General features: G+C 69.8%; 45 protein-coding genes. 26 read left to right on the forward strand and 19 right to left on the reverse strand.

Annotated features, from left to right (window positions below):
• Window positions 1–144: 144 nt before the first annotated feature.
• The 3 genes from ACFV9G_RS19690 to ACFV9G_RS19700 are packed head-to-tail and all read right to left on the reverse strand — an operon-like array spanning window position 145 to window position 2,410.
• Window positions 145–963, reverse strand: coding sequence for an SDR family NAD(P)-dependent oxidoreductase (locus tag ACFV9G_RS19690; RefSeq protein WP_378729212.1), 819 nt, complete (start codon window positions 961–963; stop codon window positions 145–147).
• Window positions 964–968: 5 nt separating this feature from the next.
• The gene (locus tag ACFV9G_RS19695; RefSeq protein ID WP_378729213.1) at window positions 969–1,232 is read right to left on the reverse strand and encodes a ferredoxin; all 264 of its coding nucleotides are present in this window, start codon (window positions 1,230–1,232) and stop codon (window positions 969–971) included.
• Window positions 1,232–2,410, reverse strand: a complete 1,179-nt coding sequence (locus ACFV9G_RS19700; protein ID WP_378729215.1) for a Rieske 2Fe-2S domain-containing protein — start codon at window positions 2,408–2,410, stop codon at window positions 1,232–1,234. The genes ACFV9G_RS19695 and ACFV9G_RS19700 overlap by 1 nt, the downstream gene beginning before the upstream one ends.
• A gap of 175 nt (window positions 2,411–2,585) precedes the next feature.
• On the opposite strand from ACFV9G_RS19700, the gene ACFV9G_RS19705 reads away from it, so the two are divergent.
• Both ACFV9G_RS19705 and ACFV9G_RS19710 read left to right on the forward strand, forming a co-directional pair.
• On the forward strand, window positions 2,586–3,335 hold the full coding sequence (locus tag ACFV9G_RS19705; protein WP_378729216.1) for a glucose 1-dehydrogenase: 750 nt from the start codon (window positions 2,586–2,588) through the stop codon (window positions 3,333–3,335).
• Window positions 3,332–4,117, forward strand: a complete 786-nt coding sequence (locus ACFV9G_RS19710; protein ID WP_378729217.1) for a MaoC/PaaZ C-terminal domain-containing protein — start codon at window positions 3,332–3,334, stop codon at window positions 4,115–4,117. Before ACFV9G_RS19705 ends, ACFV9G_RS19710 begins: the two co-directional genes overlap by 4 nt.
• 52 nt (window positions 4,118–4,169) lie before the next feature.
• Here the strand turns inward: ACFV9G_RS19710 and ACFV9G_RS19715 are convergent, their stop codons facing one another.
• The 5 genes from ACFV9G_RS19715 to ACFV9G_RS19735 form a co-directional block, all read right to left on the reverse strand.
• Complete coding sequence (locus ACFV9G_RS19715) at window positions 4,170–4,937, reverse strand: histidine phosphatase family protein (protein ID WP_378729218.1); 768 nt, start codon at window positions 4,935–4,937, stop codon at window positions 4,170–4,172.
• 98 nt (window positions 4,938–5,035) lie between these two features.
• On the reverse strand, window positions 5,036–5,899 hold the full coding sequence (locus ACFV9G_RS19720; protein ID WP_378729219.1) for an alpha/beta hydrolase: 864 nt from the start codon (window positions 5,897–5,899) through the stop codon (window positions 5,036–5,038).
• 43 nt (window positions 5,900–5,942) lie between these two features.
• Window positions 5,943–6,638, reverse strand: coding sequence for an alpha/beta fold hydrolase (locus tag ACFV9G_RS19725; protein ID WP_378729220.1), 696 nt, complete (start codon window positions 6,636–6,638; stop codon window positions 5,943–5,945).
• The gene (locus ACFV9G_RS19730; protein WP_378729221.1) at window positions 6,635–6,955 is read right to left on the reverse strand and encodes a hypothetical protein; all 321 of its coding nucleotides are present in this window, start codon (window positions 6,953–6,955) and stop codon (window positions 6,635–6,637) included. The genes ACFV9G_RS19725 and ACFV9G_RS19730 overlap by 4 nt, the downstream gene beginning before the upstream one ends.
• A 12-nt stretch (window positions 6,956–6,967) precedes the next feature.
• A complete protein-coding gene (locus ACFV9G_RS19735; protein WP_378729222.1) occupies window positions 6,968–8,221 on the reverse strand; it encodes an MFS transporter in 1,254 nt (417 codons plus the stop codon).
• A 191-nt stretch (window positions 8,222–8,412) separates the two neighbouring features.
• Here ACFV9G_RS19735 and ACFV9G_RS19740 point away from each other — a divergent pair, with 191 nt between their 5' ends.
• Window positions 8,413–11,613 carry an ATP-binding protein gene (locus tag ACFV9G_RS19740; protein ID WP_378729223.1) on the forward strand — a complete coding sequence of 1,067 codons (3,201 nt, stop codon included), beginning with the start codon at window positions 8,413–8,415 and terminating at the stop codon, window positions 11,611–11,613.
• Between the two features lie 41 nt (window positions 11,614–11,654).
• Here the strand turns inward: ACFV9G_RS19740 and ACFV9G_RS19745 are convergent, their stop codons facing one another.
• Window positions 11,655–12,134, reverse strand: a complete 480-nt coding sequence (locus ACFV9G_RS19745; RefSeq protein WP_378729224.1) for a DUF6326 family protein — start codon at window positions 12,132–12,134, stop codon at window positions 11,655–11,657.
• A 161-nt stretch (window positions 12,135–12,295) separates the two neighbouring features.
• On the opposite strand from ACFV9G_RS19745, the gene ACFV9G_RS19750 reads away from it, so the two are divergent.
• Both ACFV9G_RS19750 and ACFV9G_RS19755 read left to right on the forward strand, forming a co-directional pair.
• Entirely contained in the window at window positions 12,296–13,435 is a 1,140-nt protein-coding gene (locus ACFV9G_RS19750; protein ID WP_378729225.1) for a histidine kinase, read from the forward strand.
• Window positions 13,432–14,088 carry a response regulator gene (locus ACFV9G_RS19755; protein ID WP_378729226.1) on the forward strand — a complete coding sequence of 219 codons (657 nt, stop codon included), beginning with the start codon at window positions 13,432–13,434 and terminating at the stop codon, window positions 14,086–14,088. The genes ACFV9G_RS19750 and ACFV9G_RS19755 overlap by 4 nt, the downstream gene beginning before the upstream one ends.
• A 21-nt stretch (window positions 14,089–14,109) precedes the next feature.
• On the opposite strand, the gene ACFV9G_RS19760 is transcribed toward ACFV9G_RS19755, so the two are convergent.
• Window positions 14,110–14,460 (reverse strand): UBP-type zinc finger domain-containing protein, encoded by a 351-nt coding sequence (locus tag ACFV9G_RS19760; RefSeq protein WP_378729227.1) that lies wholly within the window; start codon window positions 14,458–14,460, stop codon window positions 14,110–14,112.
• Between the two features lie 119 nt (window positions 14,461–14,579).
• On the opposite strand from ACFV9G_RS19760, the gene ACFV9G_RS19765 reads away from it, so the two are divergent.
• The gene (locus ACFV9G_RS19765; RefSeq protein WP_378729228.1) at window positions 14,580–17,369 is read left to right on the forward strand and encodes a BTAD domain-containing putative transcriptional regulator; all 2,790 of its coding nucleotides are present in this window, start codon (window positions 14,580–14,582) and stop codon (window positions 17,367–17,369) included.
• Between the two features lie 197 nt (window positions 17,370–17,566).
• Here the strand turns inward: ACFV9G_RS19765 and ACFV9G_RS19770 are convergent, their stop codons facing one another.
• On the reverse strand, window positions 17,567–18,238 hold the full coding sequence (locus ACFV9G_RS19770; RefSeq protein WP_378729229.1) for a GntR family transcriptional regulator: 672 nt from the start codon (window positions 18,236–18,238) through the stop codon (window positions 17,567–17,569).
• 175 nt (window positions 18,239–18,413) lie between these two features.
• Here ACFV9G_RS19770 and ACFV9G_RS19775 point away from each other — a divergent pair, with 175 nt between their 5' ends.
• On the forward strand, window positions 18,414–19,649 hold the full coding sequence (locus ACFV9G_RS19775) for an alpha-hydroxy acid oxidase (protein WP_378729230.1): 1,236 nt from the start codon (window positions 18,414–18,416) through the stop codon (window positions 19,647–19,649).
• Window positions 19,650–19,688: 39 nt separating this feature from the next.
• On the opposite strand, the gene ACFV9G_RS19780 is transcribed toward ACFV9G_RS19775, so the two are convergent.
• On the reverse strand, window positions 19,689–20,159 hold the full coding sequence (locus ACFV9G_RS19780) for an Lrp/AsnC family transcriptional regulator (protein WP_378729231.1): 471 nt from the start codon (window positions 20,157–20,159) through the stop codon (window positions 19,689–19,691).
• 168 nt (window positions 20,160–20,327) lie between these two features.
• Here ACFV9G_RS19780 and ACFV9G_RS19785 point away from each other — a divergent pair, with 168 nt between their 5' ends.
• The 16 genes from ACFV9G_RS19785 to ACFV9G_RS19860 all read left to right on the forward strand — a co-directional run bounded on the left by ACFV9G_RS19785 (window position 20,328) and on the right by ACFV9G_RS19860 (window position 38,402).
• Window positions 20,328–21,446 carry a thiamine pyrophosphate-dependent enzyme gene (locus ACFV9G_RS19785; protein ID WP_378729232.1) on the forward strand — a complete coding sequence of 373 codons (1,119 nt, stop codon included), beginning with the start codon at window positions 20,328–20,330 and terminating at the stop codon, window positions 21,444–21,446.
• Entirely contained in the window at window positions 21,443–22,414 is a 972-nt protein-coding gene (locus ACFV9G_RS19790) for an alpha-ketoacid dehydrogenase subunit beta (RefSeq protein ID WP_378729233.1), read from the forward strand. The genes ACFV9G_RS19785 and ACFV9G_RS19790 overlap by 4 nt, the downstream gene beginning before the upstream one ends.
• 14 nt (window positions 22,415–22,428) lie before the next feature.
• A complete protein-coding gene (locus tag ACFV9G_RS19795) occupies window positions 22,429–23,757 on the forward strand; it encodes a dihydrolipoamide acetyltransferase family protein (RefSeq protein ID WP_378729234.1) in 1,329 nt (442 codons plus the stop codon).
• A gap of 24 nt (window positions 23,758–23,781) precedes the next feature.
• Entirely contained in the window at window positions 23,782–25,179 is a 1,398-nt protein-coding gene (gene lpdA / locus ACFV9G_RS19800; RefSeq protein ID WP_378729235.1) for a dihydrolipoyl dehydrogenase, read from the forward strand.
• 48 nt (window positions 25,180–25,227) lie between these two features.
• On the forward strand, window positions 25,228–26,370 hold the full coding sequence (locus ACFV9G_RS19805) for an acyl-CoA dehydrogenase family protein (RefSeq protein WP_378729236.1): 1,143 nt from the start codon (window positions 25,228–25,230) through the stop codon (window positions 26,368–26,370).
• A 66-nt stretch (window positions 26,371–26,436) separates the two neighbouring features.
• Window positions 26,437–28,341, forward strand: coding sequence for a helix-turn-helix domain-containing protein (locus ACFV9G_RS19810; protein WP_378729237.1), 1,905 nt, complete (start codon window positions 26,437–26,439; stop codon window positions 28,339–28,341).
• A gap of 94 nt (window positions 28,342–28,435) precedes the next feature.
• Window positions 28,436–29,884, forward strand: coding sequence for an FAD-binding oxidoreductase (locus tag ACFV9G_RS19815; RefSeq protein ID WP_378729238.1), 1,449 nt, complete (start codon window positions 28,436–28,438; stop codon window positions 29,882–29,884).
• The gene (locus ACFV9G_RS19820; protein ID WP_378729239.1) at window positions 29,881–30,855 is read left to right on the forward strand and encodes an ABC transporter substrate-binding protein; all 975 of its coding nucleotides are present in this window, start codon (window positions 29,881–29,883) and stop codon (window positions 30,853–30,855) included. The genes ACFV9G_RS19815 and ACFV9G_RS19820 overlap by 4 nt, the downstream gene beginning before the upstream one ends.
• Window positions 30,856–30,887: 32 nt before the next feature.
• Entirely contained in the window at window positions 30,888–31,715 is an 828-nt protein-coding gene (locus ACFV9G_RS19825; RefSeq protein WP_378729240.1) for an ABC transporter permease, read from the forward strand.
• Window positions 31,712–32,503, forward strand: coding sequence for an ABC transporter permease (locus ACFV9G_RS19830; RefSeq protein ID WP_378729241.1), 792 nt, complete (start codon window positions 31,712–31,714; stop codon window positions 32,501–32,503). Before ACFV9G_RS19825 ends, ACFV9G_RS19830 begins: the two co-directional genes overlap by 4 nt.
• A gap of 15 nt (window positions 32,504–32,518) precedes the next feature.
• Window positions 32,519–33,328: an ABC transporter ATP-binding protein gene (locus ACFV9G_RS19835; protein WP_378729242.1), complete on the forward strand. Its 810-nt coding sequence runs from the start codon at window positions 32,519–32,521 to the stop codon at window positions 33,326–33,328.
• Complete coding sequence (locus ACFV9G_RS19840; protein WP_378729243.1) at window positions 33,325–34,203, forward strand: alpha/beta fold hydrolase; 879 nt, start codon at window positions 33,325–33,327, stop codon at window positions 34,201–34,203. Before ACFV9G_RS19835 ends, ACFV9G_RS19840 begins: the two co-directional genes overlap by 4 nt.
• Window positions 34,200–35,273, forward strand: a complete 1,074-nt coding sequence (locus ACFV9G_RS19845; RefSeq protein ID WP_378729244.1) for an alpha/beta hydrolase family esterase — start codon at window positions 34,200–34,202, stop codon at window positions 35,271–35,273. Before ACFV9G_RS19840 ends, ACFV9G_RS19845 begins: the two co-directional genes overlap by 4 nt.
• Before the next feature lie 141 nt (window positions 35,274–35,414).
• A complete protein-coding gene (locus ACFV9G_RS19850; RefSeq protein ID WP_378729245.1) occupies window positions 35,415–36,704 on the forward strand; it encodes an MFS transporter in 1,290 nt (429 codons plus the stop codon).
• 103 nt (window positions 36,705–36,807) lie between these two features.
• Complete coding sequence (locus ACFV9G_RS19855) at window positions 36,808–37,650, forward strand: alpha/beta fold hydrolase (RefSeq protein WP_378729247.1); 843 nt, start codon at window positions 36,808–36,810, stop codon at window positions 37,648–37,650.
• Entirely contained in the window at window positions 37,647–38,402 is a 756-nt protein-coding gene (locus tag ACFV9G_RS19860; RefSeq protein ID WP_378729248.1) for an alpha/beta fold hydrolase, read from the forward strand. The genes ACFV9G_RS19855 and ACFV9G_RS19860 overlap by 4 nt, the downstream gene beginning before the upstream one ends.
• Window positions 38,403–38,500: 98 nt before the next feature.
• On the opposite strand, the gene ACFV9G_RS19865 is transcribed toward ACFV9G_RS19860, so the two are convergent.
• The 3 genes from ACFV9G_RS19865 to ACFV9G_RS19875 form a co-directional block, all read right to left on the reverse strand.
• A complete protein-coding gene (locus ACFV9G_RS19865; RefSeq protein ID WP_378729249.1) occupies window positions 38,501–39,232 on the reverse strand; it encodes a ZIP family metal transporter in 732 nt (243 codons plus the stop codon).
• A gap of 151 nt (window positions 39,233–39,383) precedes the next feature.
• Complete coding sequence (locus ACFV9G_RS19870) at window positions 39,384–40,133, reverse strand: peptidoglycan-binding protein (RefSeq protein WP_378729250.1); 750 nt, start codon at window positions 40,131–40,133, stop codon at window positions 39,384–39,386.
• Window positions 40,134–40,245: 112 nt separating this feature from the next.
• Window positions 40,246–41,259 carry a GlxA family transcriptional regulator gene (locus ACFV9G_RS19875; protein WP_378729251.1) on the reverse strand — a complete coding sequence of 338 codons (1,014 nt, stop codon included), beginning with the start codon at window positions 41,257–41,259 and terminating at the stop codon, window positions 40,246–40,248.
• Window positions 41,260–41,386: 127 nt separating this feature from the next.
• Here ACFV9G_RS19875 and ACFV9G_RS19880 point away from each other — a divergent pair, with 127 nt between their 5' ends.
• Window positions 41,387–41,965 (forward strand): HD domain-containing protein, encoded by a 579-nt coding sequence (locus ACFV9G_RS19880; protein WP_378729252.1) that lies wholly within the window; start codon window positions 41,387–41,389, stop codon window positions 41,963–41,965.
• A 69-nt stretch (window positions 41,966–42,034) separates the two neighbouring features.
• On the opposite strand, the gene ACFV9G_RS19885 is transcribed toward ACFV9G_RS19880, so the two are convergent.
• The 4 genes from ACFV9G_RS19885 to glnA form a co-directional block, all read right to left on the reverse strand.
• Entirely contained in the window at window positions 42,035–42,634 is a 600-nt protein-coding gene (locus ACFV9G_RS19885) for a hypothetical protein (protein ID WP_378729253.1), read from the reverse strand.
• A gap of 746 nt (window positions 42,635–43,380) precedes the next feature.
• Window positions 43,381–43,581: a hypothetical protein gene (locus ACFV9G_RS19890; protein WP_378729254.1), complete on the reverse strand. Its 201-nt coding sequence runs from the start codon at window positions 43,579–43,581 to the stop codon at window positions 43,381–43,383.
• Between the two features lie 153 nt (window positions 43,582–43,734).
• The gene (locus ACFV9G_RS19895) at window positions 43,735–44,154 is read right to left on the reverse strand and encodes a hypothetical protein (RefSeq protein WP_378729255.1); all 420 of its coding nucleotides are present in this window, start codon (window positions 44,152–44,154) and stop codon (window positions 43,735–43,737) included.
• A 387-nt stretch (window positions 44,155–44,541) separates the two neighbouring features.
• Window positions 44,542–45,963: a type I glutamate--ammonia ligase gene (gene glnA / locus ACFV9G_RS19900; RefSeq protein WP_378729256.1), complete on the reverse strand. Its 1,422-nt coding sequence runs from the start codon at window positions 45,961–45,963 to the stop codon at window positions 44,542–44,544.
• 213 nt (window positions 45,964–46,176) lie between these two features.
• Between glnA and ACFV9G_RS19905 the strand changes: the two genes are divergently transcribed.
• The gene (locus ACFV9G_RS19905; protein WP_378729257.1) at window positions 46,177–46,650 is read left to right on the forward strand and encodes an RDD family protein; all 474 of its coding nucleotides are present in this window, start codon (window positions 46,177–46,179) and stop codon (window positions 46,648–46,650) included.
• A gap of 64 nt (window positions 46,651–46,714) precedes the next feature.
• Window positions 46,715–47,497, forward strand: coding sequence for a DUF6612 family protein (locus ACFV9G_RS19910; RefSeq protein ID WP_378729258.1), 783 nt, complete (start codon window positions 46,715–46,717; stop codon window positions 47,495–47,497).
• The last annotated feature ends 25 nt before the right edge of the window (window positions 47,498–47,522 follow it).

Consider the following 47,522-nt stretch of genomic DNA (forward strand, 5'->3'; position numbering starts at 1 on the left):
GGGGCCCCGGGGGCCCCCCCCCCGGGGCGGGGCGGGGCGCGGGGGGCCCCCGGGCTTCTTGGGGCTCACCCCCCCCCGGGGCGGGGGGGGCGTACACCCCCCCCCCCCCCCTCTCGGCGTCATCTCGGTGTCACATCACCGGTATTACATCGCCGGCGGCGGTGGCGGCGTCTGCGCGGTGAGCATCTCGGCCCGCCGGCCCGCGAAGAACGCGAACTCGTCGGGGTGGGTGTTGATCCAGAACCCGGTCCCGAGGCCGTCGAGGACCGCGGCGGCCGCCTGCTTCGGCGTGATCCCGCCCTGCTCGAGGTAGCCCTGCATGGTGTGCTGCCAGATGTCGCTGCCGGGGGAGCCGTCGGCGACGTACGCGTCCTCGAAGATCCGGGTACGCACCGCGCCGGGGCACACCACCGACACCGCGACCTGCGGGTGCTGCTCGAGGCACTCCAGGTAGGCGCACTCGGTCAGCGCGAGCACCGCGTGCTTCGAGGCGTGGTAGGCCGAGTTGAGCGGGGCGGTCGCCAGCGCGCCGACCGAGGCCACGTTCACCACGTACGACGGTGCCGGGTCGGCACCCATCCGCGGCACGAACGAGCGCAGGCCGTGGAAGACGCCGCTGACGTTGACGTCCAGCAGGCGCCGCCACCGCTCGGGCGGCAGGTCCCAGATCCGGCCGACGGTCTCGACACCGGCGTTGTTGACGAGCAGCGCCACCGGGCCGTACGCCTCCACAGCGGCATCGGCCAGCCGGTCGACCGCGTCGGCGTCGGTGACGTCGGTCGGCACCGCGAGCGCCTCGGCCCCGCTCGCGCGCAGCCCCTCGGCGACCTCCTCGACCCGGTCGGCGTCCACGTCGGCGAGCACCACGCGCATGCCGCGCGCGGCCGCCTCCTCGGCGAGCCCCTGGCCGATGCCGCTGCCGGCTCCGGTGATGACGGCCGTACGGCCCTGCAGTTCTGCCATCGCTCTCATCCTTCGCTCTCGAGCACCGGGATGGTGCCGTCCGTCGCTGCCTGCGCGATGCTGGCGCGCAGCTCCTCGCACACCGGGTGGCGGCCCTGGAAGGGGTCGCCGGGGTCCCAGGACCGGCACGCGGCCATCGCCGACTGCGACCACTGCACCGAGGTCTGCTGCCAGCTGCTCTTCCGGGCGAGCACCGCCGCGCCGCACGCCCGGCAGCTGACCGGGTGCATCGGGGCGTCGGCGAGGCGGTTGTCGGGACGTACGGTCATCAGGCGTCCTGCTCCTGCGCCCGGCGTGCCAGGTTCTCCTCGACCTCGCGGCGCCACGCCTCGTTCGGCCGGGCGGTGTCGAGCTCGAACTCGAAGCGCTCGGTCATCTCCGGGGTGATGTCGTCGAGGTCGGTGTAGAACTGCTCGTACCAGCGGCGCAGCTGGTAGACCGGCCCGTCCTCCTCGCACAGCAGCGGGTTGTCGATGCGGGTCTTGTTCTTCCAGATCTCGACGTCCTGCTCGAACCCGAGCCGCACCGTGTCGACCATCTTCTGGGTCAGCCGCTCGGCCTCCTCCGGGTCCTCCGGGCCGCCGTCGGGCCGCTCCATGCTGATGCCGTACATCAGGACGAAGGAGTTCTCGTCGATCGGGTAGTGGCAGTTGATCAGCACGGTCTTCACGTCGCCGTCGGCGTAGTGGTAGAGCAGGTCGTCGATCATGAACGACGGGCCATGGTAGGTCGCCGCCGAGGTGTTGCCGAGCCGCTTGGGTGCCCCGATCTTCTTCTCCGCGGGCCGCATGTCGTCGCGGTTGATGCCCTTCTGGAGCTGGGTGGCGGTGTGAGCCTCGAAGACGTTCTTGAAGTACGTCGGGAAGCCGTGGTGCACGTAGAAGAAGTGCGCCATGTCGACCAGGTTGTCGATGATCTCGCGGCAGTTGGTCTCCACCCGGGTCTCGTACCAGGCCCAGTCGGTCCACCCCGGGGTGCCCGGACCGCCGTCGATGGGCGGGATCACCTGCTCCGGGATCGGCGGGTTGCCCTCGGGGTCGTTCCAGACGAACACCAGACCGTCCTGCAGCATCGTCGGCCACGCCTGCGTGCGGGCCCGCATCGGCACTCGACGGGAGTACGGGATCTGCTTGCAGCGTCCGTCGCCGCCCCACCGCCAGTCGTGGAACGGGCAGGCGATCTCGTCGCCCTTGATCGTGCCCTGGGAGAGGTCTCCGCCCATGTGCCGGCAGTAGGCGTCGAGGACCTTCAGGCTGCCCGAGCTGTCCGCGAAGACGGCCAGCTTCTTGCCGAAGGCGGTGATGGAGTGCGGCTTCCCGTCACGGAAGGTGCGCTCCAGGCCGATGCAGTGCCACCCCCGGGCGAATCGGGTCGGCGCCGCCTCGTACTCGATCCGGCGCACCTGGCCGCCATCGGTTTCGAGCACTGTGGTTTCCAGCACGGACATGTCGGCTCCCAAACGTCGCGGTTGTTCCCTACCCCTGCAGGCTCGCCCGAGAACGGTCGCGGGCAACGGCTCCGTCCCACTGGGCAGGACCTGGCTCGGCGCGAGGTGGGCACCCGGGTGCAACCTGCGGGCAAGGGAGCCGTATGCGCTCCGTCCAACGGCAGGAGGGAAGCAGATGACGACGTACGAGACGGGCGGCCGGGTCGCCGGCCGGACGGTGATCGTGACCGGCGCGGCACGGGGGATCGGGGCCGCGTGCGCGCGGCGCCTGGTCGCCGAGGGCGCCCGGGTGGTGGTGGCCGACCTGCTGGTCGAGGAGGGCAAGCAGGTCGTCGCCGAGCTCGGTGACGCGGCTCTGTTCGTGGAGCTCGACGTGACCAGCGAGTCGGCCTGGCAGGACGCCGTACGCCAGGCCGAGGAGACCTTCGGGCCGGTCACCGGCCTGGTCAACAACGCGGGCGTCGTGCACGTCGACCCGATCGAGGAGCTCAGCGAGTCCGACTACCGCAAGGTGATCGACGTCAACCAGGTCGGGGTCTTCCTCGGCATGAAGGCCGTCATCGGCTCGATGAAGCGTGCCGGCACCGGATCGATCGTCAACATCTCCTCGATCGGCGGGATCATCGCGTTCCCGCGGATCCTCGGCTACGTCGCGTCCAAGTGGGCCGTACGCGGCATGACGAAGGCCGCAGCCCAGGAGTTCGGCCCCCACGGGGTGCGGGTCAACTCGGTCCACCCCGGCGTGGTGTCCTCGGAGATGACCGCCGACTCCGACCGCTCCCACGGGATGGTGGACCACCAGCCGCTGGCGCGGGAGGCGGACGCCGACGAGATCGCGAGCCTGGTGCTCTTCCTGATCTCGGACGAGTCCAGCTTCTCCACCGGGTCGGAGTTCGTCGCCGACGGCGGCTACATCACCGCATGAGGCGACCGGACGACTGGATCGGGCACGATCTCGGCCGGCACCGGGTGAGCTGGACCGACCGCGACGCGATCCTCTACGCGCTCTCGGTGGGTGCCCGCGCCGACCGGCTGGACCTGGTGTTCGAGGAACGGCTCCGGGTCCTGCCGGCCTTCGCCCTCACCCTGGCGCAATGGGCCCCGGACGCTCTGGGAGCGGCCGGCGCGTTCGACCCGACCCGGGCCGTACACGGCTCGCAGCGCCTGGAGATGAAGGCGCCGTTGCCGGCCTCGGGCGACCTGGAGATGTCTGCCCGGGTCACCGGGGTGTGGGACAAGAGCGCGGGCGCGGTCTTCGACATCGAGGTGGCGAGCGACCACTTCGTCGCGACCTGGTCGATCCTTGCCCTCGGCCGCGGCGGCTTCGGCGGAGATCGTGGCCCCGTACGTCCTCCCGACCCGGTCGAGGAGGCCGCCTGGTCGACGGTCGTCGAGATCCCCGCGAACGCCGCCGCCCTCTACCGCCTCAACGGCGACCGGCACCAGATCCACATCGATCCCGCGGCCGCGGCCGCGATCGGTCAGCCGCGGCCGATCCTGCACGGACTGGCCACGCTGGCGCTCGCCTCGCTCGCCGTCGCCGAGCAGACCTCGCGGCACCCGGCCGACATGGAGCTCCTCGAGGGGCGGTTCAGCTCGGTGGTCTTCCCGGGCGAGGCCGTCAGGGTCGAGGGGTGGGCCAACGGGGGCTTCAGCGTGTCCACCGCCCGGGGCGTCGCCATCGCCGGCGGCCGCTGCGGGTTCTGAGACACAGGAGGGGCGGGTGGCTGACCGCCACCCGCCCCGTTCTCCATGTCGGTCAGTACCGGACCTTGACGGCCTCACCGGTCACGGGATCGATCTCGTAGTAGTACGACGTCGGGTCGCCGGGCCGCGGGTCCGGGCTCACCTTCCACTCCGTGCACACCAGCGTGCCGTCGCGCTGGAGGCGGGCCTTGATCATCTCGGTGTTGCCCGGGAACCGGTCCGAGAACGGCAGCTCCGGCTCGTTGGCGCAGGTCTCGGGCAGCATGAGCCCGAAGATGCCGCCGTGGGCCACGACGACGCCGGTTCCCCGGTCGTCGCGGTGCTCGCGTACGTACCGCGCCCACCACGGCCGCCAGCGCTCCTGGACGTCGTAGAAGTCCTCCTCGCCGCCGAACGAGTCGTCGCGGGTGCTCGGGTCCATGACCCAGCTCGCCAGGATGCGACCGGCCACCGCGGGATCCTTCGACGGCAGCTCGACCTCCCGGATGTCCTCGTCGGCCAGGACCGGTACGTCGTGGTCCGCGGCCACGCCGTCGGCGGTCTGATACGTACGCACCATGATCGAGGAGTCGACCGACGAGATCCTCTCCTCGTCGAGGAAGTCGACCAGCTTCGCGGCCTGCGCGATGCCCGTGGCCGAGAGCTCTTCCTCCGGTGCCGGGTAGGTGGAGTGGGCGTGGCGTACGAACAGGATCTCGTAGCCCGGGCCACCGGCCCGAGGCTTCGGGTCGGCACCGGCTTCACGGGCGACCGCGAGCGGCAGCGTGGCAAGAACAGCGAGCGAGGCGCCGAGGGCGCACAGTCGGGTACGGCGATTCATGGGACCTCCAGGTCTGGGAAGCGACGTCCGAGGATCGACACGGGAGCGACCCTCGGACGCGCGCTGTCCCGATCACCAGGACAAGCCGTCGAACGACCTCAGCGGACCGAGCGAATCGCGCTCTTGATAACGGCGAGAGTCTCGGCCGGGTGGGACTGGTGCGCCACGTGCGAGGACCGCACCCTGACGATCTTGGCCCCGGCCCGCTTCGCCATGAACTCCTGCGCGGCGGGAGGGATGGTCTTGTCGGCCGTCGCCAGGAGATACCAGGACGGAACGGTCTTCCACGCGGGCTCCCCGGACGGTTCGGTGAACGCCGCCAGCGAGAACGGACGCTGGGAGGCCTGCATCACCGTGGTGGTGCTGCGGGGTAGGTCGCCGGCGAAGGCCTCGCGGAAGATGCTCGCCTTCAGGTAGAGATCGACGCCGACCTCGCCGCCGGGCAGCGGGTAGGGACGGGTGTCCAACGCGTCCTCGGTGACCATGGTGCCGGGAAACTGCTGGACGAGCTGGGCGACCGGTTCGTGGGCGTCGGGCGCGAAGGCAGCGATGAAGACGAGGGCCTTGACGTTCGGAAGGCCGGTTGCCGCGTTGGTCATCACAGCGCCGCCGTAGGAGTGTCCGACGAGGACGACGGGACCTGGGATCGTCTCGAGGATACTGCGCAGGTACGCCGCATCGGAGGAGAGCCCACGCAGCGGGTTCGCCGGGGCGATGACCGGGTAGCCGTCGTCGGTGAGCTCCTTGACCTCGCGCTGCCAACCGGAGGCGTCGGCCCAGGCCCCGTGGACCATGACGATCGTGGGCTTGGCTCCCGTGCTCGAGCCGCGCTGTGCCCGCTCGGGGAGGGTGTTTCCGGTCGCCGAGGCGCCGTTGCTCGTCGTCGCGAGCATCGAGCCCGTGAAGAGGAGGGCCACGAGTATCGCCGCGAGGGCGCGACTGCGGCGGAGAGGGAACTTCATGTCTGGTGTTCCTTTCGGTCTTCGAGAAGCTCCGGCCCGACGCCTACAGCTCGATCGCCTTGGCGGCACGCCGGATCAGGTCGGCGACCACGTCGGGCCGTGAGACGTAGACGGAGTGGCTGGCGGCGACCGTCTCGACGGAGGCGCCGGCCCGTGCGGCCATGCCCTCCTGGGCAACGGGCGGGATCATCCGGTCCTCGGTGGCGACGACGTACCAGCTGGGCTTGGAGCGCCATGCCGGTTCGGTGACGGCGGTGCTGAGGGCGGCCCCGCCCCACGGGGCCTGGGAGTCGGCCATGAACCGTGCCTGCCCGGCCGGCAGGTCGGCGGCGAACGCCTCCTGGAAGCGGTCGCGATCGAGGACGAGCGACCCGTCCTTGCGGGGGAGGATCGGCGGCGCCGGCGCGTCCGGGACGGGCTCGGCGAGCATCGAGGCGACCGACTCTCCCGCGTCGGGCGCGAACGCCGCGACATAGACCAGACCGGCCACCTGCGGGTGCGTGCCCGCCTCCGTGATCACGACACCGCCGTAGGAGTGCCCCACGAGCAGGACGAGCCCGTCCTGGGCCTCGACGACCTGGTGGACCTCGGTCACGTCGTCGGCGAGAGACCGGGTCGAGTGCTGGGTGACCACGACGTCGAGACCGTCGCGGGTGAGGATGTCGTGGATCGGCTGCCATCCGGATCCGTCCACGAACGCTCCGTGGACCAGGACGACGGTCGGGTTGTCGTTGCTCATCTGTTCTCCTTGGTTTCGGCATGGGTGAGAGGTCGTCGGACGCCGCGGCCGAGGATGGCCCGGGTGGCGCGACGGCTGAGGATGGAGCAGTTGGAGCGCCGGCTGAGGATGGAGCAGTTGCTCTGGTGGCTGAGGATCGAGCAGTTGCTCTGCGAGCTGAGCATCGACATCGCCGACATCCAGGATCCGATCGAGCCGACGGAGAGGACGGCGCCGATGGATCCCACCGAGGCGATCGAGCCGATGCTGCCGATCGACAGGATGGATCCCTGCGAGCAGATCGAGAGGAACGAGTTCTCGGAGCGGAAGGACAACATGCCGGTGGCCCCTCAGGCCGTCGCGGACAGGGAGGCGGCCAGTGGCTGCGGTGGAGCCACCCGAGTCACGGTGACCGCGAAGAGGAGGAGGCCGGCCGCGGTGAGAGCCATACCGGCCCATGCGGTCGAGAGAGCACCCCATCCGGCGTCGAGGACGAGGGCGCCGGCGACCGCGCCGAGCGCGTTGGCGAGGTTGAGCGAGGCGAGGTTCACCGCCCCCATCAGGGTCGGCGCCTCGGGTGCGTACCGGGTCAGGAGGACCTGGATCGTCGGGATCGCCATCATCGACGAGGCACCGATTCCGAGCAGGCACGGCAGCAGGACGGCAAGGTTCTCGCCGCCGACCGCGATGACGGCCAGGAAGACCATCACGACGGCATAGCCCAGGATCAGGCCCCGAAACTCGTACTGGTCGGCGAGACGGCCACCGATCCAGTTCCCCAGGGCCATCCCGACCCCGAAGACCGCCAACGCCACCGGGATCCAGGACTCCTCGGCCCCGACAGCGTCGGTGATGTACGGGCCGATGAAGGTGTAGACGGCGAAGATGCTCGAGATGCCCAGTGCGGCGACGGCCATCGTCGCCCACACCATCGGCCGTCTCAAGGCACCGAGCTCCTGCCTGACCGATCCGCCGGCGAGTGCGCTGGTCCGGGGAACGAAGACCCAGATGGCGACCCCTGCCAGCAGGCCGATCACCGAGACGACGACGTACAGCGCCTGCCATCCGACCTGCTGTCCGAGGAAGGTGCCCAGGGGAGAGCCGAAGATCGTCGCGACCGTCAGACCCGCCATCACCGTCGCGAACGCCTTGCCGCTCTTGCCCGGGCCAAAGGCGTACGCCGCCACCACCGCGCCGGCGCCGAAGAACGCGCCCTGGACCGTGCCCGTGATGAACCGGGCCAGGATGAGGACACCGAGGCCGGAGGCCGCGGCGGACAGCAGGTTTCCGACGATGAAGAGCACGACCAGGCCGAGAAGGAGCGAGCGCCGGTTGAGTCTGGCCGCCGCGATGGTGAGCACGGGCGATCCGATGACCACGCCGAGGGCGTAGGCGGTGATCGCGTTCGTCGCGGTCGGTACCGAGACACCGAGATCGGCGGCGAAGAGCTGGACGATGCCGTTGCTCCCGAACTCGCCGGTCCCGATCGCGAACGTGCCGAGCGCCAGCGCGAAGAGGATGAGCGCGTCGCGCTGTTGCGGGCCCTGTGCCGGATGTCGGCTCTCCGCGGCTCGGCATTGCGCGTGGTAGGCCTGTTCGTGCATCGTCTGTCCTCGTCTACGCGTAGGTCCCGGTCGAACGGAACCTACGAAGTCCCACTGGACGGTCCGTGGAGATTTTGTGGAGCACGGCTCGTCGCAGACGGCTGCGGTGGGCTCGACGTACGCCTAGGCTGATGCCGAGGCCCGGTACGTGTCGGGGTGCGGGCCAACCTCCTGCGCCCTTAGGACCCACGATGGAAGACTTCTCGATCGCCGAGAGATCGGATCCGCGGAGCTCCGTGCGCCTGCAGCTCCTCGGCCCGTTGCGTGCCTACCGCGACGACGTCGAGCTGGAGACCGGTCCGCCGCAGCAGGGATACCTGCTGGCCCTGCTCCTGGCGAGGGCGGGCCGACCGACGAGCATGTCCGAGCTCGTCGATCTCCTCTGGGAGGAGAACGTCCCGATGTCGGCGGTCAACACCGTCCAGAAGTACGTCGGGACCATCCGTCGCATGCTCGAACCCGATCTTCCGGCACGCGAGGCAGGGAGCTTCATCGCCCGCAGAGGTGGCGGGTACGCCTTCGTCGGACGGACCGCCACGGTGGACCTGATCGAGTTCAGGTCGCATGTCGACAGCGCCAAGACCCACCTTGCCTCAGGTCGTCACGACGAGGCCGTCGACGAGTACGCCCACGCACTCGGTCTCTGGCACGGCCCGGCCGGCGACGGTCTCGGCCCGAGCGTGACCGCCTCACCACTGTTCGCGAGCATCAACGAGGAGTTCTTCGACGCCTGCGTCGCGGTGGGGGAGCTGGCCCGGACCCAGCGGCCCTCGACCCGGATCCTTCAGCCGCTGCGCCTGGCCGCCTGGATGGCACCGCTGAACGAGCCCGTACAGGCCGGCCTGATGACGGCCCTCGCCATCGCCGGCAAGCAGGCCGAAGCACTCTCCGTCTTCGAGACCGTCCGGGCACGGCTGGCCGACGACCTCGGGGTGACCCCCGGCGAGGCGCTGCAGGCCGCCCGAACCCGCGTCGTGCAGCACTCCCGCGCCCGCAGCGACCAGCAGAGCGAGCAGGGTGGGAGCGCACCACTCGTCGGCCGTGGCGAGGAACGCGCGCTGCTGGCTCGATCGCTCGAGTCGGCGGTGGCGGGGAACGCGGCCCTGATCATGGCCGAAGGCGAACCAGGGGCGGGCAAGACGTCCCTCTTCGCCGAGTTCGGCCGGGACGCAGAGCGCCGGGGCGCGCTCGTCGTGTGGGGACGGTCCTTGAACCACGAGGGCACCCCGGCGCTGTGGCCATGGACCCGTCTCATCTCCGACCTGTTGGCGAGCCAGCCGGAGCCCGTCCGCGCAGGCCTGGCCAGCGGCGAGATCCGACGCCTCATCGACCCGCGCCCGGACAACCTCCTCGGTGGCGCGGTGCTACCCGACAGCGGTGCTCAGTTCCGTCTCTTCGAGCAGGCCGTCGACCTCATCAGGAGAGCGGCCACCGAGCGTCCGGTCGTGCTGGTCATCGACGACCTGCAATGGGCTGATGCCGCGTCGCTGCAGCTGTTCCGGCACGTGGCGACCCAGCAGCCGGCTGGCGTCGTCCTCGCCGGGCTCCTCCGCGATCGGGCTCCCGCCCCGGGCGACGGGCTCGGCGGAATGCTCGCGGCGGTCGGGCGCCTGCCCCATCACCAGCGCATCCGGATCGGTCCGCTCCAGCCCACCGAGGTGGGTGAGCTCGTCCGGCGCGAGACGGGACGGGCACCGAGTCCGTACGTCGCTCGCTGCATCCAGGCGCGCACCGAGGGCAACCCGTTCTTCGTACGTGAGCTCGCCCGCCTCCTCGCCGACAGCGATCTGGATGCCGCGGCCGGTGAGGACGCCCTGGCCCGCACCGGTGTCCCGTCCACGGTGCGCGACATCGTGCGAGACCGTCTCGCCGGACTCGACCACCAGACGAGGAGGCTCGTGGAGATCGCGGCGCTCATCGGGCGGGAGGTGGACGTCCGTCTGCTCGCCCGTGCCGCCGGAGTCGGGATGTCGGCCTGCTCGGCGCTGCTCGCCACCGCCGACTCGCAGGGCTTGCTGGAGCCGGCCGAGGACCGACCGCTCTCCGTGCGGTTCGTGCACGACCTGGTGCGTGAGGCGGTGCACCAGACGACCTCGCGGCTGCTCGCGACCGGTCGGTTGCACCTGCAGATCGCCGATGCGTTGGAGGGGATCCACGGAGACGACGAGGCGGTCACCGAGCGACTCGCCCACCACCTGTGGCTCGCCGGGCCCTTCGCGGACCCGACACGAACCACGACCGCGCTCGTCCGCGGCGGTCGCAGAGCGGTTGCCCAGTCCGCCTTCGACGCAGCCGTCCCGCATCTCGAGGCCGCCGCCGACATCGCGCACTCGGCCGGACTGCTCGAGCTCGAGCTGTCCGCGCTGTCACAGCTCGTGGCGGTCATCGGGATGCAGACGGGCTACATGGGCAGCGCCGACGCGACCTTCGAGCTGCTCGAACGCGCCGAGCGGGCCGCCCGAGGTCTCGGCCGGGAGCGAGAGGCCGCCGACTTCCTCTTCTCCCACTGGGCCGCTCACTCCCAAGCCATCCAGCTCGACCGCAGTGGTCAGCTCGCTCACCGGCTCCTCGCGGACAGCGAACGATCCGAGGATCCGGTGGTGCAGGCGTACGGACGGCACGCCTGGGGGATTCACCAGTGGGACGTCGGAAACATCGGTGCGGCCTACCGGCACCTCAGCGAGTCGAACGCCGTCGTCGCCGAACGGGCGAAGTCCCTGGACCAGGATCAGCTGCGGCACGACCTGCAGCTGCTGTCGCCGGCGATGCTCGCGCTCAACACCGCGCTGCACGGCAAGGACGACGAGGCACGTGGCATGTTCGGGCAGATCGAGAGCGACGCCGGAAACCACTCCTACGACGTGACCGTGTGGTCCGCGTTCGCGGTCACGGCCGCGGCGCTGATGGCGGATCCGTCATGGACTCTTCGCGCAGCCGAGAGGGGGATCGCTGCGGATCCGGAGTACTCGTTCCGCTTCCTCGGGGCCTACCAGCGGCTGGGACGGTGCTGGGCCCACGCGGTCACTGGCCGGAACGTCGATCGGTCGCTGGCTCAGGCGGAGGAACTCATCGAGTCGAACCTGGCCGACCCGCCACGATCCGGCCTGACGACCTGGCTGGCGCTGCTCAGCGAGATGTATCTCGCGAGCGGGCGCGTCCAGGAGGCGGCGGACGCTCTCAGGCGTGCTGACTCCTCGATCGCGGCTCACGGGCAACGCTATGCCGCCGCCTTCGTGCAGCTGATGCACGCGAAGCTGAGAAGCGCGCTCGGGGAGCCGATGGATGCCGTGCACGAGGCCGCGGGGCGAGCCCGAGCGACCGCGATCGCCCAGCAGGCGTACCTGTTCGTCGACCGCGCCGACGACTTCCTCGGTCTGGCTCGCAGCTCGTGACGAGCCAGACCCGCCGAAGCGGGTCTGGCTCGCTCTTGGAGTCACGCTCGCTGGTGGGTGGTGCGTACGGACTCGCGGTCCGAAGCCGTCGCCGAGACGGCGCGCGGCCAGGTCCAGGCGTACCGCACGATGAACGCGAGAAGGATCAGCTCCAGCACGACGCCGAGGCCGTAGAACGCCAGCCAGGACTCGCCCAGCAGGTTGAACGCCGTGACGGGGACGTAGAGCGAGGCCACGACGATGTTGGTGATCCGGGCTGCCGGGGCGGGCATGGTCGTGGACAGCAGGACCATGAGGATCGGGACGGACATGAGGGTCAGGGCCGCGGTCGAGAAGGTCTGGGAGAGGTCGAACTCGAAGACCTTGCCGGCGAGGATGTCGTCGATGACGCCGGGTGTGAAGAAGTTGAGGATGTCGACGTAGGCGTACAGGAACATCAAGCTCGTCCAGGCTGCGGCGAGCTTGACTCTCACCGAGATCGGCTGCTCGTCCAGCGTGGTGGTGGTCTGAGGTGTTCTCATCATGGGCTCCGTTGTGGTGGTGAGGATCGTTGAGTCCACGCTCGCCGACACCGCCAGCGGGCACATCGGACCGGAGGCCGGAGTTCGCGGGCCGATGGATCGGTCTTCCTCTCGTACTTTCGGCCGGTACGCCGCGGCTCGCCGATCCCTAGGCTGGTGCCGTGATACCTGTCCGGCGCTCCATCTGGCACGAGCCGCGGCCCGCAGACGCCCCACCCATCGGTCGTCTCGACCGGCTGCTGGTGGGTGCGTTCGCGGCCGCGGTCGTGGTCGAGGGCACCGTTCGGCCGGACGTGGCCTGGCGACCCCTGGTGACGGTGCTGGCTCTGACCCTGGTGCCCGCCCTGCTCTGGCGGCGGGGCCGGCCGCTGGTGGCCGTCCTGATCGGGTGGGGCGTCGCCGGGCTGCTCTCGGTCCTCCAACCGGCTGCGCGCGCCGGCGACCTCGGCCTCTACTCCATGATGGCCGTCCTGATCCTGCTCTACTCCCTGGTGCGGTGGGGCTCGGGACGGGAGATCGTCGTGGGGACGGCGTTCGTGACGGTCGTCGTCGCGCTGGGCATGTACGTCTCCTCCGCGGGCTGGGCCGACCTCTTCGGCGGCATCGTCCTCCTGCTGTTGGTCGTCGCCCTCGCGGCGGTGTTCCGCTACCGCGCGGCTCTCTGGCAACGCCAACAGCGCGAGATCCGCACTCAGGAGCGGGTGGCGCTGGCGCGCGAGCTGCACGACACCGTGGCCCACCATGTCTCGGCGATCGCGGTGCAGGCGCAGGCCGGTGGCGTTGTCGCCGGCATCCAGCCGGAGAAGGCCGTCGAGGTCCTGGCCGCGATCGAGTCCGAGGCGTCGCGAACCCTGGCGGAGATGAGATCCATGGTGCGGGTGCTGCGTGAGGAGGAGGCCGTCGCCTTCTCACCGCAGCTGGGTGTCGCGGACCTGTCAGCGCTCGCGCACGCCGAGGCGAAGCCCGTCGTCGAGGTCTCGCTGGTCGGGTCGTTGACCCGGCTGGCGCGACCGGTGGACGCCGCGCTCTACCGGCTCGCGCAGGAGTCGCTGACCAACGCGGTACGGCATGCCCGGGGCGCGACCCGCGTCGGGATCGACGTACGCCGCGAGGGCGACGTCGTCAGGCTGCGCGTCAGCGACGACGGACAGACCGAGCCGGAGCCGGTCCCGGAGCCCGGGTTCGGCCTGCTGGGCATGACCGAACGCGCCCAGCTCCTCGGCGGATCGCTCTCCGCGGGGCCGGGGCCCGAGGGTGGCTGGGTGGTCGAGGCCGTGCTGCCGGCCGAGGTGCGGGCATGACCATCCGTGTCGTCGTGGCCGACGACCAGGACCTGGTCCGGACCGGGCTGGTGATGATCCTCGGCGCCCAACCCGACCTCGAGGTCGTGGGGGAGGCGGCCGACGGGGTCGCAGCGCTCGACCTGGCGACCCGGCTGCGTCCCGACGTCCTCCTCGTCGACATCCGGATGCCCGGGCTCGACGGCGTCGAGGTGACGCGGCGCCTGGCCGGGCCGGACGTGAGGGACCCGATGGCGGTCGTCGTGATCACGACCTTCGACCTCGACGAGTACGTCCTCGGCGCCCTGCGCGCAGGCGCCCGCGGCTTCCTGCTCAAGGACGCCGGGCCGGAGCTCCTCGTGCAGGCCATCCACGCGGCGGCCGACGGGGACGCGCTGATCGCCCCCAACGTCACCCGCCGGCTGCTGGCGACCTTCGCCGGCCAAGCGCCGATGGCACCGGCCCAGCCCATCGACCCGCTCACCGAGCGCGAGGAGGAGGTGCTCGCCCTGGTGGCGCGGGGCCGGACCAACGCCGAGATCGCCACCGAGCTCTTCGTCGGCCTGAGCACGGTCAAGACCCACGTCGCCTCGCTGATGACCAAGCTCGGCACCCGCAACCGCGTCGAGATCGCGATGTGGGCGTACGCCCACCAGCAACCGCCGCGACGCTGAGGCCCGCGGGCAGGAGTGGACTCAGTGCAGGTGCTGCTGCCAGTCCTCGGGGACACGGTCTGCCGGAGCCGGCGAGGGCTGAGACTCCGGTCGACTGGTGGGGCCCGCCAGAACGACCCCGCGAGCGGCCTCCTGGTTCTCGAAGTCCCAGAACCACTCCTCGCCGGGCTCGAAGCTCTGCATGTAACGGTGGCCGGTTTCGCGGTAGTGGTGGCTCGCGTGCTGCCCCGGCGAGCTGTCGCAGCAGCCCACGTGCCCGCACTCGGCACATCTGCGAAGGTGCAACCACCACCCGGCTTCGCTCGCAAGGCACTCCGCACACCCGGTGCCGGACGGTCGAACAGTGGCATTGACTCCCTGTAGGCCGGTCATGTCGACCAGATTACTCACCACCGCGGCCCGGTTCGCGCCTATTCAGCTCCAATTGTGGTTGCGCTCTGACCACGGCTGGCTACAGTCACGATGGATCGGCTCGATGGCGAAGGAGCGTGGTGGTCGACCGCACTGCGTCCGACCTACAGGTCGGCCTTCTCGGGTCCTTCGAGGTCACCGTCGCGGGCCGACCGGTTCTGCTTCCCCGTGGTCGTGGCCGTGCGCTGCTTGCAGTCCTTGCGATCGATCCCGGTATGCCGGTGACCGTCGAGACGCTCGCTCAGCGGGTCTGGGGTGCGCAGCCGCCGCAGCACGTGCGCGCCTCGGTCCACACGGTCGTACGCCGCCTGCGCAGCCGGCTGCCACCTGAGTCGATCGGTTTCAGCGCGGGCGGCTACGTGCTGAAGGCGACTGCAGAGCAGGTCGACGTGGCCAGGTTCCGTAGGTTGGCGGAGGCCGAACCCAGCGATCCTTCGTGTGCGGAGAAGCTGTGGGCCGCGGTCCGGCTCTGGCGAGGCGTCGCCTTCACGGGCGTCGACTCCGAGGACCTCTACGCCGCCGAGGTACCGGCTCTGGCCGACCGCTACCTGTCCGCCCTGGAACGGGTCGCTGACCTGTCCTTGGTCGGAACTCCGTTCCCCGATCCGATCGAGATCACCGAGCTGACCCAGCGGATCCGGGCTGCGCTCGAGCACCACCCACTGCGAGAGTCGCTCTGGGTCAGGCATCTGAGGCTGCTGGATCTGACCGGCCGCCGGGCGGAGGCACTGGCTGCGTACGAGGACGTACGCCGCTCGCTCGCCGACGAGCTCGGGATCGGCCCGGGGGCGGAGCTGAGCGCGGTCTTCACCGATCTGCTCGGCGAGCCCGAGGACCCCGCGGCCGCCGGCCCCCGCTCCGGGGCGGCGACCAGGCCGGTCCCACCGTCGGCACCCTCGACCTTCGTGGGCCGCACCGACGCGCTGGCGGGTCTCGACGAGCTGATCGCCTCCGGAGAGCAGGCGCCGGTCGTCGTGGTCTCAGGCGCCGCAGGGGTCGGCAAGACCGCGTTGGTGCTGCACTGGGCGCATCTGCACTTCGACAAGTTCCCCGACGGCGTCGTCTACATCGACCTCCGCGGCTTCGATCCCAACCGTCGGCCGATGGCGCTCGGCGAGGCGCTGCGGCTGGTGCTGGCCGAGCTCGGCGTCGATGCCCAGCAGGTGCCCAGCGACGTGCACCGCCAGCTCACGCTCTACCGCTCGACGATCGCCGAGCGGCGCCTGCTCGTGGTGCTCGACAACGCGCGTGATGCCGATCAGGTCCGACCGCTGCTTCCGCCACGTACTGCCGCGGCTCTGGTGACCAGTCGGGACCAGCTCTTCGGCGTGGTCTCCCGGGAGGGTGCCTCGACGGTGCGGCTGGGCCCGCTGAGCGGTGATGAGGCTCGTGATCTGCTCAGGCGCCGGCTGGGCGCGCGCCGGGTCGGGGCCGAGGACGGTGCGGTCGCTGAGATCGTCGAGGCCTGCGACCGACTGCCGATGGCACTGAGTCTGGTCGCCGCCAGAGCGGCCACCAACCCGGCCTTCCGGCTCTCCGAACTGGCCGACGAGCTGCGGCCCGAGAGCGGCCGTCTCGACAATCTGAGCGGGCCGGATGAGCACAGCAGCGTACGCGCGGCCATCCGCTCCTCCTATCTCGCGCTGGGGCCCGAGGATGCCCGTGTCTTCCGGTTGCTCGGCCTGCACCGGGTGGCGGAGATCTCGCTCGCGGCGACGGCCAGCCTCGCCGGCGTGACGCTGACCGAGGCGAGCTCGACGATGGCCCGGCTGGCGGCGGCCAGCCTGGTCGAGGAGCGTCGGCCGCAGCGCTATGTCCAGCACGACCTGGTCCGATTGCTCGCCGTGGACCTGCTCCGTGCCTCGGAGTCGCCGGAGGCGAAGCGGCGCGCGGCGCTCGGGCTGCTCGGGCACTACCTGGCCACGGCTCGCGAGGCGTCGATGCTGATGGACCCGCAGCAATACCCGATCTCGCTGCTGCCGATGGTCGACCAGGTGGCCCTCGACCGGGTCACCAGCTATGACGAGGCGCTGGCCTGGTTCACCGCGATGCACGAGAGCCTGCTGGAGGTCGCCTGGATCGCCCTGACGACGGGGTATCCGGCGTACGGCTGGCGGCTGGTGTGGTGCCTGGTCGACTATGCCGACCGACGAGCGGCCCTGTGGTGGCCGTGGGCGAATCTCGCCGAGCACGCGGTCGTCGTCCTGACCGCCGAGGGCGACCGCGCCGGGGTGGCTCAGTGTCACCGGCTCGCAGGTCAGGCTCTCGCGCGTCTGGGGGAGTACGACCGCGCCCACGAGCACTTCGCTCTCGCCTCCGAGGGCTTCGAGCGGATCGGCGACGACGTCGGCCGGTCGTACGTGCTGCGCAACGACACCTGGACCTGTGCCCGGGAAGGCCGGTTCGCCGAGGCGGTGACCAGGATGGAGAAGCTCCTGGAGCTGTTCACCGGCACCGGCGACGAGGCCGGCCTGGGCCGCGCGATGAACTCCATGGGCTGGTATCTCGTTCACCTCGGCGACCTCGACCGGGCACTCGCCACCTGCCTGGACGCGCTCGAGCACGCGCAGGCCAGTGGCGACCTCCCGGGCGAGGCCGACACCTGGGACAGCCTCGCCCTGGCCTACCAGCGACTCGGCCGACTCGAGGACGCGCTGGCGGCGGCCGAGCGGGCAGCGGAACAGTACGAGGCCCTCGGCGACCACGTCAGCGCTGCCCGCAGCGGTCTGCAAGCAGGCGACCTGTCCGAGGACCTCGGCGACCGCTCGCGCGCCCGCGGCGCCTGGCAGCAGGCCCTTGCCGTCGTCGGCAACGCCGACCCCGAGATCAGAGCCACCCTCACGCAGCGACTCGACGAGACCGGCGGATAAGACCGTCGTGGCGAAGTCACCGGGCCATCAGCAGTGCGGCACCTGGCGCACTCGGGTGGTGAGGACGAGGCGGAGGATGTCCTCGACGGCCGCGTCGGTCCGCCGTGCCAACCGCGCCGCGGTCCGCCGGCACCGAGCCCGCCGGTCCTCGGCTGCCCGCGGCGGATGACGGAGCCCTGCGTGACCTGATCTGCTCGTCACTGCGACTGGCGTTGCAGAGCCATCAGCAGCGCGCCGCGTCCGGCGTGCTCGAGGTCGGCGCGCAACGCCTCCACGGCCGACTCGTCGTCGATCAGCAGCTTGTCCATGAGGTCACGGTGCAGGCCGGCCAGCTTCGCGACGGTGAAATCGGGGCGCAGGTTGGCGAGCAGGAGGCGAAGCTCGTCCTCGCATGACTGGTGAGCCGCGAGGAGTCGCTGGTTGCCGGATGCCTCGACGATGGCGCGATGGATCTGTCCGTGGGCCTCGATGAGCGTCCCCCAGGGTGTGTCTTCCGGCAGGGACTCGAGCCGCCGCACCGAGTACTCGACGGGGGAGAGGTCCGCACGCCGGCTCAGCGCGAGTCGGAGACTGCCGAGCTCGACCACGCTGCGGAACTCGAAGACGGTGTCGATCCTCTCCCGGGTCAGCTCCGGAACGCGCGCACCCTTGTGGCGCTCGTGGATGACGAGCCCGGTCGCGGCGAGCTGGTTGATCGCCGCGCGGACGGTGTGGCGGCCGACATCGAAACGCGTGGTGAGCTGCTCCTCTCGAAGGTGCTCACCGGGCGCGACGTTCCCGTCGAGGAGGTCCGCCCGCAGGGCGGCCACGACCCGATCGGGAGCGCTGATCTTCGGCGGTGTCCCTCCGGAACCGTCAGCGGACTTCATGCGCCGATCCTCTCATTGACGGTGCCAGTGTCGGCCGGCGACCGGGTCGAGATCCCTTGTCGCAATTCGAGCGTTTGTGTCACAATCCAGCGAAATTGTGACACAAAGATAGGAATCGGTCCGGCTGCTCGGCATGAGCAGCTTCCCCAGCACCGAACGAGAAGGACAGCCGCTCATGACCAGCACACCGTCCCGGCACCGTACGCAGCGCAGGCTGCCGCGTTGGAAGGACCTCGCCCCGTTGCTCCGCGTACGGCGCTGGGAGTTCGACCGTCGGAAGCGTCGGCTGCAGCGCGCTCTCACCGTTGCCGATCTCGCCGACGTCGGACGTCGCAGGACCCCACGGTCGGTCTTCGAGTACGTCGACGGAGCGGCTGAGGCCGGTCTCAGCCTCGAGCGCGCCCGCCACGCCTTCGCGAGGGTGGAGTTCGACGCACGCGTCCTGCGCGACGTGACATCGGTCGACACCAGCACCACGGTCCTGGGTCGCAAAGTCGACCTGCCCCTCATCTTGGCGCCGACGGGGTTCACCCGGATGATGCATCACGAGGGTGAGCCCGCGGTGGCTCGCGCGGCAGCGACCGCAGGGGTCCCGTACACGCTGTCGACCATGGGTACGACGTCGCCGGCGGACCTCATGGCCGCAGCCCCCACCGGCCGCAACTGGTTCCAGCTCTACCTATGGCGAGACCGCGCCGCGACGCTCGACCTGGTCGAATCCGCCCGCACGGCGGGCTACGACACGCTCGTCCTGACCGTCGACACCCCGGTGGCGGGCAACAGGCTGAGGGACGCGCGCAACGGACTGACCATTCCTCCCACGCTCAACGTTCGGACCTTGCTCGACATGTCCAGGCACCCCGCGTGGTGGGCGAACCTGTTGACCACCGCACCACTGGAGTTCGCTGCGCTGCGGATGTTCGACGGCACGGTGGCCGAGCTGGTGGACACCATGTTCGATCCTTCGCTGAGCTTCGAGGATCTCGCCTGGCTCCGCGATCAGTGGGGCGGAAACCTGGTCGTGAAGGGCCTGCAGTCGGTCGAGGACGTCCGGCTGGTGGTCGAGACCGGTGTCGACGGCATCGTCGTCTCGAACCACGGTGGTCGGCAGCTCGATCGAGCCGCCACTCCCCTGGAGCTGCTCCCCGCCGTCGCGGATGCTGTGGACGGTCGTTGTCAGATCTTCCTCGACACCGGGGTCCTCTCTGGCGCGGACATCGTGGCAGCGCTGGGGATGGGCGCCGACGCCTGCATGGTGGGCCGGGCGTACCTGTACGGCTTGATGGCAGGAGGAGAACGCGGGGTGGACCGCGCGCTCGACCTCTTTCGTTCCGAGATGACCCGGACGATGCAGCTCATGGGTGCGGCATCTGTCGCCGACCTGCGGGGGAGGGCCCGGCTCCGGCCGTGAGCCAACGGAGGGGCGCTCTCCCGACCCGCCTGGTCCCGGTCAGTCGTGAGCCGGCGAGGACCGGGTGGGGCCATCGTCGACCAGGTGGGTGCGGTCCCACGCGGACATGACCATGAGCGTCTTCGTACCCGCGACGATGCCGGTGCGGCGAATGGCGTTGACGACCTGCTGGAGGTGCTCGACGTTGCGGACCCGGAAGCGCACGAGCGCGTCGGGGTCACCGGCGATCGTGTAGTACTGCTGCACCTCCGGCACGCGCCGGGCGATCTCCTCGATCTTCTCGGTGGCCGTGTCACCGGTCAGCCGGATCTCGGTGAAGGCGTCGATCTCGCCGACGGCCGCGTCGTCGATGACGGCGACGTATCCGCGGATGACGCCGGTGCTCTCCAGCTTCTCGATCCGCCGCGCGACCGGAGCGCTCGACAGGCCCACGCGGCGGGCGATCTCGCTGACCGGCATCCGTGCGCTCTGGCGTAGGAGGTCGAGGATCTGTCGGTCGATCGCATCCATTCTGGTCTCCCGTCGGCTTCATCAATCACGCGCCGCCCGCATGATTCTAGTTCCCTCAGACGCGGCGGACGCACGGACAGGGTGATATTCGCATAGATCGAGCGGAATGGTTGCGTTGGGTCGTGACCCGCATCACGCTTCTGCCGAACCACCGACCGAAGGAGCGTCATGACCGTGGAGACCCACACGACCGAGCCGTGGTCCGTCCTCGACAAGTCCGGACACCTGCGGCCCGACGACCGTGTCCCGAGCGGCGACACGGCTCTCGACCTGCGCCGGGCCTACCGCGACATGGTGCTCGCCCGTCGCGTCGACGCCGAGGCGATCGCCCTGCAACGGCAGGGTGAGCTCGGCCTGTGGCCGTCCATGCTGGGGCAGGAGGGCGCCCAGGTCGGCGCCGGCTCGGCGCTGCGACCGCAGGACGTCGTGTTCCCCACCTACCGGGAGCATGCGGTCGCCTGGTGCTTCGGTGTCGACCCGGTCCAGCTGCTGGGTCTGTTCCGCGGCACGACCATGGGTGGCTGGGACCCACGCGAGCGCAACTTCAACCTCTACACCCTGGTCATCGGGGCACAGACGCTGCACGGCGTCGGATACGCGATGGGGATCGTTCGCGACGGCGACGTCGGCACCGGTGACCCCGAGCGCGACCGCGCCGTCCTGGTCTTCCTCGGTGACGGTGCCCTCAGCGAGGGCGAGACCAACGAGGCCTTCGTCTGGGCCGCGGCGCAGCAGCTCCCGGTGGTCTTCTTCTGTCAGAACAACCAGTGGGCCATCTCGGCGCCCTTCTCGGTGCAGAGCCGGATCCCGGCAGCCGAGCGGGCCCGAGGCTTCGGCTTCCCCGGCGTACGCGTCGACGGCAACGACGTCATCGCCTGCCACGCCGCGACCCAGGAGGCCCTGGCGACGGCTCGCGCCGGCGGCGGCCCGACCCTCATCGAGGCGGTGACCTACCGGCGTAATCCCCACACCACCTCCGACGACGACCTGCGCTACCGCAGCGGCACCGAGAACGACGAGTGGGAGGGCCGCGACCCGATCGACCGCCTGCGGCTGCTGCTCAGCCGCGAGGACGCCCCCGAGCGCCTCGACGACGACTTCCTGGCCGAGCTGGAGCAGGAGGAGCAGGCCCTCGCCGAGCGGCTGCGGGCCGGGTGCCGTGCCCTGCCCGTGCCGTCACCCGAGGACCCGTTCGTCCACACCCTCGAGCAGATGCCGGCCGACCTGGCTCGACAGCGCGACGAGCACCTGGCGTTCGTCGCGGCCGGAGAAGGAGACCACGCATGAGCACCGCACTGGCCCACGCCCTGAACGCCAGCCTTCGCAGCTCGATGGAGTCCGACGACAAGGTTCTGCTCATCGGCGAGGACATCGGCGAGCTCGGCGGCGTCTTCCGCGTCACCGACGGTCTCGCGAAGGACTTCGGCGAGGACCGCGTCGTCACCTCGCCGCTCGGCGAGGCCGGGATCGTCGGCAGCGCCATCGGGCTCGCCATGGCCGGCTACCGGCCGGTGTGTGAGATCCAGTTCGACGGCTTCGTCTTCCCCGCCATGAACCAGATCGTCACCCAGCTCGCCAAGTACCGGCACCGTTCCGAGGGGGCCGTCTGCCTCCCCGTGGTCATCCGCATCCCCGTCGGTGGCGGCATCGGCGCCATCGAGCACCACAGCGAGTCTCCGGAGGCCTACTTCGCCCACACGCCAGGACTGCGCGTCCTGTGCCCCTCGAGCGCGCAAGACGCCTACGACCTCCTCGGCCAGGCCATCGCCTGCAACGACCCCGTGGTCTTCCTCGAGCCCAAACGTTCGTACTGGGCCAAGGGGGAGCTCGACACGACCGCGGCGCCGTTGCCGATGGACCAGGCGCGCATCCTCCGTCCGGGCGACGACCTCACGCTGGTGACCTACGGGGCGCTCGCTCCGACCGCGGTCAAGGTGGCCGCCGCGGCCGCCGAGGAAGGACGGTCGATCGAGGTCATCGACCTGCGGTCGCTCTCGCCGATCGACGATGCGACCATCGTCGCCTCGGTCGAGCGCACCGGTCGGTTGGTCGTCGCCCACGAGGCGTCACAGACGGCGGGCCTCGGCTCGGAGGTCGCGGCGCGCGTCCAGGACCAGGCCTTCTACTCGCTGGAGGCGCCGATCATCCGGGTCACCGGATACGACACGCCGTACCCGGCCAGCCGGCTCGAGCACGACTGGCTCCCGAGCCTCGACCGCATCCTCGACGCCGTCGACCGTAGCTTCACCTATTGAGGGCAGCAGACCATATGACGAACATCCAGCAGTTCAGCCTCCCCGACGTCGGCGAGGGCCTGACCGAAGCCGAGATCGTGACCTGGCTCGTCGCGCCGGGAGACGTCGTCGAGGTCAATCAGACCCTCGTCGAGATCGAGACGGCAAAGTCCCTCGTGGAGCTTCCGTCGCCGTTCGCGGGCGAGGTGATCGAGCTGCACGCCGCGGAGGGCGTGACGGTCGATGTCGGCAGGCCCATCATCAGCATCGCGACCGCCGGAGCCGCGCCGGAGAAGGCGCCGGGGAGCCCGTCCGCGCCGGCGCAGACGGAGCAGAATGCCGCCGACGCCGAGGAGCCGAGACTGCTCGTCGGGTACGGCGCGAAGGAGACGAGCGGCCGACGTCGCCGTCCGGCCGCATCGACTCCGCCCGCGCCTGAGGCGGAACGGTCCGCTCCCGCGGTGGCACCGTCCGGGCCCGTCAGGACCAAGCCGCCGGTGCGGAAGCTGGCGAAGGTGCTCGGGGTCGATCTCGCGGCGCTCACGCCGACCGGACCTGACGGCATCGTGACCCGTGCCGACGTGCTCGACGACTCCTCGGCCAACGGCGCCCCCGCGGCGGCCGACGTCGCTGCGACCCGGTCCACCGACGCCGAACCCGACGAGGTCCGCATCCCGATCAAGGGCGTGCGCAAGTACACCGCCGCGGCCATGGTCAGCTCCGCCTTCACCGCTCCCCACGTCACCGAGTTCGTCACGCTCGACATCACCGCGACGATGGAGCTGCGGGACCGGGTCGCCGCCCGGCGCGACTTCGAGGACGTGAAGCTCAGCCCTCTGTGCTTCATCGCCAAGGCGTTCTTGCGCGCCCTGGAGCGCACCCCTTCGGCGAACTCCCGGTGGGACGAGGCCGCGCAGGAGATCGTCCAGCTGCGCGAGATCAACCTCGGCATCGCGGCGGCGACTCCCCGAGGCCTCGTGGTGCCGAACATACGCAGCGCCCAGCGTCTGGGACTGGCCGAGCTCGCCACGGCGATCGCCGACCTCGCCGCCACGGCCCGGTCGGGCAAGACCCCGCCCGAGGCGATGGCCAGCGGCACGGTGACCATCAGCAACTTCGGAGTCTTCGGCGTCGACACCGGCACTCCGATCCTGAACCCGGGGGAGACCGCGATCCTCGGGGTCGGCACGATCTCCCGCCGGCCGTGGGTCGTCGGCACGGGCGTCGACGAGCGTCTGGAGCCCCGATGGGTCACGACCCTGGCGCTGTCGTTCGACCACCGGGTCATGGACGGCCAGCAGGGCTCGGAGCTGCTGGCCGACACGGCGGCGTTCCTGCGTGACCCGGCCCTCGCGACGCTCTGACCCGCACAACAGGAGAGGTTCACCATGCCGCAGAAGTTTGACGTCGTCGTCCTCGGAGCCGGCCCCGGCGGTTACGTCGCCGCGATCCGTGCGGCCCAGCTGGGCAAGAACGTCGCCGTGGTCGAGGAGAAGTATTGGGGAGGCGTATGCCTGAACGTGGGGTGCATCCCGTCGAAGGCGCTTCTGCGGAACGCCGAGATCGCGAGGACCTACCGCGACCACGCGGCCGACTTCGGCATCGTCGGTGACGTCTCGTTCGACTTCGGCGTGGCCCACGACCGGAGCCGCAAGGTCGCTGATGGCCGGGTCAAGGGCGTCCACTTCCTGATGAAGAAGAACGGGATCACCGAGCTCGACGGTCGCGGGGTGCTGACCGGTCCGCGGGCCATGGACGTGAGGCGCCACGACGGGACCGTCGACCAGATCGAGTTCGAGCACGCCATCATCGCGACGGGGTCGCGGACCAGGATGCTGCCGGGCGTGGAGCGGTCCGCCCGGGTCGTCACCTACGAGGAACAGATCCTCGACCGCGACCTGCCGGGATCGATGCTGGTGGTGGGGGCCGGCGCGATCGGCATGGAGCTGGGTTACGTGGCCCAGGCGTACGGCGTCGACGTGACGGTGGTGGAGTACCTCGACCGGGCGCTGCCGAACGAGGACCCCGAGGTCTCCAAGGAGATCACCCGGGCCTACAAGAAGCTCGGCATCGACATCCTCACGTCGACGAAGGTCGAGTCCGTCACCGATCACGGCGACCGGGTCTCGGTCGTGTACTCCCGTGGGCAGGTGCAGGAGAGCGTCGACGTCGATCGTGTGCTGGTGTCGGTGGGGTTCGCGCCCAACGTCGAGGACATCGGTCTCGAGGCGGCGGGCATCGAGACCGACGACCGCGGCGCGATCGCGATCGACGAGAGGATGAGGACGAGCGTCCCGCACATCCATGCGATCGGCGACGTGACGATGAAGCTCCAGCTGGCGCACGTCGCCGAGGCCCAGGGCGTCGTGGCGGCCGAGACGATCGCCGGTGCGCAGACCATGGAGCTCGGGGACTACCGCATGATGCCGCGGGCGACCTTCAGCCAGCCGCAGGTCGCCAGCTTCGGGCTGACCGAGGCCGAGGCCGTCGCCGAGGGGCACGAGGTGACGGTCGTGAAGTTCCCGTTCTCGGCCAACGGCAAGGCCCATGGGTTGGGGGAGCCGACGGGGTTCGTCAAGCTGGTCGCCGGTGCGAAGCACGGCGAGCTGCTCGGCGGCCACATGGTCGGCCCCGACGTGTCCGAGCTCCTGCCGGAGCTGACGCTCGCCCAGAAGTGGGACCTCGGCGCCTTCGAGCTGGCGCGGAACGTCCATGCGCACCCGACGCTCAGCGAGGCGCTGCAGGAGACCTTCCACGGCCTCGCCGGCCACATGATCAACTTGTGATCCGCCCCCAGCCACCTGTCGCACCCATCCTCGAGAGCAAGGAACCCCATGCCCGCCCAGCGTCTCATGCCCACTGACGAGTCCGTCGATCTCATCGACCTGACCCGGAGCATCGTCGACAAGGAGCTGCGTCCGGTCATCGCCGACCTCGACGCGTCCGCGACGTTCCCGCGGGATGTGTTCCGAACGCTCGGGCGGGCCGGTCTGCTGTCGCTGCCGTACCCGGAGGAGGTCGGAGGCGGCGGCCAGCCGTACGAGGTGTACCTGCAGGCGCTGGAGGAGATCGCCTCGGCGTCCGCGTCGGTGGGCGTCGGGGTCAGCGTCCACGCGCTGTCGTGCTTCGGGCTGTTCACCGCCGGGACCGACGACCAGAAGCAGGCGTGGTTGCCCGAGATGCTGTCGGGTGAGCTGCTGGGCGCGTACTGCCTCTCGGAGGCGCATGCCGGCTCGGACCCGGCGGCGATGCGGACCCGCGCGGTCCGTGACGGCGACGACTACGTCATCACCGGCGCCAAGGCGTGGACCACCCATGGCGGCAAGGCGGACTTCTACAAGGTCATGGCGCGTACGTCGGACGATGGCGGGCGCGGCATCTCCTGCTTCCTGGTGCCGGCCGATACTCCCGGTCTGAGGGCCGACAACCCCGAGCAGAAGATGGGCCTGATGAGCTCGACGACCGCGACGATGCTGTTCGACGGTGTTCGCGTCCCGGCCGACCGGCGCCTCGGTGCGGAGGGTCAGGGCCTACCCATCGCGCTGGCCGGACTCGACGCCGGACGCCTCGGCATCGCCGCCGTCGCCACCGGACTGGCGCAGGAGGCGCTCGACGTCGCCGTCGCGTACGCCAAGGAGCGCGAGGCGTTCGGCAAGGCGATCATCGACCACCAGGGTCTTGCGTTCGTGCTGGCCGACATGGCCGCCTCGATCGAGTCGGCCAGAGCCACCTACCTCGCCGCGGCCCGTCTCAAGGACGCGGGTCGTCCGTACTCACGGCAGGCATCGATCGCCAAGATGGTCTGCACCGACAACGCCATGAAGGTCACGACCGACGCGGTGCAGGTCCTGGGCGGCGCCGGCTACACCAAGGACTTCCCCGTCGAGCGGTTCATGCGTGAGGCCAAGGTGATGCAGATCTTCGAGGGCACCAACCAGATCCAGCGGCTCGTCATCAGCCGCAGCCTCGCGCGCTGAGCACCACTCGGACTCCAGGAGAACCATGGCGCCCGTCGACGCTCCCGGCCGTGGCACGATACGTCGATGAACGCGTCAGTCGGCCCCGAGCGCCCCGGCGTGCCTGATTGGCTCCGAATGCTGAGCGACGACGTGTCGGCCGAGGAGTTCGAGGAGCATCGCGCGCGGCTGCTGAAGGATGCCCCGGCCGAGCGCCGCGCTGCGCTGCAGTCCGAGGTGGACCTTGTTCGGGTCATCCGTGACCGTCTCGACGAGCGCCGCCGGGTGGCACGTGAGCTGGCTGCGCTGAACGACCTCGCGCGCCGGCTCGCCACTCTGCACGATCCAGCCGACGTACTGCAACAGGTCGCCGTGCAGGCGCGCCAGCTGCTCGCCGTCGACGTCGCGTACATCATGCTGCGCCAGCCCGACGGGATCCTGCGCATCGAGTACGCCGACGGGTCCATGGGTTCGGCGCTCACCGGCATCGAGCTGCACGAGGGCGAGGGCCTGGGTGGCGAGGTCGTACGCACCGGACGGCCGATGTGGACCCGGTCCTACCTGACCGACGAGTCGATCACCCGGGTTCCGGCCGTCGACGCCGCGGCCATCAGCGAACAGCTTGGCGGCATCGTCGGCGTGCCGTTGCGCACCGGCGTGAAGACGACCGACACCCTCGGTGTGCTGCTGGCGGCCGACCGTCGGTCCCGACGGTTCCACGAGCACGAGATCGAGCTGCTGGCCGCGCTGGCGGCGCATGCGGCGGTCGCTCTCCGTAACGCCATCCTCTTCGAGTCCTACCAGGCGGCCCTCGATGAGGTGAACGAGAGCAACACGACCCTGCAGCAGGCGAGCGAGCTGCGCGAGACCCTGGCCGACGTCGTGGTGCGCGGCGGCGGCGTGTCCGACGTCGCCGACGTCATCGCGCGCGCGGTGGGTGCGGCGGTCGCCATCGTCGACCGCACCGGCGAGGTGCTGAACCCCGGACCATCGGTGGCCGAGGTGCCGGTGCCGGAGGATCTTGCGCTGTTCGACGACGCCAGGACACACACGTGGCAGACCCAGTCGGGCATCCACGTGTCGGCCACGGCCATCGCTCTGCGTGACGGCGTCGGGGGAGCCCTGGTGGTGGCGACCGGCGCGCCCCTGAGCCCGAGCAGGCTCCGCCTGCTCGAGACCGGCGCTGTGGCCGTGGCGCTGGCCGTGGTGTCGGAGCAGGCCGTGGCCGAGGCCGAGCTGCGGTCGCGCGGCGAGCTGCTGGCGGCTGCGCTCACCGCGGGGACCGACGAGGCCGGCCTCCGTCGGCGGGCGCGGGCGGCCGGTATCGACCTGGACGCGGGCGGCACGGTGCTGGTGCTCGGCCATGGCGCCGAGCGCGCCCAGCGACGCCTCGGTGATCGGGTCGCGGCGGCCCTCGGGGGCTGGGCGGCGGACCATGCCGGCCACACCGTAGTGCTGCTGTCGGGTGTGGACCCGGTCGTGGCACGGGATCGGGTGATTCGTGTCGAGGGCCCCGAGCTGCCGGGCGCCGTCGGCATCGCCCCCTGGCCCGGCGGCGTGACGGCGCTGCGCGCCGCGCACGAGTCGGCGCGTCAGACTGCCGTGCTGCTGGTCGCCCTCGACCGCGGCCGCTCGTGCGCGCTCGTCGCCGAGACCAGCCCTTACGCCTCGTTGTTCGGGCGGGCCGGTCGCGGGGACGCCACGGCGTTCATCGACGACCAGGTCGGCGCGCTGGTCCGCCACGACGCCGAGAAGAACCGCCACCTGGTCGAGACACTCGAGACGTACCTGGGTCAGGCGCAGCACCACGCTCGCACCTGCGCGGCCCTGCACGTGCACGCGAACACCCTCTACCAGCGGCTCGACCGCATCACCGAGCTGCTTGGTGACGGGTGGCGGGGGACCGACCGCGCACTCGAGCTGCAGCTCGCGCTGCGGTTGCGCCGGCTCGCTGAGCGCCTCGACGCCGACGGGGCAGAACCTCCACTCTGAGCCCACAACGCCGGAGCATTTCTCCGTGTGACGAGGGCCACAGAGATGGTCTTCTGGTCCTCGTGACCAGTAACTCCATCCACAGGCGCCGCACATGACCGCCGATGTCGCGCGAGACGTCGCGGCCACCGCCATCGCCGAGGAGCTCGTCGCTCTGTTGCCCGCCGGGGCCGTGCTGACCGACCCCGACGTGGTCGAGGGCATGAGCCGCGACCAGGCGGCGTGGGCGCCGTACGGACGGCCCGCTGCGGTGGTCCGTGCGACCTCCACCGACGACGTCGTACGCGTAGTCCGCGCCTGCCTGCGGCACGGCGTCCCGGTCGTTGCCCGCGGCGCCGGCACCGGGCTCTCCGGAGGAGCCAACGCTCTCGACGGCTGCGTCGTCGTCTCGCTCGAGCGCATGAACCGGGTGCTGGAGATCAACCCGCTCGAGCGGCTCGCCGTCGTGCAGCCGGGCGTGGTCAACGACGTGCTTCGCGAGACGGTGGCGGAGCACGAGCTCTGGTACCCGCCGGATCCCGCCAGCTCACCGTGGTCGACGATCGGCGGCAATGTCGCGACCAACGCCGGTGGGCTGTGCTGCGTGAAGTACGGCGTCACCCGCGACTACGTCCTGCAGCTGGAGGTCGTCACCGGACGCGGTGAGGTCGTACGGCTCGGCCGGCGCACCGCCAAGGGTGTCGCGGGCTACGACCTGATGGGGCTCGTCATCGGGTCGGAGGGAACGCTCGGCATCGTCACCGAGGTCACCGTCCGCCTCCGCCCGCTGCCCGCCCCGGCCGTGACGGTCGCCGGCTTCTTCTCCTCCGTCGTGGATGCCGGAGACGCTGTGCGGGCTGTGAGTGAGGCCGGTCTGGTGCCGTCCGCGCTCGAGCTGGTCGACCGGCACTGCCTGCAGGCCGTCGACGCGTGGAAGAACATGGGGCTGTCCACCGAGGCCGAGGTCGTCCTGCTGGGTCGCTTCGACGATCCGGGCGAGACCGGCGAGGCACTCGCCGAGCAGATGGTCGACTGCTTCCGCACCGCCGGCGCCACGTGGGCCGAGCGCTCGACCGATGAGGCGGAGGCCGAGGCGCTGTTCGCCGCCCGTCGACTTGCCTATCCGGCGCTCGAACGACTCGGACCGGTCCTGACCGAGGACGTCTGCGTCCCCAAGGAGCAGGTGCCGGAGATGTTGGCGCGCATCGAGCGCATCGCGATCCGCCAAGACATCGTGATCGCGAACATCGCCCACGCTGGCGACGGGAACCTGCACCCGCTGCTGGTGACGCCTCCGGGCGAGGAGGCGGCCCGCGCGCGCGCCGAGGCTGCCTTCGACGACATCATCGCCGACGCCATCGCGCTCGGTGGCACCGTCACGGGCGAGCACGGCGTCGGCCTGCTCAAGCGCGACGGCCTCACCGCGGAGCTCTCCGCCGAGGTCGTCGAGATGCACCGCGCGGTGAAGGCTGCCCTCGACCCCGCTCACCTGCTCAATCCCGGCAAGGTCTTCTCCTCGCCACCGACCACAACGACCGCATACCCGACAGGAGACATGTCATGACCCGTCCGTCCGTCGCCCGAAAGATCTTCGGCGCCCTCGGCGCCGGGGCGCTCGTCCTTGCCCTGGCCGCCTGCGGTGGCGGCGAGGACAGTGACGCCGCCGCTACCGCGGGGCAGCTGACCTGGAGCTATGCCCTGCCCGACTCCGCACCTGTCCTGCTGGGCATCGAGGAGGGCATCTTCGAGAAGCACGGCATCGACCTGGTGGCCGAGGAGGCCGCGGCCACCGACCTCGTCGGCGCCTTGATCTCCGGCAAGGTCGACCTGAGTGTCAACACCGGCCCGGGCATGGCCGTGGCCGCCGGGCAGAACGTCCCCGTCGTCGCGGTGAGCGGTGTCACCACCTTCGAGGAAGGCGCCACGGGTAGCTCGGGCTCGGCGCTCGTCGTGCCCGCGGGCAGCGACATCAAGGCGCCGAAGGACCTCGAGGGCCGCAAGGTCGGCGTGAACCTGCTGAAGTCGGCCTCCGAGTTCGGGGTCCGCCAGGTGGTCGCCGACGACGGAGGTGACGACACGCTGGTGGAGATCGTCGAGGTGCCGTTCCCTGCCGTCGCCGACGCGCTCGCGTCGGGTGACATCGACGCGGCCCTCGTGGCCGATCCATTCATGACGCAACTGATCGACGGCGGTGCCGAGGTGCCGTTCGGCGACCCCATCGAGACGGTCTTCGCCGACTCGCCCCGTCTGGTGATGACCGCGACCCGCGAATGGGCCGATGCCAACCCCAAAACCGTCGACGCCCTGCAGGACGCCGTAGCCGAGTCGATCGAGCTGGCCGACGAGGACCCGAGCAAGCTCATCCCGATCTACGAGAAGTACTTCAAGATGAAGCCGGAGGTCGCCGAGGCCACGCAGATCAACAAGCTCGAGGCCGGTATCTCGCCATCGAGCTTCGCCACCATCAACGACGTCCTGGTGCGCTACGCCGGCATCGCCGAGCCGATCGACGTCGAGCAGGTCGTGGCGAAGTGACGGTGTCCGAGCGCGTCGTGGAGGGTCGGGACGTGGTGTCCGACGCAGTGCCATCGGCATCGGTCCCGCCCTCCGCGGAGCGGCGGGCGCGCCGCGCGGTGCCGGCCCTGGTCAGTCAGGTCGGGGCCGTTGTGGTGGTCCTGGCCGTGTGGTCGTGGCTCGCCGCGACCGACCAGGTCAGTGACGCCGCCCTGGCCGGTAGCGTCGAGTCCTTCGCCCGCCTGGCCGCTGTGCTCGGCACCTCCGAGCCCTGGACCGCGATCGGACAGACGCTCACCGCGTGGTCGATCAGCCTGGCCGTAGCGTTGGCCGTCGCCATCCCGCTCGGGCTGCTCCTGGGCGGCAGCACGCTCGCCTACCGAAGCTCGAGGTTCACGATCGACTTCCTGCGTACGATCCCCGCGCTCGGCCTGATCCCCTTGGCAGCGCTCGTCTACGGCGCGAGCCGGGAAGCCGTGCTGATCATCGTCATCCCCGCCTGCATCTGGCCCCTCCTGCTGCAGACCATCTACGGCGTACGCGACACCGACCCTGTGACCGTCGAGACGGCGCGCAGCTACGGGCTCGGCCGCTGGTCGATCCTCGGGCGCGTCGTGCTGCCCAGCGCGCTGCCGTACATCGCCACGGGCGTCCGCCTCTCGGCGATCATCGCGATGCTGCTGGCGATCTCGGTCGAGCTGCTGGTGCTGGCCCCCGGTGTCGGCGCCCTGATCGCCGTCGCGCAGCGCAACGGCGAGACCGTCGACGTCTACGCCTATACGTTGCTGGCCGGGTTCCTCGGCCTGGGGGTTGTGTTGCTGTTCAGTCGCCTGGAGCGCAGGATCATCGCCTGGCACCCCTCCGTTCGGGGGCACCGATGAGGCGCGGGCTGACGTCCCTGGCAGTCGAGGCCTGGCTTCCGGTCGCGCTCGTGACGACGTGGTGGTTCGCCTCGGCCAACAGCACGTCGATCTACTTCCCGCCGCTGCAGACCATCCTCGAGCTGTTCCAGGACCTGTGGCTCTTCGAGCGGGTCCCTACCGACGTGACGTTCAGCCTCACCAACCTCGGACTGGGACTCGGTGCCGGGCTGGTCGCGGCGCTCGCGGCGGGCGTGGCGTTCGGGCTGATGCCCCGGGTCCACAGGGCCCTGACCCCGGTGTTCGAGTTCATGCGTGCCACGCCGATAGTCGCCCTGCTCCCGCTCATCGTCGCCATGCTCGGTCTCGGGGTGACGTCGAAGGTCGTCATCATCGCTCTCGGTGCCTTCTGGCCGACCTTCCTCAATACCGTCGACGGAGTCCGTGCGGTCGATCCCTTGGTGCGTGACGTCGCTCGGACCTACCGGCTCACGGCAGCGACGCTGGTCACCCGAGTGATGCTGCCCAACGCCGCGCCGCAGATCATGGTCGGTGTGCGGACCAGCGTCTCCGTGGCCGTCGTCATCATGGTGGGTAGCGAGCTGTTCGGATCGAGCGAGGGCATCGGCTACTTCATCCTGCAGTCCCAGCGCAGCTACGCGATCGCCGACATGTGGGCCGGACTCATCCTCCTCGGCCTGCTCGGCTACGCCCTCAACCTGCTCAGTGCCGGAGTCGAACGGCTCGTGCTGTCGTGGCACGAGGGCCGTCGTGCCGGCTCCACCACCGTCGCCGCCGTCGGCGCCTGATCCCATGGAGTCCTCATGAACCAGTCACCACCGGTCTCCGCAGTCCGCATCGCCGGGCTGCAGCAGACATTCGTCGTCAACGGTGTCTCCCGGCACGTGCTCGACGGCGTCGACCTCGAGATCCGGGCGGGAGAGACCGTCTGCGTCGTCGGTCATTCCGGCACCGGCAAGTCGACCCTGCTGCGCTGCGTCGCCGGGCTCCAGCGGCCGAGCGGGGGAGAGGTCGCGGTCGCGGGGCGGGCCGTCGCCGGTCCGCCGGACGGCCTGGCAGTCGTGTTCCAGGACTACAACCGCTCGCTCATGCCGTGGTTGCGGATCCGCGAGAACATCACGTTGCCGTTGCGCCGCTCGCTGTCGCGGCAGGAGCGTAACGCCCGTGCCGCCGCGGCGCTCGCCGCCGTCGGTCTGGAGGGTGTCGAGAGGCTCTACCCCTGGCAGGTGTCCGGCGGGATGCAGCAGCGCGTGGCGATCGCCCGAGCCTTGGCGTACCGGCCGCGGGTGCTGCTGATGGACGAGCCGTTCGCGTCCGTGGACGCTCAGACCCGTGCCGACCTGGAGGACCTGGTCGTACGCATCGCCGCCGAGTCCGGGCTGACCCTGATGGTCGTCACCCACGACATCGACGAGGCGGTCTACCTCGGAGACCGTGTGGTCGTGCTGGCGGGCAAGCCGGCGCGCATCGCCGCCGACCTCGAGGTCGACCTGCCGTCGGGGCGCGACCAGCTGACGACGAAGGCAGATCCGGAGTTCCTCCGTCTGCGCGGCGAGGTCATGAGCCTCATCCGTCGCGAGACGGCGAGCATCGCCGAGGAGGTATCGGCGTGAGCACCAGGATCGAGAGGGTCGAGGCTGCGGCCGGGACGTTCGAGGTGTTGATCCGTCCCGGCACGACCGGGCCGGTGCTGGCGGTGCACGGTGTGTCCAGCAACAACCGGCTGTGGTCGTGGGTTCTCGACGCGGCGCCGGAGGTGAGCATCATCGCTCCCGACCTCGCCGGACGCGGGGGGACGCCGGCGCGACCCGGGCCGTCCTCGGTGGCCGAGCACGCCGAGCAGCTCGTGACGCTGCTGGATGCGCTGGGTCACGACCAGGTCCACCTCCTCGGCATGTCTCTGGGCGGCTTCGTCGTCACCGAGCTCGCCGCGCGACATCCTGACCGTGTCAGCACCGTCACCCTGGTCGATGGTGGGCTGCCGCTCGACTTCGGCGAGCAGGGGCCGCCGCCGCCCGCAGCAGCGGCTCCGAAGTTCCGCGCGCAGTACGCCACCGACCGAGTCTGGTCCGACGAGGCGGCGTACCTCGACCACTACCGGGGCAGCGTCGCGCCGCTGACCGGGGCCGACGATCCGCGCATGCAGACCCTGGTGGGGCATGACCTCGCGGTGGTCGACGGCGGGCTGTCTGTGCACCGCGACCTCGAGACGGTCGTCGACGACGCGGTCTCGGTCCTCGCCTCCGACGCCCCGGCCGCGACGCTGGCTGCCGTACGGGCACCCGTGCGCTTGGTCTACGCGCCCTGGAGCATCGGGGCAGACTCGGCGCCGATGTACGCCCCCGCACATGTGGAACGCCTGGTCGCCACGACGCCGGCCCTCGTCTCGGCCGCTCTGGTGGACGGTGTCGATCACGCGGCGATCATCATGACCGACCACGGCGCGTCAGCCTGTGTCGCGGCGCTACGCGCCAACCTCGGGATGTGAGTCGCGTGCGCCGGCAACGGACTGCCGCGGCCGGGCTCGTGGCGTTGCTGGTCGCGGGACTGTGGTCGGCGCCGACTGCGGCCGTCGCCGGCGCGGAGCAACCAGCGGTCGGGCAACCGGTCGGAGAGGTGCGGTACGGACGGGTCGCGAACGACCTGGGCACCATGACCTACCGCCTCTTCGTGCCGCCCCAGGTCGCACAGTCCGATGACGCGGTGCCCCTCGTGGTCCAGCTGCACGGGTCCAACGAGCTTGTCGACGACGTCGCCGTCCGGTCGCGTCTCGACGAGCTCGCCCTCGAGCGCGGGTTCGTCGCGCTCTATCCGCAGGAGGATCGCGGCGCGACCCTCACGGGCATCTGGAACTGGACCGAGGCCGCCCAGCAGGGCCGGGACGGGCGGGCGCCCTCGCTCGTCGCGGCGACCGCCGAGGACGTGCGTGACACTCTGCCGATCGATCCGGCCCGGATCACGGTCGGCGGCTTCTCGGCGGGTGCAGGCATGGCCACGGTCCTGGCCGCGACGCATCCGGACGTCTTCCGCGGCGTGGAGGCCGAAGCCGGCTGCATGTTCAACGGGACCCTCTGCGCGATCGGCTCGCCCGATCACCTGATAGGAACGACACCCGATCCGATCGAGTCCGCTCGCCAGGCCGTTGCGGCGATGGGCGAGCACGCCCGCCGCCAACCGTTCGTCATCTCGTACGGCACGCTCGACCCGCTGGCGCTCGTCGTCGGGCAGCAGGCCCTCGTCGAGCAGTGGCTTGCCACCAACGACCTTGTCGACGACGGGCTGCTGAACGGCTCGGTGCCCGGGACCCCGGCAACGCTCACCTATGAGACGACCAACGGCCGGATCGACGAGGTCGCCAGCTACGTGGACGCCCAGGGATGCCTGCTCGGTGAGCGTCACGTCGTCCATGGCCTGGCGCACGCCTACTCCGGTGGCGAGCCGCTCCACCTGCTCGACGCCGGGGCCGATCCTGCGGGCCCGCAGATGCGCGAAGTCGCCCATGACTTCTTCGAGACCCAGGCAGACGGCGTGTGCCAAGCTCCGCCGGCCGGGAAGTAGTGCCGGGAAGACGAGGGTATGGACGTCATCCCTATGCCCTGTGACAGATGAGGGAGACGATCTCCATTACCCAGCCGGGCTTGGTTCCTTAGCCTCCTAGATCGAGCGGCGACGGTGCCGCCCCCGAGCCAGGAGCACCCGATGGCGCTGACCGAGAGTCCCTTCCCCCCACAGCCGCCCACGGCCGACGACGCCGACGTCGCGCCGCCGCGGCGCGGCATGTCGTTCGGCCTGCTGATGATCTATGTCGCGATCCTCGCGGTGAACTCCGGCGGCAACGGCATCCTGCTGCCCAACATCGTGGCGGGAATCGACGAGGCCGGCAAGATCGGCAACCTCGCGTTCGTCACCACGATCGCCTTCATCGCCAACATCTTCGCCCAGCCCATCGCGGGCGCCCTGTCAGACGCCACCCGCTCGCGCTTCGGGCGCCGTACGCCGTGGATGGTCGGCGGTGCACTCGTGACCAGCGGCTTCCTCCTCGGTCTGCCGATGGCGCAGTCCGTGCTGATGGTGGCCCTCGTGTGGCTCGTCGTCCAGTGCGGCGTCAACGTCGTCCAGGCCGCCGCGACGGCTATCGTCCCCGACCGCTACCCCGCAAGCCGCCGAGGCAACGTCTCGGCGATGATCGGCGTCGGCATCACGATCGGCAACGCCGTCGGCGCGATCGTCGCGGGCAGCGCCGCCGGGCAGGGCTTCCTGCCGTACGCCATCCTCTCGCTCCTCGTCCTGGTGATCGTCGGGGTCTTCGTCGTCGCCTACCGCGACGAGTCCGCCACCCGCCTGCCCCGCGAGCGCAGCAGCGCCAAGGACTTCCTGCGCGGCTTCTGGATCAGCCCCCGCCAGCACCCCGACTTCGCGTGGGCGTTCGGCTCGCGATTCTTGATGGTCATCGGCTTCTACGGCGCTCAGACCTACGGCCTCTACATCCTGCGCGACTACATCGGCATGAGCGATGCCGCGTCGAACTCCTTCGCCGCGACGATGGGTGTCGTCCTGCTTGCCGGCGTCCTGCTGTCCGCGCTGGGCAGCGGCTGGCTCTCCGACCGCGTCGGGCGGCGCAAGCCCTTCATCGTGTGGTCCTCGGTCGTCATGTCGATCGCCCTCGCCATCCCGCTCCTCGTGCCGACGACGACCGGCGTGCTGGCGTACGCATTCCTGCTCGGCCTCGGCTTCGGGGTCTACATCTCCATCGACCTCGCCCTGATGACTGAGGTGCTCCCCGCCCGCCCGCAGGGCGAGGGTGCCGGCAACGCTGGTCGCGACCTGGCCATCCTGGGTCTGGCCACCACGCTGCCGCAAGCGATGAGCCCCTCGATCGCTGCTGGCCTGGTCACCCTCACCGGTGGCTACGAGGTCCTCTTCGTCGCCGGCATCGTGTTCGTCATGCTGGGCGCCGTAGCCGTACGCCCGATCACGTCTGTGCGATGACCGCGGCGTGAGCAATGCGCCGGAGGATTTCTCTACCTGCACGCCTCCGTGACTGTGCTGATCTCCATGGTCGCCCGGGCTCCGGGCGGCTAGCGTCGGGGACGTGCCAAGCTTCCGGACGACCGACGACGTAGTGCTCTCCTACACCGACGAGGGCCATGGACGGCCGGTCGTGCTCGTCCATGGCTACACCGCACCCGCCTCCGCATGGGTGCTGACCGTGGACGCCCTGGTCGCTGCTGGGCACCGCGTCGTGGCGTTCGACCGGCGCGCCCACGGCGACTCCGAAACGCCCGCCCACGGCCAGCGGATGGCGCGCCACGGCCGCGACCTCGGTGAGCTGCTGGAGCACCTCGACCTCCACGACGCGGTCGTCGTGGGGGCCTCGATGGGTGGCAACACGCTCTGGGCCTACGTCGACCAGTTCGGCCCTGCCCGACTCGCGGCAGCAGTCGTCGTCGACCAGACCCCCCGGATGCTCAATGACGTCACCTGGACCCACGGTTTCTACGGCTACGACGCCACCAACGCCGCGACGCTCTTCACGGACGGTGTCCCGCAAACCGGCCAGGGGCGCCCCGCCGAGCGGGTCGGCGAGGCCGTCGCCCGACTGACAGAGCGCCTGGGCGGCATGCCCGTCTTCCGAGACGGTGCCGCTCCGGAGACGCTGTCGCTGCTGCTCGATCACGCGCTGCAGGACTGGCGCGACGTCGTACGCCGCTTCCCGCTGCCGCTGCTCATGCTGGCCGCGCGCGACAGCCAGGTCTGGCCGTGCGAGCACGCCGAGGCCGCGGTCGCCGGCACGGCGCACGGCCGGGCGTTGGTCATCGAGGACTGCGGCCACGCGATCAGCATCGATCAGCCCGACCGCTTTCACGAGGTGCTCCTGCACTTCCTCACCGAGACCGCTGCCGGTGTCAGCACCGAGGCAGGGACGGTCCGATGAGGCTCGCCACGGCGCGTCACGGTGACGGCCCCCGGCAGGTCGCCCTCGTCCACGGGCTGGGCGCCGACGGATCGATGTGGCGCGGCATCACCGAGCGCATCGTGGCGGCGGGCGGCGTCACGGTCACCACCGTCGACCTCCGCGGGCACGGAGCCAGTGACCGGTCCGACGACTACAGCATCAGGGCGTTCGCCGATGACCTGGTCGAGACGCTGCCCGCCGGCCTCGACCTCGTGGCCGGCCATTCCCTGGGCGGCACGGTGCTCGAGCGCGCCGTCGCCCGACTGGCGCCGTCCCACGCGCTCTACTTCGACCCCGGCTTCCGGCTCGGGCTCCCGACCGAGGGCCTGGCCGGTCGGCTCTTCTGGGCGACCGCGCCCGTCGGTCTCACGGTCGCGGGGCTGGCGCAGAAGTGGCGCAGCCGCGGTCGTCCAGCGCTCGACCCGCGCGATGACATGCTCCGCACGGAGGCGACCGAGAGGTTCGACCGCCGGATGGCGATCTCGGTCTTCCGCGACGTGGCCCACGCTCCGGCACCGGTCGCCGCCCCAGCCGTCCCGTCGACGATCGTGCTCTCCGACGACTCACCCGCCGTGCTGCCCGAGGCGACAGTCACCCGCTTGGAGGCGCTCGGCTGGGACGTACGCCGGCTGCCCGGGGTCGGTCACGACTTCTGGCTCGAGGACGCCGAACGCACCTACACCTCGGTGCGTGACGTCCTGATCGGTCACGGCGACTGTGGTCCTAGCTGACCTTGCAGCAGCGGGAGTCCGTCCGGGACGGGCGTGGTAGCGAGCCGCCCGGGTCTCGATCCCTGCTCCTGACTCGCTCCTGGCGCTCGCTCACCTGGTCACTCCAGGGCACTGATCGCGAAGGCCACCGCGAAGCCCACCGTCGTCACGAGACCGACCACCTTGCCACCGTGCTCGAACGCCTCCGGCATCATCGTGTCCGCCAGCATGGTCAGGATCGCCCCCGCCGCGAAGGCGAGCACGAAGGCGACCGTCGTGTTGGATGCGTCGGCGAACGCGGTCGCGCCCACCTGCGCGGCGATGCCGCTGACCACGGTGACGAGCACCCAGAGCCCCATCACCTGAGCGCGCGACCAGCCTGCCTGCGACAGGCCGACGGTGGCGGCGATCGCCTCGGGCAGGTTGGACAGGAAGACGGCGGCGAGCAGTGCGAGGCTCACCGTGCCTTCCGAGAGTACGGTGAGGCCGAGCGTCATCGACTCCGGGATCCCATCGAGCACGATGCCCAGCACGATCGCGAGGCCGACACCGGTGGCCTGCATCCCCGAGGTGCTCTTACGGCCGTCGCCCCCGAGTCGATCGATCAACCAGTCGCCCCCGAAGAACGTCAACGAGCCGGCAAGCAGCCCGATCGCGAGCGCGCCCGTGCCGTGTGCTGTCTCGAAGGCCACCTCGACGAGCTCGTAGGCGATGGCGCTCATCAACACCCCGGCACCGAAGGCCATGATGATCCCGACTGCCCGCCGGGGCAGTGTGACCACGTAGGCGAGCCCGCCGCCCAAGATCAGCGAGGAGCTGGCGACAAGTCCCCAGATGAGCGCACCGGTCAAAGCACACCCCGCTCGACGCCGGTCATGAGGTCCAGTATGGCTGACCTACTGCTCGGTCGGCGCGTGCGTCGACCCTGTGTCCTGACGGAGTGGCTCTCGGCTGACAGCTTCTACGACGACCTTGTGAGTGACGTCGGGGAGGGGCCTGGGCTCACACCACGCGTACGCGGGTCTTGACCTTCGTGAAGTCCCAGACCTCGGCCGCCATCGTGGCGCTGAGGCGGATGCAGCCGTCGGAGGTCTTCTCGTCGGTGCCGAGATACCAGTTCGGGTGGATCTGACGACCCGTCCGCATGCTCACCGGCACCCGGTGGAAGGCAACGCCGCAGGGCGCGAACCGGACGAAGTGGTAGAGCCACTGCGTGCCGCTGTAGTTCGTACGCGGGTTGCCGCGGGCCGGTCGGCCGCAGTAGGAGCCGGTTCTGTACCACTGCTTGTCCAGCCACTCCGCGTCGATCATCCCACCCTGCGCGCGGATGGACCCGTCGGCACGCACCAGCCAGACCCAGTCCTGTCGCTGGCTGATCACGATGCGGCGTCCGGTCCCGGTGCTCGCCGGCACCGGCCGTACGTCACACCGCTTCGCCGTCGCCGACATCAGCCGTGTCCGCGTGGTGGTCGTGAAGCGACCGCTCGGGCTCAGGCGGTGGCGGGTCTGGAAGCGTACGACGGCCGTGCGGGTGTGGTCGTCCACGCGCCCGTCGACGCGGCCGACGTTGCAGCCGAGACCGGCCAGCCGGGTCTCCCACCGCTTGATCGTCGTGGCGGTGGCGGCGTTGCCGGGGCTGACCGCCACTACCGCGGTAACAGCCAGCGCGGCAGCGGCGACGAGGGGGAGAACGAGGACGAGGGTGGAGCGGCGTGCCCGAGATGCGCCGGCCAGGGTCGCGAAGATTGGCACCGGCCGAGGCTATGCGACCCCCGCGCTCCGGGCAGGCGATGTTGCCCGGTTGTTGACCAGATGACGCGGACACGAGTGGCGCGGCCGGCGTTGCGGTGCCGGGCAGAGGGCGCTAGTGCGCGGTGCTCTCGTCGAGGTCGACGCGGGTGGAGAACTGGCGACGATACTGCCCTGGGGTGACCTTGTAGACCCGGGCGAAAGCGCGGTGCAGGGATGCGACGGAGCCGAATCCAGCCTGCGTCGCGACCGTAGCGATCGGGGCGTCGGTGTGCAGGAGCTGGTCGACGGCGGCCTGGACCCGCATACGTTCCACGAGGGCGGCCGGCGTGGTGTCGAGCTCGTCGCGGAGCAGGCGGGACAGGTGACGAGGGCTGACGTTGATGCGCATGGCGAGCGCATCGACGGACAGGTCACCACGGAGGTGCTCGGGAATCCAGGCGAGCAGCTGCGCTATGCGCTCGGAGGTCGACCGCCTGGGTCCGAGCAGTGCGCTGAACTGGTGCTGGCCGCCCGTGCGTCGCAGGTGGACCACGAGCCATTGTGCGACAAGCCGCGCGACCGCTTCGCCGTTGTCGGCGGCGACGAGTGCGAGAGCGAGATCGATACCGGCGGAGACGCCGGCTGACGTCCACACCGGCCCGTCGTTGACGAAGATGGCATCGGAAGCGACCGTGATGTCGGGATGCTCGGCGGCGAGCAGGTCGGCGGTCGACCAGTGGGTGGTGGCCGACCGTCCGGTGAGCAGTCCGGCGGCGGCGAGCGTGTGCGCGCCGGTGCAGACGGATACGACGCGACCGGGCATCGGCGCACCGGAGCGCAGCCATTCGACGAGCTTCTGGTCGACCAGTGGCCCTCGGCCGTCATCGCGGAGGCCGCCGGGAACCACCAGCGTGTGGATGTCGGCCCCGAGCTGTCCCCAGCCGCGCTCAGCGATGAGCGGTACCCCGCTCGACGTTCGCACCGGCCCGGGCTCGGCGGCAACGATCACCACGTCGTAATCGACGGCTTCCGTTGTTCGTGACGCGGTGCTGAATACCTGGACGGGCCCTGCCACATCGAGCATCTCGACCCCGTCGAAGACGGCGATCGCCATGACGCGCTTCCCAGCGCTGCGTCGGTCACTCACCTGCAGCGGTCCTTTCGTTGCTGGCCGGCGAGGACCGGCCGGCATGTCCGAATCTGAGATAGGAAGGTCATTGCAGACATCGTACGGCTGGGTGACGATCGGTTCTCCACCCTGAGGAAGGAACGCGATGTCACCTACCACCCCTGATACCCCGACGGCACAGGCTGCTGCAGCGCTCGCCCGTGAAGCAGCGCCGGCATTTCTGGTGAACCACAGCTACCGGACCTACCTGTTCGGGGCCGCCCTCGTCAAGAAGGACGTCGACCACGAAGCGGGATTCGTCGCAGCGATGATCCACGACCTCGGCCTGACCGACGCCCACCGCGGAGACGCGGACTTCGGAGAGGTCGGCGCCGAGCTCGCCGCGAGGTTCCTGGGGGAGCGCGGATGGGATCGGGAGCACATCAAGCTGGTGGAGCGGGCGATCCTCCGGCACACCAGGCTCATCCCTGACGGCAGCCCCACTGCGCGGGTCGTGCAGTTGGGCGCCCAGATCGATGTAGCCGGCCGCGGCATGAAGAAGCTCGACGAGCAAGCGCTCACCGGCATTCTGCGGGCCTACCCACGGCTGGACTTCGCCCGCCAGATGCGTGCCGCCTACCTGGATGAGGCTCAGCGTCAGCCCAAGGGATCATTCGCCAAGCTCGAACGAAGCGTCCGCCTCTCTGAGCGCTTCACCAACAACCCGATCGACCGCGTCGCCTGAGCTGCCTCGTCCGGGGCTGCGCCGTCGGCGTCGTTCTCAGATGTCGCCTCAAGCGAAAGGCCAAAGCACTCATCCAGCCCGACGGCACGCCGAGGGGTTCTGACGCAGCCCCACGTTGTCCCTCACGATCCTACGGTCGACCCAGGTGTTGCGGGCAACCGAGAAGTTGCCGGCGTAGGAGTTCCTGACCACTCGCATGGACCGCACGTGATTGCGGACGACGAGGAAGTTGTTGCACGCCTTGTTGTCCCGGACCATCAAGGTGCCCCGGTTGTTGCGTACCACCAGATTGTTGGCGATCGACATCTCGCAGATCGCCACGTTGCGGGAGTTGCGGACCATGAGGTTTCGCCCGGCCACAGGGTCCACGCGGCACCCCGCAGCCCCGATGGTGACGCGCTGGACGACATTGCGGACGTGGATGTTCCGGCCGATGTGCGTGTCGGTGATGCTGACCACCGTCGGTGCACCCGTGGTGCGAACATTGCCGGTGATCCTGGAACTGGTGATCACGCAGCGGGCGTCGTCCGGGATGACTACGTGGCGGAACGTCCGGTGGTGGTAGCTGCCGTCGCAGACGAGGTCGGGCGGCAGCGCCTGCGCGCTGAGGACCGGCCCCAACACGGGCGTGAGCGCGCCGATGAGAAAGAAGACGACGAGCTGCTTCATGTGAACCCTCCGAGCCCGGGCGATGTGTGTCTTCAAGACGCGCCAACGAGAACATGTGTTGCACGGGCTCGCCCATATTCCAGCTAGCCGATGGGTACTTCTCGCTGTGGCGGCTACGCGGCGCGCGAGGCGCTCGACGAACAACGCGACTGAGCCCCTCTCCCGATGAAACGGAAGAGGGGCTCAGGTCGGTTCAGAGCTCTGTGGCCTAGATGTCGTAGTAGAGCACGAACGCCCGAGCGATTAACGGTCGATGTCGGCTGCTCATGAAAGTGCAGGTCGGGGACGATGTGACGGATGGTGAATGGCGGTGGTCGATGTGCGTTGACGGCTCTCCTGCGGAACCTCTGCGGAATTCATGATGAGGCCCGAACCCGGCTGCTCTGCAGCCTACGAGTTCCGGCTCTCGTTGCCTGGGTCGTAGAGGTCACGGCGATCGCCGTAGCTCGCTGGACGATGGTCGCCTCGGCCGCGTCGCCCAGGTGTCAGCGGACACGCCAAGATCCCTGTAGGCGGACACGGACTTCCCTGCTGACGGACAGCTGATCTCCCTGTCGCCAGCGATGTCGTGGGGGCGACGCGTTCTCGTGTCGGTCCCGTCCGAACGGCCCCTCCGGGGTTCTGCTCGAGGTCTTCGACCACCAATCGAGCAGGACCACCAGGAGAGGCCGCTGAAGAAATCTAGTCCGAGAATGGACCCATGCAGGCAGGCGGCAGCGCCCGACGGAGTCGGGTAAAGGTGCTGGTCAGGCCGCCGACGTGAGGGTGACGTAGCCGATGGCTTCGAGTGTGCGGACGGCGCTGCGCTTGACGTTGGCGGTGGAGCGAGTGCGGTCGCAGTGGTCTCGGCCGAGGTCATGGAAGCGGGCGTCGGGGTCGCTGAGGAGGATTCCAGATGATGACGAGGGTGGACCGGCCGACAGCGACGAGGGCTCGGTTGCGGCCACGTCTTCGCGCGATGCGTCTGTAGCGGGCACCGAGGAAGGTACAACGCCGAGGTCAACGCCCACATGATCCAGGTCAACGAGGCCATGGGCTTCGAGCCGGTCGAGTGGCTGTGCAGCATCCAGAAGTAAAGCGCCTGCGCCGGGCGCCGTGCGTCACCGACTGTTGAGCCAGACCACATGCTGAGGATGCCACCACACGCGGAGCATCAGAGCGACTTCGGCGGCCAGCAGCACCATGAGGACGGCAGCGAGAAGGGTGTATTGGGCCGGAGTCTTCTCGAAGAAGTACAGAACCGTCGCCGGAATGGGGGCTGCGGTGCAGAGTGCGGCTACGAGAGTGGGCCATGGTGAGGCAATGGATCGCGGATGACGCCTGGCCCATCGCAGGATCAGCGCGTGCGGGAGTGCGGCCAGCAACGCCAGTCCGGCGATGCCCAGACCGAGGAGTGCGAATAGTTGTTCCCAGCCGTCCGCGCCGATGACGAGCACGAGGATGACCCATCCCGTTGCCATGGCGGCTACGGACAGGCACCCGATCATGACGGTTGCGGCAACAATGGTGAGCACCTTCACCGTGGGCAGCATCTCCACGGACGTTGCGGGAGGATCTGGCGGCGCTGGCACGGCCGACACGATAGAGCATCTGGGATTGTGTGCGGTCGTTTCACGGGTCGTACGCACGTGACGGCGCGGGTCAACCGAGACCCTGTCTCAGATGACCGCGCACGTCGCTGTGGTCACGATGAGGCAGGAATGCGACGCCACCCTTCGCCGGAGTAGAAGTACAGCTCCGGCGCGAGCCGCCGGGTAGGTCGACGAGGCGTGAACCGACTGGGATCGGCCTCTGAAGCCCGTCTCCTGCGGAATCCCTGCGGAATTTGACCCTCGTCGCCCCAATGACAGTGGCCCCTGATCCTGCGAAAATGCAGGTCAGGGGCCACTTACGACGTAGAACGAATTCTAGATGTCGTAGTAGAGCTCGAACTCGTGCGGGTGCGGGCGGAGCTGGATCGGGAGGATCTCGTCGTTGGTCTTGTAGTCGATCCAGGTCTCGATCAGGTCGGGGGTGAAGACGTCGCCCACGGTGAGGAAGTCGTGGTCGTTCTCCAGGGCCGACAGGACGGCGCCGAGGGAGGTCGGCACCTGGTTGATCTCGGCCATCTCGTCCGGCGGAAGCTCGTAGATGTCCTTGTCGATCGGAGCCGGCGGCTCGATCTTGTTCTGGATACCGTCGATGCCGGCCAGCAGCAGGGCCGAGAAGGCGAGGTACGGGTTCGAGGACGGGTCCGGGAACCGGGTCTCGACGCGCTTGGCCTTCGGGTTGGTGCCGGTGATCGGGATGCGGACCGCGGCGGAGCGGTTGCGCGAGGAGTAGACCAGCGAGATCGGAGCCTCGAAGCCCGGCACCAGGCGGTGGTAGGAGTTCACGGTCGGGTTGGTGAACGCGAGCACCGCGGGGGCGTGCTTGAGGACGCCGCCGATGTACCAGCGGGCCATGTCGGAGAGGCCGCCGTAGCCGGTCTCGTCGTAGAACAGCGGCTCGCCGGCGTTCCAGATCGACTGGTGGACGTGCATGCCCGAGCCGTTGTCACCGAAGACGGGCTTCGGCATGAAGGTGACCGTCTTGCCGGCCTCCCAGGCGGTGTTCTTGACGATGTACTTGAACTTCATGACATCGTCGGCAGCCTTGAGCAGCGTGTCGAACTTGTAGTTGATCTCGGCCTGGCCGGCGGTGCCGACCTCGTGGTGGGCGCGCTCGACGAGCAGGCCCGACGCCTCGAGGTTCTTGACCATCGTGTCGCGCAGGTCGGCGAAGTGGTCGGTGGGGGAGACCGGGAAGTAGCCGCCCTTGTAGCGCGTCTTGTAGCCCAGGTTGTTCGAGCCGTCGGGGTTCTTGTCGGCGCCCGAGTTCCACCAGGCCTCGACGGAGTCGATCTTGTAGAACGACTCGCCCTCGGATGTGTTGTAGGCGACCTTGTCGAAGATGAAGAACTCGGCCTCGGGGGCGAAGAAGGCGGTGTCGCCGATGCCGGTCGAGGCGAGGTACGCCAGGGCCTTGCGCGCGATGTTGCGCGGGTCGCGAGAGTAGGCCTCCCCGGTGATCGGGTCGTGCACGAAGTACATCAGCGCGAGGGTCTTCGCGGTGCGGAACGGGTCGATGTACGCAGTCGTGACGTCCGGGTAGAGCGCCATGTCGGACTCGTGGATCGTCTGGAAACCACGGATCGACGAACCGTCGAAGGCCATCGGCTCCAGGTTGAACGACGACACCGGCACCGTGAAGTGCTGCTGGACGCCAGGCAGGTCGACGAAACGGATGTCGACGAACTCGACCCCCTCGTCAGAGATGAACTTCAAGAGCTCGTCGTCAGTGCTGAACATCAATCCTCCTTGGCTCACCCGGTCGGGCAGAGCCAGATAGGTCTCTCGCGATCGAGGCCGGACCCTCATGGATCCGACCGTGCCACGCAAATTACGAAGGGACGGTTGCACAGGAGTGTCGCAAATGTTTCAGGCGTGTAACAGGTTGTGTGATTTGATCGGCAACCATCCCGGATCTCACTCCTCAAGACGTCGCCGCCTAGGCTTACCGACGTGACCAGTTCCGCCACTCCTGCGACGCCCACTCTGCCCTATGACACCGCGAGCTGGGGCAGGCGCGTCCTGGCGCTCTTCATCGACTGGCTCGCGTCGTCGCTGGTGGCGTCGGTCTTCCTCGGCGTACGGGCGCTGCCGTTCGGGTCGCTCCTCGCCGGTGTCGACCCACGGCCGACCGACAACCTGTGGATCCTGGTCGTCTTCATCGTGCAGACGGCGGTCTTCACGACGCTCGGTGGAGGCTCCTTCGGCAAGCTCGTCACGCGACTGCGTACGGTGCGGGTGTCTCCGGGGGAGCCGGACGTGCGCCCGCTCGATCCGCTGCGGAGCATCGCCCGTCAGATCCTGGTCGTCCTCGTCGTTCCGCCGCTCGTCTTCCGCCCCGACCGGCGCGGGCTGCACGACCTGGCGGCCGGCACCGCGACCGTCACGCTTCAGACCTATCGACACGTGTTTCGCCGGGTGGGTTGATAGGCGTCCAGAGGTAGGTTGGACCGGTCAGCCGCAAGCAGCGGCAAACACGAAGGGAAGCTCAATGACGCTCAACCGTACTCTCGGGCCGCGTGGCCTCTGGCGCCGTGCTGCTGTGGCAGGCGTGCTGGCCGTATCGCTCTCGGGCCTGGTGGCCTGCGGCGGCGGTGGTGGGGCCGGCGGCGCCAGCGAGGGTGACTCGGTCTCGGCCGAGGAGATGACCGAGGTGATGAAGAAGGCGACCGACATCGACACCGCCCACTTCACCACGAAGATGGAGGCGAAGGCGTCGGGTCAGACGGTCTCGATGACCGGCGAGGGCGACATCCAGAAGGAGCCGCCGGCGCAGCACTCCACCATGAAGATGAGCGGCGGCTCGATGAACATGGATCTGGAGACGATCCTTGTCGACGAGAAGATCTACATCAAGGGCATGATGGGCGACTCGTGGATGACAGCGAGCGCCGATGATCTCGCCAAGATGGGCGGTACCAGCCTGGAGTCGATGAGCAACCCGCTCGCGTTCTTCGAAGGCATGGAGGAGTCGATCAAGTCCTCCAAGTTCGAGGGCGAGGAGACGGTCGACGGCGTCGAGACCAAGCACTACAGCTTCACCGTGGACTCCGCGGGCCTCGCCAAGAGCCTCGGCTCCGACAGCACCAGCGGCCTGCCCGAGACGATCGACCAGGACATCTGGGTCGACGGTGACGGCCTGCTCCGCAAGGCCGAGGTCGGCATGGGCGACATGGGCACCGTCGAGATGGTGCTCTCCAAGCACGGCGAGGACGTGACCATCGAGGCGCCGCCGGCGGACCAGGTCACCGACATGCCGAGCATGGCCGGCTGACAGCCAGTTCGTACGCAGTAGGGCC

The sequence above is a fragment of the Nocardioides sp. NPDC059952 genome (genome assembly GCF_042730435.1).
Classification (GTDB): Bacteria; Actinomycetota; Actinomycetes; order Propionibacteriales; family Nocardioidaceae; genus Nocardioides.

Coding starts and splice junctions, on each gene's coding strand:
- ACFV9G_RS19695 (WP_378729213.1), bottom strand. CDS start 1,232: ATGACCGTACGTCCCGACAACCGCCTCGCCGACGCCCCGATGCACCCG.
- ACFV9G_RS19770 (WP_378729229.1), bottom strand. CDS start 18,238: ATGAAGTCCGCTGACGGTTCCGGAGGGACACCGCCGAAGATCAGCGCT.
- ACFV9G_RS19885 (WP_378729253.1), bottom strand. CDS start 42,634: ATGAAGCAGCTCGTCGTCTTCTTTCTCATCGGCGCGCTCACGCCCGTG.
- ACFV9G_RS19820 (WP_378729239.1), top strand. CDS start 29,881: ATGACCCGTCCGTCCGTCGCCCGAAAGATCTTCGGCGCCCTCGGCGCC.
- ACFV9G_RS19760 (WP_378729227.1), bottom strand. CDS start 14,460: ATGACCGGCCTACAGGGAGTCAATGCCACTGTTCGACCGTCCGGCACC.
- ACFV9G_RS19745 (WP_378729224.1), bottom strand. CDS start 12,134: ATGAGAACACCTCAGACCACCACCACGCTGGACGAGCAGCCGATCTCG.
- ACFV9G_RS19725 (WP_378729220.1), bottom strand. CDS start 6,638: ATGAGCAACGACAACCCGACCGTCGTCCTGGTCCACGGAGCGTTCGTG.
- ACFV9G_RS19735 (WP_378729222.1), bottom strand. CDS start 8,221: ATGCACGAACAGGCCTACCACGCGCAATGCCGAGCCGCGGAGAGCCGA.
- ACFV9G_RS19710 (WP_378729217.1), top strand. CDS start 3,332: ATGAGGCGACCGGACGACTGGATCGGGCACGATCTCGGCCGGCACCGG.
- ACFV9G_RS19785 (WP_378729232.1), top strand. CDS start 20,328: ATGACCGTGGAGACCCACACGACCGAGCCGTGGTCCGTCCTCGACAAG.
- ACFV9G_RS19690 (WP_378729212.1), bottom strand. CDS start 963: ATGGCAGAACTGCAGGGCCGTACGGCCGTCATCACCGGAGCCGGCAGC.
- ACFV9G_RS19780 (WP_378729231.1), bottom strand. CDS start 20,159: ATGGATGCGATCGACCGACAGATCCTCGACCTCCTACGCCAGAGCGCA.
- ACFV9G_RS19720 (WP_378729219.1), bottom strand. CDS start 5,899: ATGAAGTTCCCTCTCCGCCGCAGTCGCGCCCTCGCGGCGATACTCGTG.
- ACFV9G_RS19795 (WP_378729234.1), top strand. CDS start 22,429: ATGACGAACATCCAGCAGTTCAGCCTCCCCGACGTCGGCGAGGGCCTG.
- ACFV9G_RS19715 (WP_378729218.1), bottom strand. CDS start 4,937: ATGAATCGCCGTACCCGACTGTGCGCCCTCGGCGCCTCGCTCGCTGTT.
- ACFV9G_RS19850 (WP_378729245.1), top strand. CDS start 35,415: ATGGCGCTGACCGAGAGTCCCTTCCCCCCACAGCCGCCCACGGCCGAC.
- ACFV9G_RS19880 (WP_378729252.1), top strand. CDS start 41,387: ATGTCACCTACCACCCCTGATACCCCGACGGCACAGGCTGCTGCAGCG.
- ACFV9G_RS19705 (WP_378729216.1), top strand. CDS start 2,586: ATGACGACGTACGAGACGGGCGGCCGGGTCGCCGGCCGGACGGTGATC.
- lpdA (WP_378729235.1), top strand. CDS start 23,782: ATGCCGCAGAAGTTTGACGTCGTCGTCCTCGGAGCCGGCCCCGGCGGT.
- glnA (WP_378729256.1), bottom strand. CDS start 45,963: ATGTTCAGCACTGACGACGAGCTCTTGAAGTTCATCTCTGACGAGGGG.
- ACFV9G_RS19700 (WP_378729215.1), bottom strand. CDS start 2,410: ATGTCCGTGCTGGAAACCACAGTGCTCGAAACCGATGGCGGCCAGGTG.
- ACFV9G_RS19790 (WP_378729233.1), top strand. CDS start 21,443: ATGAGCACCGCACTGGCCCACGCCCTGAACGCCAGCCTTCGCAGCTCG.
- ACFV9G_RS19830 (WP_378729241.1), top strand. CDS start 31,712: ATGAGGCGCGGGCTGACGTCCCTGGCAGTCGAGGCCTGGCTTCCGGTC.
- ACFV9G_RS19860 (WP_378729248.1), top strand. CDS start 37,647: ATGAGGCTCGCCACGGCGCGTCACGGTGACGGCCCCCGGCAGGTCGCC.
- ACFV9G_RS19810 (WP_378729237.1), top strand. CDS start 26,437: ATGAACGCGTCAGTCGGCCCCGAGCGCCCCGGCGTGCCTGATTGGCTC.
- ACFV9G_RS19775 (WP_378729230.1), top strand. CDS start 18,414: ATGACCAGCACACCGTCCCGGCACCGTACGCAGCGCAGGCTGCCGCGT.
- ACFV9G_RS19910 (WP_378729258.1), top strand. CDS start 46,715: ATGACGCTCAACCGTACTCTCGGGCCGCGTGGCCTCTGGCGCCGTGCT.
- ACFV9G_RS19740 (WP_378729223.1), top strand. CDS start 8,413: ATGGAAGACTTCTCGATCGCCGAGAGATCGGATCCGCGGAGCTCCGTG.
- ACFV9G_RS19835 (WP_378729242.1), top strand. CDS start 32,519: ATGAACCAGTCACCACCGGTCTCCGCAGTCCGCATCGCCGGGCTGCAG.
- ACFV9G_RS19815 (WP_378729238.1), top strand. CDS start 28,436: ATGACCGCCGATGTCGCGCGAGACGTCGCGGCCACCGCCATCGCCGAG.
- ACFV9G_RS19755 (WP_378729226.1), top strand. CDS start 13,432: ATGACCATCCGTGTCGTCGTGGCCGACGACCAGGACCTGGTCCGGACC.
- ACFV9G_RS19805 (WP_378729236.1), top strand. CDS start 25,228: ATGCCCGCCCAGCGTCTCATGCCCACTGACGAGTCCGTCGATCTCATC.
- ACFV9G_RS19730 (WP_378729221.1), bottom strand. CDS start 6,955: ATGTTGTCCTTCCGCTCCGAGAACTCGTTCCTCTCGATCTGCTCGCAG.